At 62.7% G+C, this 53,133-nt stretch carries 43 protein-coding genes and 1 pseudogene; 12 read left to right on the forward strand and 32 right to left on the reverse strand.

Going from position 1 to position 53,133, the window contains the following annotated elements; all coding sequences use genetic code 11:
* Window positions 1–91 precede the first annotated feature (91 nt).
* The 10 genes from IWX85_RS17455 to IWX85_RS17495 form a co-directional block, all read right to left on the reverse strand.
* Window positions 92–1,075: a tripartite tricarboxylate transporter substrate binding protein gene (locus IWX85_RS17455; RefSeq protein WP_196870572.1), complete on the reverse strand. Its 984-nt coding sequence runs from the start codon at window positions 1,073–1,075 to the stop codon at window positions 92–94.
* Window positions 1,076–1,128: 53 nt separating this feature from the next.
* Window positions 1,129–2,127 (reverse strand): tripartite tricarboxylate transporter substrate binding protein, encoded by a 999-nt coding sequence (locus tag IWX85_RS17460; RefSeq protein ID WP_196870573.1) that lies wholly within the window; start codon window positions 2,125–2,127, stop codon window positions 1,129–1,131.
* Window positions 2,128–2,190: 63 nt separating this feature from the next.
* Window positions 2,191–3,399 carry a CaiB/BaiF CoA-transferase family protein gene (locus IWX85_RS17465; protein WP_036804549.1) on the reverse strand — a complete coding sequence of 403 codons (1,209 nt, stop codon included), beginning with the start codon at window positions 3,397–3,399 and terminating at the stop codon, window positions 2,191–2,193.
* Between the two features lie 68 nt (window positions 3,400–3,467).
* Window positions 3,468–4,277, reverse strand: coding sequence for an oxepin-CoA hydrolase, alternative type (locus tag IWX85_RS17470; protein WP_196870574.1), 810 nt, complete (start codon window positions 4,275–4,277; stop codon window positions 3,468–3,470).
* Between the two features lie 70 nt (window positions 4,278–4,347).
* Window positions 4,348–5,964 (reverse strand): class I adenylate-forming enzyme family protein, encoded by a 1,617-nt coding sequence (locus IWX85_RS17475; RefSeq protein WP_370584320.1) that lies wholly within the window; start codon window positions 5,962–5,964, stop codon window positions 4,348–4,350.
* A 13-nt stretch (window positions 5,965–5,977) separates the two neighbouring features.
* Window positions 5,978–6,112: a hypothetical protein gene (locus tag IWX85_RS20770; protein WP_255529468.1), complete on the reverse strand. Its 135-nt coding sequence runs from the start codon at window positions 6,110–6,112 to the stop codon at window positions 5,978–5,980.
* 81 nt (window positions 6,113–6,193) lie between these two features.
* Entirely contained in the window at window positions 6,194–7,333 is a 1,140-nt protein-coding gene (locus tag IWX85_RS17480) for an acyl-CoA dehydrogenase family protein (protein WP_036804546.1), read from the reverse strand.
* A gap of 13 nt (window positions 7,334–7,346) precedes the next feature.
* Window positions 7,347–8,555: an acyl-CoA dehydrogenase family protein gene (locus tag IWX85_RS17485; protein WP_196870576.1), complete on the reverse strand. Its 1,209-nt coding sequence runs from the start codon at window positions 8,553–8,555 to the stop codon at window positions 7,347–7,349.
* 23 nt (window positions 8,556–8,578) lie between these two features.
* On the reverse strand, window positions 8,579–9,760 hold the full coding sequence (locus IWX85_RS17490) for an acetyl-CoA C-acyltransferase (RefSeq protein WP_196870577.1): 1,182 nt from the start codon (window positions 9,758–9,760) through the stop codon (window positions 8,579–8,581).
* A 21-nt stretch (window positions 9,761–9,781) separates the two neighbouring features.
* Window positions 9,782–11,902, reverse strand: coding sequence for a 3-hydroxyacyl-CoA dehydrogenase NAD-binding domain-containing protein (locus IWX85_RS17495; RefSeq protein ID WP_196870578.1), 2,121 nt, complete (start codon window positions 11,900–11,902; stop codon window positions 9,782–9,784).
* Window positions 11,903–12,029: 127 nt separating this feature from the next.
* Between IWX85_RS17495 and IWX85_RS17500 the strand changes: the two genes are divergently transcribed.
* On the forward strand, window positions 12,030–12,920 hold the full coding sequence (locus IWX85_RS17500) for a LysR family transcriptional regulator (protein ID WP_196870579.1): 891 nt from the start codon (window positions 12,030–12,032) through the stop codon (window positions 12,918–12,920).
* A gap of 606 nt (window positions 12,921–13,526) precedes the next feature.
* Here the strand turns inward: IWX85_RS17500 and IWX85_RS17505 are convergent.
* Both IWX85_RS17505 and IWX85_RS17510 read right to left on the reverse strand, forming a co-directional pair.
* Window positions 13,527–16,316: a PAS domain-containing protein gene (locus tag IWX85_RS17505; protein WP_196870580.1), complete on the reverse strand. Its 2,790-nt coding sequence runs from the start codon at window positions 16,314–16,316 to the stop codon at window positions 13,527–13,529.
* 397 nt (window positions 16,317–16,713) lie between these two features.
* Window positions 16,714–17,148: a hypothetical protein gene (locus IWX85_RS17510; protein ID WP_196870581.1), complete on the reverse strand. Its 435-nt coding sequence runs from the start codon at window positions 17,146–17,148 to the stop codon at window positions 16,714–16,716.
* Window positions 17,149–17,590: 442 nt separating this feature from the next.
* Between IWX85_RS17510 and IWX85_RS17520 the strand changes: the two genes are divergently transcribed.
* Window positions 17,591–18,238, forward strand: coding sequence for a glutathione S-transferase (locus tag IWX85_RS17520; protein WP_196870583.1), 648 nt, complete (start codon window positions 17,591–17,593; stop codon window positions 18,236–18,238).
* Window positions 18,239–18,259: 21 nt separating this feature from the next.
* On the opposite strand, the gene IWX85_RS17525 is transcribed toward IWX85_RS17520, so the two are convergent.
* The 4 genes and pseudogenes from IWX85_RS17525 to IWX85_RS21010 all read right to left on the reverse strand — a co-directional run.
* Complete coding sequence (locus IWX85_RS17525; protein WP_196870584.1) at window positions 18,260–19,384, reverse strand: glycerophosphodiester phosphodiesterase; 1,125 nt, start codon at window positions 19,382–19,384, stop codon at window positions 18,260–18,262.
* A gap of 418 nt (window positions 19,385–19,802) precedes the next feature.
* Entirely contained in the window at window positions 19,803–20,099 is a 297-nt protein-coding gene (locus IWX85_RS17530; RefSeq protein ID WP_231379920.1) for a peptide-methionine (S)-S-oxide reductase, read from the reverse strand.
* Window positions 20,100–20,160: 61 nt separating this feature from the next.
* A complete protein-coding gene (locus IWX85_RS21005; RefSeq protein ID WP_370584321.1) occupies window positions 20,161–20,520 on the reverse strand; it encodes a dienelactone hydrolase family protein in 360 nt (119 codons plus the stop codon).
* A gap of 97 nt (window positions 20,521–20,617) precedes the next feature.
* Window positions 20,618–21,016 (reverse strand): annotated as a pseudogene (locus IWX85_RS21010) (dienelactone hydrolase family protein); the annotation flags it as partial.
* Window positions 21,017–21,188: 172 nt separating this feature from the next.
* Between IWX85_RS21010 and IWX85_RS17540 the strand changes: the two are divergent.
* Complete coding sequence (locus tag IWX85_RS17540; RefSeq protein ID WP_196870585.1) at window positions 21,189–21,992, forward strand: NYN domain-containing protein; 804 nt, start codon at window positions 21,189–21,191, stop codon at window positions 21,990–21,992.
* A 123-nt stretch (window positions 21,993–22,115) separates the two neighbouring features.
* Here the strand turns inward: IWX85_RS17540 and IWX85_RS17545 are convergent, their stop codons facing one another.
* The 9 genes from IWX85_RS17545 to IWX85_RS17585 form a co-directional block, all read right to left on the reverse strand.
* Window positions 22,116–22,646 (reverse strand): ureidoglycolate lyase, encoded by a 531-nt coding sequence (locus tag IWX85_RS17545; RefSeq protein ID WP_196870586.1) that lies wholly within the window; start codon window positions 22,644–22,646, stop codon window positions 22,116–22,118.
* Between the two features lie 2 nt (window positions 22,647–22,648).
* The gene (locus IWX85_RS17550) at window positions 22,649–23,587 is read right to left on the reverse strand and encodes a MurR/RpiR family transcriptional regulator (RefSeq protein ID WP_196870587.1); all 939 of its coding nucleotides are present in this window, start codon (window positions 23,585–23,587) and stop codon (window positions 22,649–22,651) included.
* A 19-nt stretch (window positions 23,588–23,606) separates the two neighbouring features.
* Complete coding sequence (gene hydA / locus IWX85_RS17555; RefSeq protein ID WP_196870588.1) at window positions 23,607–25,019, reverse strand: dihydropyrimidinase; 1,413 nt, start codon at window positions 25,017–25,019, stop codon at window positions 23,607–23,609.
* A complete protein-coding gene (locus IWX85_RS17560) occupies window positions 25,016–26,266 on the reverse strand; it encodes a cysteine desulfurase-like protein (protein ID WP_196870589.1) in 1,251 nt (416 codons plus the stop codon). The genes hydA and IWX85_RS17560 overlap by 4 nt, the downstream gene beginning before the upstream one ends.
* Before the next feature lie 16 nt (window positions 26,267–26,282).
* Window positions 26,283–27,074 carry an amino acid ABC transporter ATP-binding protein gene (locus IWX85_RS17565; protein ID WP_196870590.1) on the reverse strand — a complete coding sequence of 264 codons (792 nt, stop codon included), beginning with the start codon at window positions 27,072–27,074 and terminating at the stop codon, window positions 26,283–26,285.
* Window positions 27,071–27,742 carry an amino acid ABC transporter permease gene (locus IWX85_RS17570; RefSeq protein WP_196870591.1) on the reverse strand — a complete coding sequence of 224 codons (672 nt, stop codon included), beginning with the start codon at window positions 27,740–27,742 and terminating at the stop codon, window positions 27,071–27,073. Before IWX85_RS17570 ends, IWX85_RS17565 begins: the two co-directional genes overlap by 4 nt.
* A gap of 134 nt (window positions 27,743–27,876) precedes the next feature.
* Window positions 27,877–28,659, reverse strand: coding sequence for a transporter substrate-binding domain-containing protein (locus IWX85_RS17575; RefSeq protein WP_036804517.1), 783 nt, complete (start codon window positions 28,657–28,659; stop codon window positions 27,877–27,879).
* A gap of 639 nt (window positions 28,660–29,298) precedes the next feature.
* Window positions 29,299–29,595, reverse strand: a complete 297-nt coding sequence (locus IWX85_RS17580; protein ID WP_051983999.1) for a DUF4389 domain-containing protein — start codon at window positions 29,593–29,595, stop codon at window positions 29,299–29,301.
* A 9-nt stretch (window positions 29,596–29,604) separates the two neighbouring features.
* The gene (locus IWX85_RS17585; protein WP_196870592.1) at window positions 29,605–30,045 is read right to left on the reverse strand and encodes a universal stress protein; all 441 of its coding nucleotides are present in this window, start codon (window positions 30,043–30,045) and stop codon (window positions 29,605–29,607) included.
* Between IWX85_RS17585 and IWX85_RS17590 the strand changes: the two genes are divergently transcribed.
* The 4 genes from IWX85_RS17590 to IWX85_RS17605 all read left to right on the forward strand — a co-directional run bounded on the left by IWX85_RS17590 (window position 30,038) and on the right by IWX85_RS17605 (window position 38,069).
* A complete protein-coding gene (locus IWX85_RS17590; protein WP_196870593.1) occupies window positions 30,038–30,283 on the forward strand; it encodes a hypothetical protein in 246 nt (81 codons plus the stop codon). The two genes, IWX85_RS17585 and IWX85_RS17590, sit on opposite strands and share 8 nt — an antisense overlap.
* A 299-nt stretch (window positions 30,284–30,582) precedes the next feature.
* Entirely contained in the window at window positions 30,583–33,132 is a 2,550-nt protein-coding gene (locus IWX85_RS17595; RefSeq protein WP_196870594.1) for a hypothetical protein, read from the forward strand.
* 84 nt (window positions 33,133–33,216) lie between these two features.
* Window positions 33,217–36,357: a hypothetical protein gene (locus IWX85_RS17600; protein ID WP_196870595.1), complete on the forward strand. Its 3,141-nt coding sequence runs from the start codon at window positions 33,217–33,219 to the stop codon at window positions 36,355–36,357.
* A 26-nt stretch (window positions 36,358–36,383) separates the two neighbouring features.
* Window positions 36,384–38,069, forward strand: coding sequence for a caspase family protein (locus IWX85_RS17605; RefSeq protein ID WP_196870596.1), 1,686 nt, complete (start codon window positions 36,384–36,386; stop codon window positions 38,067–38,069).
* A 161-nt stretch (window positions 38,070–38,230) separates the two neighbouring features.
* Here IWX85_RS17605 and IWX85_RS17610 read toward each other — a convergent pair whose 3' ends face one another.
* The 3 genes from IWX85_RS17610 to IWX85_RS17620 form a co-directional block, all read right to left on the reverse strand.
* On the reverse strand, window positions 38,231–39,169 hold the full coding sequence (locus tag IWX85_RS17610; RefSeq protein ID WP_196870597.1) for a 1-phosphofructokinase family hexose kinase: 939 nt from the start codon (window positions 39,167–39,169) through the stop codon (window positions 38,231–38,233).
* Window positions 39,170–39,306: 137 nt separating this feature from the next.
* A complete protein-coding gene (locus IWX85_RS17615; RefSeq protein ID WP_196870598.1) occupies window positions 39,307–42,381 on the reverse strand; it encodes an FAD-binding and (Fe-S)-binding domain-containing protein in 3,075 nt (1,024 codons plus the stop codon).
* A gap of 21 nt (window positions 42,382–42,402) precedes the next feature.
* Window positions 42,403–43,101, reverse strand: a complete 699-nt coding sequence (locus IWX85_RS17620; protein WP_036804505.1) for a GntR family transcriptional regulator — start codon at window positions 43,099–43,101, stop codon at window positions 42,403–42,405.
* A 127-nt stretch (window positions 43,102–43,228) separates the two neighbouring features.
* Between IWX85_RS17620 and IWX85_RS17625 the strand changes: the two genes are divergently transcribed.
* From IWX85_RS17625 to IWX85_RS17640, 4 genes are all read left to right on the forward strand, one after another.
* A complete protein-coding gene (locus tag IWX85_RS17625) occupies window positions 43,229–44,449 on the forward strand; it encodes an alanine--glyoxylate aminotransferase family protein (protein ID WP_196870599.1) in 1,221 nt (406 codons plus the stop codon).
* 104 nt (window positions 44,450–44,553) lie between these two features.
* Complete coding sequence (locus IWX85_RS17630; protein ID WP_196870600.1) at window positions 44,554–45,531, forward strand: tripartite tricarboxylate transporter substrate binding protein; 978 nt, start codon at window positions 44,554–44,556, stop codon at window positions 45,529–45,531.
* Entirely contained in the window at window positions 45,528–46,751 is a 1,224-nt protein-coding gene (locus tag IWX85_RS17635; protein WP_036804500.1) for a CaiB/BaiF CoA-transferase family protein, read from the forward strand. The genes IWX85_RS17630 and IWX85_RS17635 overlap by 4 nt, the downstream gene beginning before the upstream one ends.
* Entirely contained in the window at window positions 46,748–47,524 is a 777-nt protein-coding gene (locus IWX85_RS17640) for an enoyl-CoA hydratase/isomerase family protein (RefSeq protein ID WP_196870601.1), read from the forward strand. Before IWX85_RS17635 ends, IWX85_RS17640 begins: the two co-directional genes overlap by 4 nt.
* Window positions 47,525–47,566: 42 nt before the next feature.
* Here the strand turns inward: IWX85_RS17640 and nth are convergent, their stop codons facing one another.
* The gene (gene nth, locus IWX85_RS17645) at window positions 47,567–48,211 is read right to left on the reverse strand and encodes an endonuclease III (RefSeq protein ID WP_036804495.1); all 645 of its coding nucleotides are present in this window, start codon (window positions 48,209–48,211) and stop codon (window positions 47,567–47,569) included.
* 236 nt (window positions 48,212–48,447) lie between these two features.
* Window positions 48,448–48,834 (reverse strand): HipA domain-containing protein, encoded by a 387-nt coding sequence (locus IWX85_RS17650; RefSeq protein ID WP_196870603.1) that lies wholly within the window; start codon window positions 48,832–48,834, stop codon window positions 48,448–48,450.
* Between the two features lie 427 nt (window positions 48,835–49,261).
* On the opposite strand from IWX85_RS17650, the gene IWX85_RS17655 reads away from it, so the two are divergent.
* Window positions 49,262–50,449, forward strand: a complete 1,188-nt coding sequence (locus IWX85_RS17655; protein ID WP_196870604.1) for a PLP-dependent aminotransferase family protein — start codon at window positions 49,262–49,264, stop codon at window positions 50,447–50,449.
* A 167-nt stretch (window positions 50,450–50,616) separates the two neighbouring features.
* Here IWX85_RS17655 and IWX85_RS17660 read toward each other — a convergent pair whose 3' ends face one another.
* Window positions 50,617–51,876 (reverse strand): hypothetical protein, encoded by a 1,260-nt coding sequence (locus IWX85_RS17660; RefSeq protein ID WP_196870602.1) that lies wholly within the window; start codon window positions 51,874–51,876, stop codon window positions 50,617–50,619.
* 757 nt (window positions 51,877–52,633) lie between these two features.
* Window positions 52,634–52,846, reverse strand: coding sequence for a DUF3606 domain-containing protein (locus tag IWX85_RS17665; RefSeq protein WP_036804491.1), 213 nt, complete (start codon window positions 52,844–52,846; stop codon window positions 52,634–52,636).
* Between the last annotated feature and the right edge of the window lie 287 nt (window positions 52,847–53,133).

The raw sequence follows: 53,133 nt of genomic DNA on the forward strand, positions 1-53,133 counted from the left end.
GTTCACTCGCTACGACAAGAATGATGAGATGTTTGCTGCCTTTATTACCGTTGCACTCATTGCCGAGGTGCTTCGGTAGCGTTAACACGCCCTAGTCCAGCGTCACACCAGCTTCCTTGATCACTTTGCCCCATTTGATGGTTTCAGCAGCCATGAACGCATCACAGGCCTCTGGCGTGGAGCCTTCGGCGAGTGTGCCCATTGTTTCAAGTTTGGCGCGTGTTTCTTCGCTGTGAATGATGTGGTTGACCGCCTCAGACATGCGCTTGACGATGTCGCGCGGTGTGCCAGCTGGTGCGATCATGCTGGCCCAGGTGCTGCCCAGCATGCCCGCAATACCCTGCTCCACAAAGGTGGGCACGTCGGGCAAAATGGGCAGGCGTTTTTCGCTGGCTACGCCGATGAGGTGAATACGCCCGGCCTTGGCGGGCTGGATCAGGTTGGGCGGCGGGTCCAGAAAAAGCTGGACCTGGCCTCCCATCAGGTCGGTCAATGCGGGCGAGGATCCCCGGTATGGGATGTGCACCATGTAGGTCTTGGTCAGCGTTTTGAGCAACTCCGATGACAGGTGCGCGGCGGAACCGCTTCCCGAAGAGGCGAAACTGACCTTGCCGGGATTGGCCTTGGCATAGGCCACCAATTCCTTGGTGTTCTTGAACGGTGCATTGCTAGAAACCGCAGCCACCAGTGGCGAAACACCCAGCAAGGAGACACCCACCAAATCCTTACGTGGGTTGTAAGGCAGCTTGGGGTAGAGCGTGGTATTGGCAGTGAAGGCTGGAATCACCACACCGAAGGTGTACCCATCCGGGGCTGCCTTGGCAACCGCATCTACGCCAATGATGCTGTTGGCCCCAGGCTTGTTGTCGATCACCACAGGCTGGCCCAGCTGCTTTTGCAAATCCACCACCAACAGTCGCGCCATCTGGTCGGTAAATCCTCCTGCTGTATAGGGCACGATGATCTTGATGGGTTTGCTGGGCCAAGCCATCTGGGCCACGGAGGGTAGTACGGCGCAGGCCAGTCCGGCAGTGGCGGCCTGTAGAAAGATGCGGCGAAAAAAGGAGGTCGTCATGGGTTTTGTCTCTTGTTTATTGGTGGATAAAAAACGTCATTTGTGCGAGATGCTTACTGGTTGGTGATGTGGTTGTCGCGGATCACCTTGCCCCAACGTTTGTGGTCCTGGTGCATGCGCTCGGCCGTTTGCTCGGGCGTGCGGTAGGCCGCGAAGGACCCCACGTCTTCGAGTTTTTCTGCCACTTGCCTGTCGGCCAGCGCTGCCTTGAGCTCTCCGCTCATGCGCTCGATTACCGCCTTGGGCGTGCCGGCCGGCGCCAGCATGCCACCCCACGAGGTGGCGTCAAAACCGGGGAAGCCCTGCTCGGCCACGGTTTTCACGTCGGGCAGCAGGCTCACGCGCGTGGCCGAGCCGACCGCGATCGGGCGCAGCGTGCCCGATCGGATATGCGGTATCACGGCCACGAGGTCCGAGAACATGACCGGCACCTGACCGCCGATCAGGTCGGTCACGGCGGGCGCGCTGCCTCGGTAGGGCACATGCTGCATGTCGAACTTGCCGATGTTCTTGAGCTGCTCGGTCGTCAAGTGGCCAAAGCTGCCGACGCCTGCCGTGGTGTAGTTGCGCTGGCCGTTTTCGGTTTTGGCCTTGGCGATAAGTTGCTGCAAGCCTGCTACGTCAGGGAGCACTTTCGGGTTGACGACCAGCACGATCGGCAGGTCGTACACGGTGCCCACGGGTGTGAAGTTCTTGAAGATGTCGTAGCTCGTGGGGCCGTACAGATGCCCTGCCAGCAAGGTGGGCGTGGCCAACATCACGAAGGTGTAGCCGTCGGGCGCGGCCTTGGCGGCGATGGCGGCGCCCAGGGTGCCCGACGCGCCGCTGCGGTTGTCGATCAGCACCGGCTGCTTGAGGGCTATCGCCATTTTCTGCGCCACGATGCGTGTTGCCACGTCGGTCGGGCCGCCGGGCGGGAAGGGCACGATGAGCGTGATCGGTTTGGCCGGCCAGGCCTGGGCAAAGGCAGCGCCGGCCACCAGGGGCAAGGCCAGGGCCAGCAGCACTCGGCCCACAGAGTTTTGCAGGGATTTGAGGGGAGTGAATGCCATGGGGTTTCTTTCCTGAGTGAAGCTGAAGCGAAGGGACGGCGTGAGCAACTCTGAAGGCAGTTCTTAAAGCACGCCACTGGTTCTGAGTTGTGCAATTTTTTCGTCTGACAGTCCGAGCAGCGACTGCAGTACATCGTGCGTGCCCTCGCCCAGCTGCGGCGGCGCACTGCGCACCGGCAGGCGCTCGCCGTCGAAGCGGTAGGGTGGGGCCAGCACCTTGACGCTGCCAGCCACGGGGTGGGGCTGCGTGGTCACGAGGCCAGCGTCGGTGGCGCGCTGCGAGGTCAGCGCCTCGTGCAAGCCGAGCACCTCGCCGCACGGAATGCCCGCTTGGGCTAGCGTGGCGAGCAGGTCTGCGCGCTTGCGGCGGGCCAGTTCGCGGTTGATCTCGGGCACCAGCGCATCGCGGTTGGCGGCGCGCAGCAGGTTGGTCTTGAAGCGTTCGTCGGCCGCCAGGTCGGGGCGCGCTATCACGTGGGTGCAAAAGCGCGCGAACTGGGCGTTGTTGCCTACCGTGATCACCAGCGGCCCGTCTTGCGCATCGAACACGCCGTAGGGCACGATGGATGGGTGGTTGTTGCCGTAGCGCGGCGGGTCTTCGCCCATCAGCAGCGCTTCGAGCCCGTAGTAGGCAGTGATCATCAGGCCGCAGTCGAACAGCGCCATCTCGATGTGGCGGCCCTTGCCGGTCTTTTCGCGCTGGTAGAGCGCGGCCAGCACGGCCTGCGCCGAATACATGCCGGTGAACAGGTCGACCGCGGCGACGCCGAATTTCAGCGGCGGCTGGTGGGCCTCGCCGTTGAGTGCCATTAGCCCGGTCTCGCCCTGCACCACCAGGTCGTAGCCGGGGCGCGCGGCTTCCGGCCCGGTGCGGTCGTAGCCCGAGATGGAGCAGTAGATGAGCCCAGGCTGCTCGGCGCTCAACTGCGCGTAGCCGAGGCCGAGCTTGTCGATGCCGCCGAACTTGAAGTTCTGCAGCACGACGTCGCACTGCTTGGCGAGGTCGCGTCCGATCTGCTGGCCCTCGGGCGTCTGCAGGTCGAGCGTGACCGAGCGCTTGTTGCGGTTGACGCTGTTGAAGTAGGCCGTCTCGGTCTTCCCCACTCGCAAGCCCCAGTCGCGCGTGTCGTCGCCGCGTCCGGGGTGTTCGACTTTGATCACCTCGGCGCCAAGGTCGGCCAGCACCATGCCGCACCAAGGGCCGGCAAGGATACGAGACAGGTCAAGAACGCGCACGCCGGCGAGCGGCAGCGAGGAATTCAGCAGGGACATGGCAACTCCAGAAAAAGAAAAAAATCTGCGTCTTTTGCAATTGGTGCAGGCGGGACCGCAACGCCAGTTCAGTCCGCGTATGGCTTGGGGCGGCGCAGCGAGAGAAAGTCGGCTGGCCGCTTGGCGAGAAAGGCGGCAATGCCCTCGGCGGCCTCCGCATCGGTCTGTGCTTGGACCATGTAGGCGGCTTCCAGGTCTAACTGTTCTTCGAGCGTCGCGCGGTGCGCCTGGCGGCACAGTGACTTGATGCGTGCACTGGCGTTCAAGGGGCCAGTCGCCACCCGCTCGGCGAGTGCAATGGCCTCGGTTAGTGCGGCGCCGTGCTCGGTCAGCCGATTCACCGCGCCCAGCGCATGCAGGCGCTCCGCCGGTATGCGCTCGCCGGTCAGGCACATCTCGGTCAGCACCTGGCGCGACACGAACTCTGACAGAAAGGCAGTTGCGCCACCGTCCGGCGTGAGTCCCACTTTGACATAGGCCACCGAGAAGAAGGCGTCGCGCGCCACCACCAGCATGTCGCAGGCCAGGGCCATCGACATGCCCGCACCTGCCGCGCCGCCCTCAACCGCTGCGATCACGGGTTTGCTGCAATCGCGGATCGTACGGATCAGACCGTGCAGGCCTTCGAGTTTTTCCCGGCGTTCCTCGACAGGCAATTCGCGGCGTTTTGCGAGCAAATTCAGGTCGCCGCCAGAGCAGAAGAAACTACCGGCACCGGTAAAAACTACGGCGCCAACTGACGGATCGGTAGCAGCTGCTGCGAGCGCCGCCGACAGCTCGGCATAAAGCGTTGGCGAGATCGCGTTGCGCGCAGTCGGGTTGTTGTTGGTCAGGATACGCACAGCGCCTTCCTGGTGGATCAGGACGGCGTTTTTCATGGCGTAGACTTTTTTGCGGATACGACAACACGCTGCCGACAGTAGTTCGTGGTGTGCAGAGAGTTCATGTTCATTCCTTCGTTGCACCCTGGGATGCATGAGAATGGCCCGGGGACAGATCGTACAGGTCGCGCAGCTCGCGTTTAAGCACTTTGCCGATGACACTGCGCGGCAGGTCGTCCAGCATGCGCAGGTCGGCCAAGCGTTGCGTTTTGCCGGCACGCGCGTTGTACCAGGCCATGAGTTGCGCCGCTGTCTCGGCGCTGCCTGCGCGCCGCACGGCGAATGCCACCGGTGTCTCGCCCCATTGCACGGAGGGCACACCGATGACCGCCACGTCCTGCAGCGCTGGATGGGTACGCAATTCGGACTCGATGTCGCTGGGGTAGATGTTGAAGCCTCCGCTGATAATCATGTCCTTGCGGCGGTCAACCAGCGTGAGAAAGCCATCGGCATCGAAGCGGCCCACATCGCCTGTGCGGATGAAGCGCTTGCCAGCGTCGTCGAACCATTCGGCCTCGCGTGTCATGGCGGGTTGGTTGTGGTATCCGGTCATCATGCCGGCCGAACGCCCGACCACCTCGCCGGTGGAACCCGGTGGCAGCTCACGCGCATCCTCGTCAATCAACCGGATGTCGCTGCCCTGGGCTGGTTGGCCCACGGTGTGGAGTTTGTCCTGGTGCTCGTGCGCGTTGAGGATGCAAGTGCCGCCGCCCTCGGTCATGCCGTAGAACTCGACCAGTCCTCCGGGCCAGCGGGCCAGTACGTCGGCCTTCAAAACGGCATGGAACGGAGCGCTGGTGCAAAACTTGAAGCGGAAGGACAACAAATCAAAGTCGGCGAAACGCGGATGGGCCATGATGCGCTGGTACTGCACTGGTACCAGCATGGTGTGCGTTGCACGGATGCGCTGGGCAAGTTTCAAATAGTCCAGCGCATCGAATTTGTGCATCAGGTGCACGCAGCCCCCCCAAGCCAGCGTGGGAATAAAAGAGACGAGCGTGGTGTTGGAATACAGCGGCGTGGCCAGCAGCGTCACACTGTCAGCGCCGTAGTCGTAGGCTTGGCCGCGCAGGATGTGTGCCCAGCGCATGCCGTGCGACTGGACGATGCCCTTGGGCGTGCCAGTGGTGCCCGAGGAATAAATGATGTTGAATGGGTCCTGCAATGACACCTCGACCGGCTGAGGCAGCGTGCCCTGGTCCGCGAGCCAATCCTCAAAACGATGGCCAGTGACTGCGTCGTCAAGAGCAACGCAGGCCAAGGCCTGGCCGGTTTGCTTGTCACTCTGGGACGGCAGCAGCGCGGCCCCTGCCGTGTCGGCAAACAGGTAGCGTGCATTGGCATCATGCAGCATCGCTGCCAGACTGGGCGCCGTGACCGAGGACGCCATCGGCGCAGGCACCACACCAGCCCGCAGCGCACCGAGGAAAATGGCCGCATAACGCACCGAGGGCGTGGCGAGCAGGGCGATGGCGTCGCCAGGTTGCAACCCGTCGCGCTGCAGGGTCGCGGCAATACGGTCCATCAACGAGTCGAGTGCGGCGTAGTCCAGTGTCTGCCCGGCATCGCACAAAGCCGGGGCCTGCGGGCGCTTTCGCGCATGCTCGCGTACCAGATCAGACAGACTGCGAAAGGGCGGCAGCGCTGCAATTGACGTAGTGAGGCTTGGATTTTGGGAGCTCACGGTGTTCACCATCTCAGTCAATCTGCGCGCCGGATTGTTTCATCAACGATTCCCATGCTGGCCAGTCACGTCGGCAGAGTGCGCCGCGGGCGAGCGCTGTGCGCACCAGCAAGTGGCAATGCGAAAGGTCGGTGAAATGGTGCTGCATCGAAATCTCCTGTGGTGGATGTTCAGTACTTAAATCGTGAAAACGTTCTTGTCTGAATCATGTGCCATTGAACCGTTTCGCTTATTGCGCGATCTGTTTGCCAAGCGCCATGAAGCGCTCCAGGTGATGGTCTTCATCGCCAAGCTGGTGGTCAATCATCACCAGGCGCTTGGCGTAGTGGGACAGCGGCAGCTCCCAGGTCATGCCAATGCCACCGTGCAACTGGATGCTCTCTTGCGCCACCAGGGTGCCGATGCGCCCGATGCTGAACTTGGCGGCCGACAGCGCGCGCTCTCGCGCCAGGCGGTCCCCGGCGAGCGCGGCGGCAGCGTTGATCACGGCTGAGCGAGCCTGTTCGATTTCGAGAAGGAGGTCGGCCATGCGGTGTTGCAGCGCCTGGAAACTGCCGATGAGGATGCCGAACTGCTTGCGCGTGCGCAAGTACTCCAGCGTGGCCGCCTTGGCTGCCTCCATTGCGCCCAGGCTTTCCGCGCACAGTGCCAGCACGCCACGGCCGATGGCGCGCTCCAGCGTGGCATGGCCCTGTCCTTCGGTACCCAGCAGTGCCTCGGTGCCAAGCTGCACGCCGTTCAGCGTGAGTTCTGCGACGCGGCCGCCGTCGATGGCGGGGCAAGAGCGTGCCGTGAGACCTGCCGTCTGGGCCGGCACGAGAAACAGCGAGATGCCGGCTTCATCGTCAACCTTGCCTGAAGTGCGGGCCGTGATCACGAACAGGTCTGCCTGCCCGCCCTGCGGCACCACGGCCTTGGCGCCGCTCAGCACCCAGCCGTCGCCAAGGCGTTCGGCCTTTGTCTGCACGCGCGTTCGCTCGTAATGTGTTTCGGGTTCGTCGTGCGCGAGGGCCGCGAGGGTCGTGCCGTCGATGATCGCAGCCAGCACCTGCTTTTGCGAAGCGTTGCCGGCGGCGCTGATCGCCTCGCCGGCCATCAGGGCGCCAAGTAGCGGCTCGACCACGAGGCCACGGCCCAGCGCTTCGAAGACAACGGCAAGGTCAAAGCCCGCGCCGCCAAAACCGCCGTCGGCCTCGCTGAACAGCGCGCCGATGATGCCGAGTTCGGCGAACTGCTGCCAAATCTCTTTGCTGAACCCATGCTCCGACTTGGAGGTGCGGTCGCGCGTTTCGAAGGTGTATTGCTCTGCGATGAAACGGTTCAGGCTGTCGGCGAGCATGCGCCGGTCTTCGGTGTGTTCGAAGTTCATGACGGGTCTTTCCTTACAGGCCCAGGATCATCTTGGAGATGATGTTTTTCTGGATTTCATTGGAGCCGCCGAAGATCGACAGCTTGCGGTTGTTGAAGTAGCGCGCTGCTACCGACGCGGCAAAGGCCGGGCCGAACGGAACGCCGTCGAAGCCGTCTTCAAGCGCTTCAGCAACGAAGGGTCGTGCATGAACGCCCATGGCGCGCCGCGCCAGGGACGAAATTTCTTGCCGGATCTCGGTGCCACGGATCTTGAGCATCGAGCTCTCGGCGCCCGGCACGCCGCCCCCGGCCACAGCCGCGATCACCCGCAGGTTGGTGGTCTTCATGTTCTCGAGGTCGATTTCGACGCGCGCCATGCGGGCGGCAAAAGCCGGGTCTTCGGCCAGCGGCTTGCCGTTTTTTGTCTGCTTTGCAGCGATGGCCTTGAGTTGCTCCAGCGCGGCCACCGAGAAACCGACGCCCGCGATGTTGGTGCGCTCGTAGGTCAGCAGGAACTTGGCGCAGGTCCAGCCCTTGTTCTCTTCGCCCACCAGGTTGTCGGCCGGTACGCGCACGTCCGAGAAGAACACCTCGTTGACTTCATGCTCGCCGTCCAGCGTGATGATGGGGCGCACCTCAACGCCGGGCGTCTCCATGTCGATCAGCAGGAAACTGATGCCTTCTTGCTTTTTTGCCTCCCGGTTGGTGCGCACCAGGCAGAAGATCATATTGGCGTGCTGGCCCAATGTGGTCCAGGTCTTTTGGCCGTTGACGATGTAGTGGTCGCCCTGGGCGTCGACGCCGCGCACGGCCGAGGTCTTCACCGCTGCCAGGTCGGAGCCCGCCCCGGGCTCCGAATAGCCTTGGCACCACCAGTCCGCCCCGTTAAGGATGCGCGGCAACCAATAGCGCTTTTGCGCCTCGTTGCCGTACTTGATGAGCACCGGGCCGAGCATATTCACGCCAAACGGCACGGTGCGCGGGGCATGCGCGAGCGCGCATTCGTTCTCGAAGATGAATTTCTCGATAGCCGTCCAGCCGGGGCCACCGTACTGCTCAGGCCAGTGGTTGGCGAGCCAGCCGCGCTCGTTCAGGATGGCGTGCCATTCCTGCAGGTCGGCCTTGCCGAGGTGTTGGCCGCTGGCAACCTTGGCGGAAAGGCGATCGGGCAGCTTGGCAGCCAGGAAGTCGCGCACTGCGGCGCGGAAAGCTTCTTCTTCAGGAGTGAAGTTCAGTTCCATGTTGTTCTCTGTCTCGCAAGGTTTCAATAAATCTCAAACAAGCCAGCCGCGCCCATGCCACCAGCAATGCACATGGTTACCACCGCGTATTTTGCGCCGCGTCGTCGCCCTTCCAGCAGAACATGACCCGTGAGCCGTGCGCCGGTCATGCCGAATGGGTGGCCTATCGAGATCGCGCCGCCGTTCACGTTCAGACGCTCTGGTGGGATGCCGAGTTTTTGCTGGCAGTAGATCGCCTGTGAAGCGAAAGCTTCGTTGAGTTCCCACAGATCGATGTCGTCGACCTTGAGGCCGTGGCGTGCCAGCAGCTTGGGCACGGCGAAGACCGGACCTATACCCATTTCATCTGGCTCGCAGCCGGCCACTGCCAGACCACGGAAGGCGCCCAGGGGCTGGAGGCCGAGGCGCTCGGCCTCCTTGGCTTCCATCAGCACACAGGCGGAGGCGCCGTCGGACAGCTGCGAGGCGTTGCCGGCGGTGATGAACTTGTCCGGGCCATTGACGGGCGCCAGCTTGGCCAGGCCTTCGTAGGTGGTGCCGCGGCGGTTGCAGTTGTCGGTATCCACAGTGACTTCGTGCCGGGTTACACCCTTGGTTGCCTTGTCGGTCACGGCCATGGTGGTGGTGCAAGCGACGATCTCGTCTTTGTAGCGGCCGGCCACCTGCGCTTCTTCGGTCTTGCGCTGGCTCTCGGCCGAAAAGCGGTCTTGTGCCTCGCGCGTGATGCCGTAGCGCTGGGCGACGGTGTCGGCGGTCTCGATCATCGACAGGTAGAGCGCGGGCTTGTGCGCAACGATCCAGGGGTCCATTCCGGTATCGCCGTCTTCGCGGGTGCGGATCGCCGAGATGCTTTCCACGCCACCGGCGATCATGGCTGGCACGCCCTCGACGATGATGCGGCCCGCCGCCATTGCGATGGCCTGCAGGCCCGAAGCGCAAAAGCGGTTCACCGTGGTTCCGGCGATGCTGATGGGCAGGCCAGCGCGAATGATGCTCTGGCGCGCCACGTTGCGCCCGGTCGTGCCTTCGGGGTACCCGCAGCCGAGGATGGCGTCCTCGATCAACGCCGGGTCGATCCCCGAGCGCTCGACGGCGGCCTTCACGGCGAAAGCCGCCAGCGTGGCGCCCGACGTGGTGTTGAACTCGCCACGGAGCGCCTTGGTGAGCGGTGTGCGGGCAGTGGAAACGATGACGGCTTCACGCATGGATTTTTTTCCGGTGAGAGGTTATTCGGACTGGTTCAGGCTGGCGAAATTGCTGCCGCGTTCGGCCAGTTCGACCAGCAGCGGCGAGGGCTGCCAGAACAACGGGTCTTCCTTGGCAAAGGCGCGAATGTCGGCCAGCACCTGGGGCAGGCCCACGGTGTCTGCATACTGCATCGGACCTCCGCGGTGGCGCGGAAAGCCGTAGCCGTAGAGAAAGGTCACATCCACGTCGAGCGGGCGCAGCGCGATCCGCTGGTGCACCACGTTGGCGCCCTCGTTGACCATCGCGGCCATATAGCGGCGCATGATTTCCTCGTTGGTGAAGCTGCGAGGCGTGACGCCCGCGCGCAGGCGCTCGGTGTCGATGATTGACAGCACTTCAGGGTCGGGCTGACCAATGCGCGCACTTTCGGGATACAGGTAGTAGCCGCGCTGCGTCTTCTGGCCGAACCAGCCGCGCTCGCAGAGGCGGTCGGCCACCTGCACATAGCGTGCCTTCGGACTGCGGCTGGCGGCCTTGCGCTTGCGCGTGGCCCAGCCGATGTCACCGCCGGCCAGGTCGGCCACCTGGAACGGGCCCATGGGGTAGCCAAAGTTGCGCACGGCTTCGTCGATCTGGTAGGGCGAGGCGCCGTCTTCCACCATGTGGTCGGCGGCCTGGCGGTACACCGCCAGGATACGGTTGCCGATAAAGCCGTCGCACACGCCGGCGCGCACCGGCACTTTCTTGAGCTTCTTGGCGAGTTCGAAGCCGGTGGCGACCACATCGGCGCTGACCTTTGCGGGCACCACGATCTCAAGCAGCTTCATGATGTTGGCCGGCGAGAAGAAGTGCAGGCCCACCACGTCCTGAGGACGCAAGACGCTGGCAGCGATCTCGTCGATGTCGAGGTAGGAGGTGTTGGTGGCGAGCACGGCGCCTGGCTTGCACACGCGGTCTAGTTCGGCGAACACAGCCTTCTTGACGGCCATGTCCTCAAACACTGCCTCGACCACAATGTCGACCTGTGCGAGGGCGTCGTACGACGTGGAGCCCGAAAAGAGCGCCATAACGGCTGCCTTGCCTTCGTGCGTCATGCGGCCTTTCTTGATGCGGCCGTCGTACACCTTCTCGACGTGCTGGCGACCGCGCGCCAGGCTGGGTTCGTCGCGCTCAATCATGGTCACCGGCATACCCGCGTCGAGCATCGCCACCGCAATGCCTGCGCCCATGGTGCCGCCGCCGACGATGCCGGCCGATGCCAGCGGGCGCGGCTTGGCGGCCTTGGTCTCGGGTGCCTTGAGCACTTCGCGCTCGGCGAAAAAGGCGTGGATCAGGCCGGCGCGCTGCGTGCTGTCGAGACATTGCAGGAACAGCTGGCGCTCCAATGCCATGCCTTCTTCGAACGGCAGGGTGAGCGCGCCTTCGACTGCGTCGATGATTTTCATGGGCGAAAACAGGCCGCGACTTTTCCTGGTGGTGTCGGCGCGTGCGGCGTCAAGGGCGGCGCGGGCTGCTGCGGCATCGGCCAGCGCGGTGGCCTCGCGCGTGCGCCGCATCGGCGCCTTGGCAGCGATGAGTTCGTTGGCATAGGCCAAGCCTTCGGTCAGCGCATTGGCGCCTTCACCGTGGCGGTCGATGAGGCCGAGCGCCAGCGCTTCCTTGGCGTCCGCGTGGCGGCCGCTGAGCATCAGCTCGAGTGCGGCCTTTGCGCCGATCAGTCGCGGCGCGCGCTGGGTGCCACCGGCACCGGGAAGCAGGCCGAGTTGCACTTCGGGCAGGCCAAGCTTGGCGGTGGCCACGGCCAGCCGGTAGTGTGCCGCGAGCGCGATTTCCAGACCGCCGCCCAGCGCAGCACCATGAATCGCAGCCACCACCGGCTTGCCACAGTTCTCGATGCGCGCGCAGACTACGGGCAACGATGGCAGCTGAGGCGGCTTGCCGAATTCGCGAATGTCGGCGCCAGCGATGAAATTGCGCCCGGCGCCGACGATCAACACGGCTGCCACGGCACCATCGGCCTCGGCCGCATCGATAGCCGCGACCAAGCCGCAGCGAACGTCCACACCCAAGGCGTTGACCGGTGGGTTGTCAATAATCGCCACCAGAACGTCGCCGTGGCGCTCGGTCTTGACGGGGAAAGAAGGGCTGTGGGTGCTCATGTAGCGCGTCTCCAGTTGAGGGCTCGTGATGGAATCCAGTAAGCCAATGATTGTTATATGGCTAGTTTGTTTTGACAATTACATTAAATATTGACAGACTGTCAAATTAATTTTGACAAAAACCATCATGGACCTCACATCATTAACTTTGTTGGTAGACATCCTGGATGCAGGCAACCTCAGCCAGGCCGCGCGCAAGCTGAAGATGACCCGCGCCAACGTCAGCTACCACCTGAACCAGCTGGAGCGCTCGGTCGGGGTGCAGCTGGTACGTCGCACCACGCGTCGGGTGGAAGCCACTGAAGTCGGGCTGCGCTTGTACCAGCACGGCCGCAGCATCCAGAACGAGCTGCTGGCCGCACGGGAGACTGTGTCCACTCTGGGGCAGAGCCTGCAGGGTCGGGTGCGCCTGAGCGTGCCCAGTGGCTATGGCCAGATGGTGATGGCGGACTGGCTGATCGATTTCAAGCGGCTGTACCCCGGCATCGTGCTGGATGTGTTGTTCGAGAATCGCGTCGATGATCTGATCCGCGACGAGGTGGACATTGCGATCCGCGTCATGCCCGAGCCGCCGCAGACGCTGGTGGCGCGCGAACTCGGGCCTGTGCACTACTTGATCTGCGCGTCTCGCGCCTATGCGCAGGCGCATGGACTGCCGACCCAACTAGAGCAGTTGCGCACCGCCCCTCTGATTACTTCGGGGGTAATGGGGCGGCAGCTGCGCGTCTCGGCCTATCTGGGCCAAGAAAGGCATGAAGTCGAGCTGGAACCGACGCTGATTTCCGAGCATTTCCCTTTCCTGCGACAGGCCATACTGGCCGGACTGGGGGTTGGACTGGTACCCGATTACGTGGTGCAGGATGCCGTGAAAACAGGCGAGGTCCTGACGGCGCTGCATGAATACCGGCTGAGTATTTTTGGTACCCAGTTGTTCATGCTCTACATGCCCAATCGGCACCAGACCCTCGCTGCCAGGACGTTTATAGACTTCATCTTGGCACGCGCCAGTAGCATTTAATTTTTCCTTGACCCTGTTGATCTATTGCTCCGACCCATTGAACGCATGGGTTTTTACGGCATTGATACCATGCGGATTTGGCGCTCCGCGTGTTCACCCAAGCCTTAAAAAACCAAATAATTCTTTCGAATTGTCCACCGGGATTTCGCGACGCACTGTGTCGCTGGAGGTCCAGGAAAACAGCATGTCATACATTGCCACGACTGGAAGTCGCCGGGGTGCGGCCAGTTGCGGGCTCAAAGGCAGCGCTTGGGAAATTTTTCCTCCAGCAAGCTGACATCTTTATACCCAGGTGCGCCGGTATTCGAGGTTTCATACGATGCCGACAGCTTGGCCCTGTGTCCAGCACCCGCAGCAGCGTCTGGAACGACGGATTGGCTGAGCTTATTGGCTCCAGAAACTTGCCGTTGTGGTCGATCACCAGCTTGCACGGCAGGCTGTCGAGGACTTCTTCGGGATTCAATCCTCTCAGAGATTTGACTCTCCTCTTTGTAAACCGCTTACTGATTGTCTACCGGGCTTAACCTGTTATAAATTCAATCGCTTGGCCTCCATTTTCAATTCCTGCGGAAGAAAATATAAAGCTGATTTACTTACACAGCAAGATCATGGCGTTGCATGGCCTGCCGTTGCGGCGAGCAGCTCGTGCAGCAGGACAATGATCCGGTCGGGTTCAGCCGGCTTGGTCAAGTGAGCGTTGAAACCGGCCTCGGTTGCCCGGTCGCGGTCGCTGTCGTTGCCCCATCCGGTCAGGGCGATCGCTACCGGCTGCCTTGCGACTGGAAGCTGGCGCAGTCGGCGGCAGACCTCATAGCCGTTCATGTCTGGCAGTCCGATGTCCATCAGCACCGCGTCAGGCATGTCTTGTTCCATGGCGGCCAGCGCCGTTTCGCCGGTGTACGCCACGGTGACTTGAAAGCCCATCATGGCCATCATTTCCGCCAGCAGGTCGGCCGCATCGCGGTTGTCTTCCACCACCAGCAAGCGCATGCCGGCACCATTGGCTGAGGGCGCTTTGGCCACCGGCACCGGAACGCTCTCGGAGGCGCCATCGGCTGGCAACTCGATTCGGAAAGTACTGCCCTGGCCGGGGCCGGCGCTGTCGGCTTGTACGCTGCCGCCATGCAGCAGCACCAGCTTGCGCGTCAGCGCCAGACCGATACCCAGCCCGGTGTTGCCGTGCAGGCCACTGGGCCGTTCCTGAACGAACAGCTCAAAGATTCTTTCCAGACTGCCGCGCGGAATGCCACTGCCGTTGTCGCTGACCTCTATGGCGGCCGTGTGGCCTTCCTGGGCAACCCGGACGGTGATGCTGCCGCCGGGCGGTGTGAATTTCACGGCATTCGTCAGCAGGTTGATGACGCACTGGACCAGCCGAGTTACATCGCCGCGAACGGGAATGGGCGGCTGGCCGGTCAGGTGCGCTAGCGTCAACCCGGCGGCATCAAGCGTGGATTGCACTGAATCGATGGCGCTTTGCGCCACGGCGCGCAGGTCCAGCGTTTCGTGCTGCAGGTGAACAGTGCCGCGCGTAATTCGAGAGATGTCGAGCAGATCGTCTACCAGACGCGTGAGATGCAGCACCTGGCGCTCGATAATGGTGCGCGCCCGCTGGACCGCCTGGTCAGCGGGGTTGCGAAGCCGTATCACCTCGACGGCGGTGCGGATGGGCGCCAACGGATTGCGCAGTTCATGCGCCAAGGTCGCCAGGAACTCGTCTTTCTGGCGGTCGGCTTCGCGCAGTTGTTCATTGGCAGCGTTCAGGGCATTTTCGGCAAGCCGGATGCCGGTGATGTCATGCGAGATATGGCCGGTGCCGTAGACGCCTCCGTCGATGTCGATCAAGGGGAAACTGGTGTCGATGTGGTGCAGCGTGCCGCTGTCGAGCGGGGTGACTTTTTCGGTCTGGATGGCCTGCCGGGTCTGCATCACTTCCAGGTCGTGCTGACGCAACACATCGGCATCGGCAGCAGGCAGCAAATCGTGCATTGTCAGGCCGCATATCGCCTCCCGGCGCATTCCCAGGACCTTCTCCATCTTGTGGTTCACGTCCAGGAATCGGCCGTCGATATCCTTGTAGGCAATCACGGTCGGAAAGTTGTCCATGGTGCTCCGGAGCAACTGCTGCCGTTCGCGCAGCGCCTTCTCGGCATGGATGCGGTCCGTGATGTCAACCTGTGCCACGACGCCACCGACCACCTGCCCGGCTGAACCGAGAACCGGCGCAGACGACAGCATGGTGAACCGCCTCTCGTTCGGGCGTCCAAAGGGCTGGATCTCGATGATGTCATTGCAGGTTTCGCCCCGCAGTGAGCGCGCCAGTCCCCATTCATGCGCCAGTATCCGCTGTCCGTGCCGCGCCGACCCATCGGCCCACCAGCCCGTCCATTCGTTGTAGCTGGCGACATTCTCCGAGAACGGCGCCAAACCCCAGATATCTTCGGTGGCCTCGTTCATTCGCACGATCCTGCCTTCTGCGTCGGCCACGATGATGCTGGCAGGCACAGCGTTGAAGGTGGCATTGAGCACACGGCGCTCGGCCTCTGCTGCTTCGGCCGCGCTGACGGCCTCCTTGCGGCTGGCATGGAGCCCGGCCATGGCCACCGCCCGGTCAGTCACATCCACCCCGCTGGCCACCAGAGCCGTGATCTGTCCGTTGCCTTCGCGCAGAGGACCGACCTGGAAATCAATCATGAACGTCTTTCCGGAACGCTCCACTTCGATGTCGAAGCGCGTGGTTTCTCCGGTTGATGCGCGCTCGACGGCGGCGCGCACATGCTGCTGCTGCCCGGTAGCCCTGGCCCACCAGGACGCCTCCCACAAGGGATGGCCGAGGATGTCGTCCCTGCTTGCCCCAGCAGCCAGCAAGGCTTCCTTATTAGTCTCTTGCAATGTTCCATTCAAGTCGAGGATGCTGACGTACACGCACAGGTTGTCCAGCACCAGCCGCAGCCGCTGGCTTGACTCGCGCAATTGCCGCTCAGTACGGTTCACGCGTGCCAGTGCCGACTTCATGAAATGAATCACCAGGCAGTCGATGAGCAGGATGGCAGAGAAAAAGGACAGCGCGACCATGTCGGCACCGTTCAGTGAAACAGACCGGTCCGGCTGGATGAAAAAGAGCCAAGCCGCCAGAAAGCTCAATCCAGAGGCCAGCAGCCCGGGACCAAGTCCCGTCAGGTAAGTGGCCAGCAATACGGCGGGGAAAAAGGTCAGGAAGGGAAAACCTTTGTTAGGCAGCACGTTGACCAGTTCAAACCGTGCGGCAAGCGCGACAAGGAAGAAAACCAGCGCCAGCGCGTACCGCTGCCATTTTGGGGCTTCGGTCATGCGCTGGGCATAAGCCAAGCCCAGGTAGCGCATCGGAAGGGACTGCGCAGGGAGGTTTTGATACATAAGGTAAAGAGTGATTCAGGCGGCGGCTGGATTTACGAGGTCGTGCTCTGCGAGAACCAACGCTCGCGCCCAGCAATTTCTGGTTAAAAATTTTGATCATATCTTTGGCTACTTGTAGCCCTGAGATTGTCGGGAACATCTATTAGGGTGCCTGTCGGCGGTTCCTTACAAACCACCGCTGTCAGCAATACACCTTTTTGCCTGTTGCAGGCCCGCCAGCCCGGACGCGGGCAGCCGAGGAGCCTGGCCGGCAGAAAGGACGTGCGTTGCAAAGCGGCCGCGCCAGTCCATTTTTCATCGACTTTTTTGAATAGCAGGCTATCGGCCTGCAAATTCAGCAAAAACCGTACTCTGCGGGGCCACTTTTTGTCATGCACGCCCTCTGCCGCCCTGGCTCCTAGCCAGGCAAGTGTTTCAAGGGGCCAAAACAGGCCTTCAGCGACTCTTCCCGGCAGACGATCAGCTGGTCTTTACTGGGGCTAAACTGGATGAAGCGTGTTACCGCCTTGCCAGGCGCTTCGTGCAGGTCGCCCGAACAATCTCGTTTGCCGTTGCCATCAGTCACGGTTTCGGTCAGGCGGTAAAAGCCGATCAGGCTGGGAATGGCCGCTACTTCGTAATGGCCTTGGGTCGTTTCATCTCCGCTGCTGCTTTGACGCATGCCATTGGCACTGTAACGGAGTTGCTCGGTGCATGGCTTGCCTGGCAATGACCAGGACCAGCTTCCAATCAGGGGATGCGGCGCAGGTACTGGCGCAGACGACAGCGGCTCGGCTGCACGCGCTGAAAAAAGGCTGCACAGTGCGATGGCAAAAAAGAAGGGTGTTCGCAAACGGGTGACTCCTGACGTCAAAAAATCGGGCTGGGGGATCTGGCCTGTAACGCTTGATTATCGGGACGCTGACACGCAGGAATGGCAGACGCTGGCTTTTCCCGCCCTTCGGCAGGTGTCAAGTCGAGGCGCCTGGGTTGTTGCACTTTCAAATCAATTCGACATGTCATTGCTTTGTTGTGCTGTGCCAATGCACTTTCCACGGCTTTGCGTTGAAATAAGGTTTGGGGCCTGAGCGCCTGCGGGATGAAATCGGGTGATCCAATGGCCCGGATCGACGGGTTGATGGCGGTAACGCTGGCTTTCCTGCTGTGGTTTGACACGGTCCCGCTGGCACGGCGGTGGTGAATGACCTTGCCGCCACGCTGTTGTCGCAGCCGTTGCAAGCCTCCGGCCAGACTCCACATAAACTGGCATTCCCAATTTGAGGAGACTCCATTTCATGCTTACCCTTTGCGGCTTTCCCGTTTCCAATTACTACAACAAGGTCAAGCTGGCGCTGCTTGAAAAAGAAGTGCCGTTCAACGAAGAGGTGGTGACGCTGCCCATTTCCGACGAGGCGGCGCTGCAGGCTTCGCCGCTGGGAAAGGTTCCTTTCCTGCGCACCCCCGAAGGCTCCCTGTGCGAGAGCCAGGCGATCATGGAATTCATCGAATCGGCTTATCCCGAACCGCCATTGCTGCCTGCCGACCCGTTTGCCGCAGCCAAGGTGCGCGAACTCATCACCTTCATTGAACTGCACCTGGAACTCGTCGCGCGAGAACTCTACGGCCAGGCGTTCTTTGGCGAAACGGTCAGTGAGGCCACGCAGGCGCGGGTGCGCAGGCAGCTCGAAAAAAACATTCCGGCCTTCAAAAAGCTGGCGAAATTCTCGCCTTATGCGGCCGGCGAGCTGTTCACCCAAGCTGACTGCGCCGCTTTTGCAAGCCTGCCCTTGGTCGGGATGGCCACCCGGGCGGTGTTTGGCGAAGACCTGCTGCTGGTGGCCGGCATTGACTACAAGCCCTACATCCGGCTGATCGGCGAACGGCCATCGGCGAAGAAAGTGCTGGCCGATCGCAAGGCCTACCAGGCTAAACCTGCCGCCTGACCGCCGCGCCAGTTCAGGCGTTCAGCGATTGGCAAAGGCATCACGGGCTGCGCGGCCAGTGGCCGGGTCGTCTGTGAAGAAGCCATCGACGCCGGCGCGCAGAAAGGCGCTGATCTCGGCGGTCAAGTCGCCATGTTCGCTCGGCGATGCGGCATCGCCCTGTCGCAGTTCAGCCGGCAGGAACGGATTCTCCGGTCGAAAGGTGTAGGGGTGCACGAACAGGCCGGCGGCATGCGCGTCCGCCACCAGCGATGTCGGTGTGCCCATGCGGTTTCTGGTGTCGCGTGGAATCACCAGGCTTTTGTCGGGTCCAATGCCATTGGCATAGCGGGCGACTTCGCGAAGGCCGGCGACGCTGCCGATGTCGGCAAAAGTGCGCAGATCGCCTGCCACCCGAAAGTCCTCGGGCCTGCCGCGTCCAGCCAGCAGTTGCACACTGCGCAAGTCGGTCAGCGCGCGTATTTTTTTCAGGCTTGCCACCTCGAAGGACTGGATGAACACCGGCGCCGAGTGGCCTTGATAACCATTGGCATGCAGCGAATTGACCAGCCGTTGTTCCAGTGGCAGGCCGATCAACCTGAAATAGCCTGGATGCTTGAGCTCGGGGTAAATGGCAATTGTCCGGCCGGTTTCCCGTGTCCTGATTTTGGCCAGGTCGATCACGGCCTGCAGCGTCGGCACCACAAACCGGTCGTTGAAGTCCGTGCTGGCCGGGCGGTTCAGCGGAATGCGCTCGCGGGCGCGCAGCGTCTGCAGTTCGGCCAGCGTGAAATCTTCGGTGAACCAGCCGGTAGTGCTGACGTTGTCGATCAACTTCGTCGAACGCCGCGCGGCAAATTCCGGCTTATCGGCAACGTTGGTGGTGGCGGAGATGTCATTTTCATGCCGTGCCACCAGGACGCCGTCCTGTGTGCTGACCAGATCGGGTTCGATCGCATCGGCGCCGTCGTCGATCGCCCTGGCGTATGCCTCCAGCGTGTGTTCGGGGCGCAAGGCACTGGCGCCCCGGTGGGCGATCACCAGTTTGGGGGGCACTAGCGAGGCGGGGGACTGGGGGGCGTGTGACGCGATCTGCGGACTGGCGCTGCAGGCCCACAGACCCAGCAAGGCAATGGTTGCGGCGCAAGCATAAAAATGGTGTTTCATCAAGATTCCCGAGTGTCATTTCATGGACGGCCAGCGTCAAGCCAGTCACTGCCAGTCCATTCGGTTCGCAAAAGCAAGGGCCAATGGTGCATGGGCGGACGGGCTCCAAAACGGTTCAGGATCAGTGCAGATCGGTGCCCTTTACCAGCTTATTCCACTTCTAAAGTCTGCCGATATGTCGTTGCTTCGCCTTGCCGTGCTGCAGCACCATCTGCGGCTTCGATCCTAATCTCGGAAGGATTTAGAAATGGAATGACGTTAGGAACTGCTCCAGCCTGCGAGCCCACCAGTGCAGGAACGCTCGCTAGACCTCAGGCACCATCTGTTTCGGGCTGGCAATCTTCGGCCGGTCGCAGGTGGAGCTGCAGGCTGAATGCGGCTTCAGAGTGGCGTAGTCCTGGTGAAGCGCCTTGGCCGGTTAGAAGGGCTTCAGCGGCGTGAGTTGGGCCTGGCTCACCTGCGCCGATTCAGCTTGGCCGGTCTGGCCCGACACGACGCGTTCGGAGCGCGCGGATTCTGACTGGCCACCGGCATAACCCGACGCGGCATTCAACACGCCCGGCGTATGCAGTGGAAAACTGCCTGCACGCCCCAAAAACAGCCACCGGCAAGCACGGCCGACTGGGACGCGGACGCATCGCCAGCCCCCGGCAAGAACCAGCCATCTGGCGCGCCGCGTGTACGCGGTGTCTGGCTGGCGGGCGGCTTGTGTCATGGTGCGCAGGGGCTGCGCATCCATTTTTCAGGCTGGTTTTGAAAAATGCCATGCTTCTCTCTCACGCCAGCCCTGCCGCCGCAGCGTCACAGCGCGGCGTGGTGTCGTTGTTGAAGCCATGCTGCGTTCCGGCGTATTGATGCACCGCTGACGTGGCACCTGCCGCCTTGAGAGCGTCTTCATAAGCTGGCCAGGCGGCATTGATGCGCTCGTCAATGGACGCCAGGTGGACCAGCAGGGGCGCCTTGACTTTGGCCGCTTCCGAGGGCGCGGGCGTGTTGCCGTAAAACGGCACGGCCGCTCCCAGGTCCGGCAGGCGCGCGGCCAGCTGGTGCACGATGCCGCCGCCGTAGCAAAAGCCCACCGCACCCAGCTGGCCCGTGGCGTCGGGTCGAGACTTGAGCCAATGGCTGGCGGCCAAAAAATCCTCCATCGCCCTCGACTGGTCCAGTCGTGGCGAAAAGCGTCCGGGCCTTTTCTTCGTCGGCCGGATAACCGCCCAGCGGCGTCAGCGCATCAGGGGCAAACGCCATGAAGCCGTCCAGCGCCAGACGCCGCGCAATGTCTTCGATGTGCGGGTTCAGGCCCAGGTTTTCGTGGATCACCAGCACCGCAGGCAATCTGGCCGTGCCCGCACCGGCAGGTCGTGCCAGGTAACCCTTGACGCTGCCATTGCCGGCGGGCGATGGAACACTCGGGCGCTCGGTCTTGAGCCGCGCATAGTTCTGCGGAACCTGCTGTCCCGCTGCAAAGTTGGGGCTCAACGCCGCCAGCAGGCCGACGGCGGTGACCCCCGCCGTGGCAAACTTTTGCGCCTTCACCAGAAAACCGCGCCGGTCCAGGGTGCCGTGGACATAGGCATCAAACAGAATCAGCAATTCCTGTTCAAAGTCTTGCGCGGCCAGGCGTGGCGGCATGGGGCGTTCCTCGGTTAAAAAAATAGCAGAATACGCGGCGAACAGGCAAGTCGCCGGCCGCTTTGTTCATGGACATGAAGGCCTGGGGTTATCGCCGTGCAGACCCGGTGCGACTGCCTTCCCTGTGCCAGCGTGCCGGCGCGTTAGCATCACGGCTTTGCCAGGAGCATTCATGCACCCGCGCGCCAGCGAAACCCAAGCCTCGGTAGCCCTTTACTGGGACTTTGAAAACCTGCACGCCAGCCTGTGCGAAGCCCGCCAGGAGGGCGCCTACAGCAAGCAGGACAACCGCTTTCGGGTCCAGGAGCCGCTGATCGACATCCAGGCCGTGGTCGAGCTGGCAGCTTCCTTCGGGCCGATCGCCATCAACCGCGCCTTCTGCAACTGGCAGTATTTCAGCCGCTACCGCGATGCGCTGCTGCAATGCGCGGTCGAACTGATCCAGCTGTTTCCGCCCGGCGGCTCGGCCAAGAACGGCGCCGACATCAAGCTGTGCCTTGACGCGATGGAGGACATTGGCCGTTTTGACCATATCGGCACCCTCGTCATCGTCAGCGGCGACAGTGATTTCATGCCCTTGTCGCAAAAGGTGAAAGCGGCAGGCCGTACCCTGATCGGCATCGGCACCCGCAAATCGACCAACCGCCATTGGGCCAAGAGTTGCCATGCCTTCCATTACTACGAAGCGCTGCTGGACAACCTGCAGGCGCCTGACCGCGCGGTCACGCCATCGGCAGAGTTGCTTGCCGACGATGCCGCCGCCGGGCTCTTGACACGGGCGATTCGTCTGCTGGCCCAGGCCCAGGGCGATGCCTGGGTCAGTCCGCAAGCCGTCTGGCAGATGATTCTGCGGCTGGACTCGACCTTTGATCCGAAAGAGCACGGCCACGCGAATTTTCCGGCCATGCTGTCGGCATTCGGTACGCTGCTGGAAGTGAGCGAAGCCGGCCAGCCGCCCATGATCCGGCTGCGCTGACAATCATATTCAAGCGGCGATGACGCTATAAAAAAAATAGCTGCTTGCGCATGATGGACGTGCGCAAAGTACCTTTTTTATGCTGAAAGCAGATGGATTCATGGGGCCAGGCGCTCCATACATTCAGGATGGGCTGTGCGCTTCATCAGTCGGTGCAAGAACCCGGATGTGTTCGTGGAGCAGGGCGTGCTCTTCCAGGTTGACGCCCGGCCCGCCCCGGTCGACAACCAGGAAATCAGTGGTCGCCTCCAGCGACAGCAGCGGATGGTGCCAGGTGCCGCGCGCGTAGTTGACGCCCTGTCCGGGAGCGGCGATGAAGCAGCGCAGCCCCTGCAGATCAGGCACTTGGATGCCGGGCGCCACCACCACCAGATAGGGCAGGGCCGCCAGCGGCATAAAGGCCTGGCTGCCCAGCGGGTGGCGTTCGAGCACGTTCAGGAAAAGCGGGAACTGGCGCGGTTGCGAGCGAAAGATGCTGATCAGTGCCCGGGCGCCCTGGCCGGCCAGATCGACGCTGGCCAGGTCGTGGTAACGCTCGGCATGGCCCTGGTTGATTTGCAGGCGCTGTGCGCCGTCGCGGGCTTCAATGACGTCACCAAACGGCGAAAACGCGGCGGCGGTCAACGCCTCGGGCCTCAGGATGACAGGTCTCATAACTAGCAGTCGATATCTTCAAGAATGGTTTCAAACGTTTCGGCGGCACCCATACGCTGTTTGCTGCGCTTGCTGAAGGCGACACCCATGGCCAGCGTTTGCGCCAGGCTCATGGCGGCGCACAGCGAGCGAAAGCCCAGCAGTTCGGCATCGTTGACTTCAAGCACCAGGTCGGCGCCCTGCGCAATGGGGCTGAGAATGGAATTCGTCAGGGCCAGGCGCTTCACGCCGCGCCGGCTCAGTTGCTGGCACACCTGCAGGGTGTCGGCGGCATACGGCGGAAAGCTGACGGCAATCAGGAGGTGGCCGGCGCCGGCAATCGAGGCCTGCTCGTGGATGCTGCCGCCCAGGCCGTTGATCTGCACCGTCGGGCAGCCGACCCGGTTCAGTGCGTAAGCCAGGTAGGCGGCCACGGCATACGACCGGCGAAGCCCCACGACATGCACCAGCGGGGCCTGCTCGATCAGGTCGATGGCGGCCTGCAGCGGCAGGCTGGTGGCATCGGCACGCAGATGCTCCAGCGACACCATGTTGGCCTGGCTGAAGGCCTGCAGCACCTGCGCCGGATCATCCGGATGGTCCAGCGTCTGTTCGCCGCCGAAGTGCCGGATGCGCTGCGGAAAGCTGGGTTTTCCGGCGTGCTGGAGCGGTTCGCGAAACAGCCGCTGCAGGTCGCTGTAGCCTTCGCAACCCAGAAACTGGGCCAGCCGGATAAAGGTCGCGGCCGCCACCTTGGAAGTTTTGGCAAGCGTAGCCACGGGGTTGAGTGCGACCTCGTTGGGGTGGTCCAGCGCGTAGCGAGCGGCGGCGCGCAGGCGGGGCGTCAGCCGTTCGCTTTCGCGGCCGATCACCTCGCGTAACTCGGCCAGGCTGGCGGGCCGGGGGGGGCGCTCCGGCCTGACGGGCGAAGCAGGTGTTCTGGACGGGGCTGTTGGTGTCACGGGGCTGTGCCGGGGAAGTTCAAAACGCCTGTACCGTACCACGCGGCACGAAGCGGCCCATGCCCTCGCGGCCCAGCCATTGCTCGCCGTCCACGATCAGCTCGCCGCGCAGGAACACCTTTTTCACCTGGCCGCGCAGCGTTCGCCCTTCGAGCAGCGTGTAGTCGCACTGGCTGTGCAGGTGTTCGGCATGAATCACCTGCGTGGCGGCCGGGTCGAACAGCACCACATCGGCATCGCTGCCGACGGCAATCGTGCCTTTTTTCGGGAACAGGCCGAACAGCTTGGCCGGCGTGGTCGAGGTCAGTTGCACGAAGCGGTTGAGCGACAGCTTGCCCTGCATCACGCCAATGTCGAACAGGCTGGTCAGCCGGGTCTCGATGCCGGGCGCGCCGTTGGGAATTTTCGAGAAATCATGCAGGCCGCTCATCTTCTGGCGCTGGTAGCCCAGGTGGCCTTCCTTCATGCAAAAAGGGCAGTGGTCGGTGGCGATGACCTGCAGGTCGTCGTAGCGCAGTGCGCGCCACAGATGCTTCTGGTCGTCCGGGGTGCGCAGCGGCGGCGTCATGACGTATTTGGCAATTTCGAATTTGTCGCTGTGGTAGACCGAATCGTCAAACAGCAGGTAGTGCGGACAGGTTTCGGCAAACACCGGAATGCCTTCGGCGCGCGCGGTGACGATGTGTTTGAGCGCCTGGTTCGACGAGACATGGACAAAGTAGATCTGCGCCTCGGCCAGCTCGGCCAGCCGGATGCCGCGGTGCGTGGCTTCGCCTTCCAGGATGGCCGGCCGGGTCAGCGCGTGGTAGCGCGGCGAAGTGTGGCCGGCCTCCAGCGCTTCCTTGATCAGCAGGTCGATCACCGTGCCGTTTTCGGCATGCAATGCCACCATGCCGCCATCGGCGCCCACCTGGCGCAGCATCTGGAAAATCGCCGCATCGTCAGCCATCATCACGCCCGGGTAGGCCATGAACATCTTGAAGCTGGTCACGCCTTCGTGGCGCATGGCGTGGCGCACGTCGGCCAGTACCTGTGCATCGACCCGCGTCACGATGACATGCAGACTGTAGTCGACGTTGACCTGCGGGTCGGCCAGACGCTGCGCCCGCGCAATCGCTTCGAGCGGCGAGTCCTGGGCGGTCTGCAGGGCAAAGTCCACCAGGGTCGTGGTGCCGCCGAAAGCCGCTGCCCGCGTGCCGCTGGCAAAGGTGTCGCAGGTGACCGTCGGGCCGATGATGTTTTGCAGGTGGACATGGGTGTCCACGCCGCCCGGCAGCACATACAGGCCGCTGGCGTCGATGACCTTCACGCCTTCGCCCACGACCATGTTTTTGCCGATGGCGTGAATGATGCTGTCCTGCATCAGGACATCGGCGACGTAGTCGTCGGTGGCCGTGATGACGCGTCCGTTGCGGATCAGGGTGGTGTTCATGCTGGCGCGCCAATGGCTTCGTCAAGGTGGCGGATCAGCCGGTCGATTTCCTGCACGGTGTTGTAGTGCGCGATTGACACCCGCACCACGCCGCCCTGGGCCTGCAGCCCGAGCGCTTCAATCAAACGCTTGGCATAAAAGTCGCCAAAACGGATGCCGATGTTGAACCGGTCCAGGTGGTGGACGATGGCTTCGGAGGGGCGGCCTTTCACCGTGAAGCTGATCGTCGGAACGCGCTCGCCAGACGTTTGCGCCGGCAGGCCGATGATGCGCACGCCGGCTTTGGTGCGCAGGTAAGACAGCAGCTGCTCGGCCAGCCGGTCTTCATGGTGTTCAAACAGGTCGAACGCCGTCTGCATCAACTGGCGCTGGCTGCCGGTGCCGCCATGCGCCGCCCCCATGGCACTCAGGTAGTCGGAAATGCCGATGCAGCCATACGACAGCTCGTAGTTGACATTGCCGGGCTGCAGCTTGTAGGGCAGCACTTCAGGGCCGATGAAGTAGTGGTTCAGGCTGGGCAGCTGGAGCAGCATGTCGCGTTTTCCCCAGAGCACGGCAAAGTGCGGACCGAAGACCTTGTAGAAGCTGAACACATAGGCGTCTGCACCGCTGGCCTGTACATCGACCAGGCGGTGCGGCGCATAGGCGACGGCATCGACCAGCAGCCGCGCACCGGCCTGGTGCACCAGATCGGCCACCTTTGCCACCGGATTGACGATACCCAGAACATTGGACGCATGCGTCATGGCCACCCAGCGGGTACGCGGGTTCAAGAGCTTTTGCAGGTCTGCCAGGTCCAGCGCCAGCGAGTCGAGGTTGACATGCCAGAACTTGATGACCGCGCCGGCCTTTTCCAGCCGCGTCCAGCCGCCGATGTTGGCCTCGTGGTCGGTGTTGGTGACGATGATCTCGTCGCCTGGCCGGATGCCCGGCAGCAGCGCCTGCGTGAACAAAAACATCAGGCTGGTCGAGGCGCTGCCCATCACGACTTCGTCCTCGTGCGCGGCATTGATCAGCTGTGCCACCGAACGCCGCGCCGCGATGACGCGCTCGCCGGCCGCGACCGATGCGGAATAGCTCGCGCCCAGCTGCACCGCGCTGGTCAGCAGGTAGTCGCGCACCCGGTCGGCCACGCGGGCCAGCACCTGCGAGCCGCCGGCGTTGTCCAGAAAGGTGTAGCCGCTGGCCAGCGCCGGAAATTCTGCGCGCACCAGATCAAGGTTCAGTTCGGTTTTCAATGAATTCATGGGGTGTGCTTGTATTTCAATGGTTGACGATGGCTTGCAAAAAGGCCTTGGTGCGCGCTTCCCGGGGATTGGTGAAGAATTCCGCGGGCCGGCCCTGTTCGATGACGCGGCCGGCTTCCATGAAGATGACGCGGTCGGCCACGCGGCGGGCAAAACCCATTTCATGGGTGACGATGACCATGGTCACGCCGGACTTCGCCAGGCTTTGCATCACGTCGAGCACTTCGCCGACCATTTCCGGATCAAGCGCGGAGGTGGGCTCGTCAAACAGCAACACCTTGGGCTCCAGCGCCAGCGCGCGGGCAATGGCCACGCGCTGCTGCTGGCCGCCCGAGAGTTGTGCCGGCAGTTTGTGCGCATGGTCGGCCAGGCCCACCCTGGCCAGCAGTTCGGCGGCCCGATGGTCAGCATCTGGCCGGCTCAATTTGCGCACGCGCAGCGGCCCCAAAGCCACATTGCGCAGGGCCGTCAGGTGCGGAAACAAATTAAAGCTTTGAAACACCATGCCGACCTCGGCGCGCACCCGCGCCAGGGTCTTGCCGCGTACCACCGGCTGGCCATCGACGCAAATCTCGCCTTGCTGGTAGTCCTCCAGCAAATTGATGCAGCGAATCAGCGTGGACTTGCCCGAGCCCGACGGACCGACGACGACGACCACCTCGCCCGCGGCAATGTCGAGGTTGATGTCGTGCAGCGCAATGAAGTCGCCATAGCGCTTTTGCAGCTGGCTGATGCGGATCAGCGGCGCCGTGGCGCTGGCAGTGGCATGGGCTGGGGTTTTCGACTGCAATGAAGTGTCTGGGGTCATCGGGTGGCAGCGCGGTGGCGCGCTTCAAAGTAGCCGACCAGCCGCACCAGCGGCAGCAGCAGCAGCAGGTAGAGCAGGGCGGCGCCGATCAGCGGCGTCGGGTTTGCCGCCAGCGCCTGCGCCTGCGTGGCCTGCTTGAGCAGGTCGGGCATGGCCACGACCGATGCCAGCGCGGTGTCCTTCAGCACATTGATGCAGTTGCTGGTCAGCGGTGGCACGACGATGCGAAAGGCCTGCGGCAGCACGACATCGCGCATCGTGTCCAGAAAATTCAGCCCCATGGCTTCGGACGCCTCGAACTGCCCCTTGGGCAGGGCCTCGATGCCCGAGCGGAAAATTTCTGCAGCATAGGCCGCCGACACCAGCGAAAGCGTCAGCACCGTCGAGGCAAACGATGACAGCCGCACGCCGACGAACGGCAGGGCGTAATACACCAGCACCAGCAGGACCAGGATCGGAATCGAGCGAAATACATCGATGTAGATGCGGGCCGTGCCGCGCACGGGCACCGGGCCGTACAGCCTGAGCAACGCCAGCAGCAGCCCCCCAGCCAGACCCAGCACGATGCTGACCGCGCCCAGCATGACGGTGATGCCCAGGCCCTGCATCAGCATCGGCAGCGCGCCGCGCAGCACGCTCCAGTTGAAAAAAGTGTCAATCAAATCCATGCGGGAAGGCCTGCTGTGTGGGTTGCGTCGTTGCCGGATTCAAAAAAGGCCGCTCAGGGCAGCCCCTTCCGTGCGGTTGATGCCTTGCGGGTTGACGCGCACCGGTTGCATGGGCGGCTGGTGGCGCTGGCGGTTTACAGCTTGGGAACGTCCATGACCTTGACGGTGGAAGAGTCGGCCGGTGGCATGGTGCCAAACCATTTCTGATGGGTTTTCGACACGAAGCCGTCTTTTTTCATTTCCGTCAGGATCTCGTTGAGCCGGGCGCCTTCAGGCCAGTTTTTCGCCGTCATGAAGGAGTAGCGCTCGCCGGTGGGAATGCGCGCGGCAATGCGGTATTGCGGCTTGTCCTTGATGTAGTACTCCACAGCTGGTATGTCGCTGATGTAGCCGTCGATGCGGCGGGCCGCCAGGTCCAGCATGGCGGGGGCCAGGCCTTCATAGCGGGTGATGGTGGCAATCTTGTACTTGGCCATGTTTTGCGTGGCGTACATGTCGCCGGTGGAGCCGGTGTCCACGCCGATGGTCTTGCCGGCGGTGTCTTCCAGGCTGTTGATCTTGGTGGCTTTCAGCACCGACAGCGACTGGTCGCTGTCGTAGTAGGGCTGGGCGAAGGCCACCGACTCCAGGCGCTTGGGCGTGATGGTGATGGACGACACCGCAATCTGGATGCGGCCCGACTGCACCGCCGAGAACAGGCCGTTGAACGGAATGTTTTCAATCTGCACGCTCTTGCCGGCGCGCCGGGCGGCTTCGTTGACCAGATCGATTTCAAAGCCGACGATCTTGCCGCTGGCGTCCTGAAATTCCCAGGGCACGTTGCCGACGTTGGCGCCCACTGTCCAGTCGGCGGCGAAAGCCGGGAGGGCAGCAGAGGCGGCCAGGGTGAGCATCGCGGCGCAAAGTTTGAATTTCATGCTGTCTGACTCCAGTAAGGGAAAACGGTTGAAAGGGGCAAGAGGCCGGCAGGGCGAGAAGGAAAAAGCGGTCCGGTCGCCATCACTCTAGCAGAGTAAATTATTTGATTCAATAAATTTTTATTATGAATTATTTGCGCCAATCTGGTGCATTGCAGCACCGCTTTTGCGCTGTTCGATGCACAGATCTGAGGCCATGCTTGTTGCATTCGCACGCTGCAGTTGCCTGCAAAGTCAATGGAAAATCGGACCGATGGATGGGGTTGACCGGCTCATGCTGAGAGCCCAAAGCCGACGCCGGTCAGCCCGGCCGTTCAAGGATGCGGCCAGTCGTAACTTCAAGGCGGGTATCCCGTCGCGTTTGAGCAATCAACCCGCGTTGCTGGATTTGCGCCTGCGCGGGAATGACGGGAAGTTGATGTTTGCCAGACCCTGAGGTGAAATGGTTGCGGGCTCACTGCAAAAATAACAGTGGCCCCTTGCTGGTGCAGGCCGTTGGAGCGCTCGGGCCGTCGTTTTGGGCATCAAATAGCGCGCTGGCGCATGATCAGCATGCACAAGCAGCTATGAATTCAGTAGTGGAATTGATCCGACGCCCTGAGCGCCATGGCAGCAGCCCAGAGTGATTGCACTGAAAGATTACAGATTGATCTGCCCTTTTCCCGCTGGCCAGGGGCTGAACGGAAAGGGGAGTTCTTCACTGCCGAAGCTTTCAAACTCGGCGATTTGCGACAGGTAGCAGCCCAGGCTGCGGCCCAGTTGCTTCAGCCGCAGGTTGGGCGCGCGGGTGGTGGCCGCCAGCACCAGTTGCAAGACACAAAGAAACAGCAGTACGGACGCCGCCAGCTGGAACGCTGCTGCCAGCAAGAGCATCAGCAGCGCCCGTACCCACAGCTTGCGGGGTGGCGGCGGGAGTGCGCGCATGTCGTCGGTCATGGCCGGCTATTAACGCGTGATCAGCACAGGGATTGACGCTGCCGCCAGCACCTTGGCGGTCACGCTGCCCACCACCAGCCGCGCCAGGCCGGTGCGGCCGTGCGAACCCATGACGATCAGGTCGGCAGCTTCGTCCGTGGCGGTCGTCACGATGCCCTCGGACGCCGTCAGGTCTTCCGAGATGCGGGTGGCCAGCGCCACAGGGGCACTGCCCTGGCCGCACAGGGCGGCGACCTTGGCATGCGCCTGGGTGGCATGTTCATGGGCTGCGGACATATACGACTGGAAACCCAGCGGATTCGATTCACCGATGCCCAGGTACGGATACGGATCGACCACATAAAGCGACGTCAGCCGGGCGCGGTGGGTGCGCGCCATGTCGACGGCGATCTGGGCGGCGTGCTCAGAAGCTGCGGAGCCGTCGGTGGCCAGGAGAATGTGTTTGAACATGCTGTGTTTCTTTCCTTGGTTTTTTAAAAATGGCCTGTGTTTGAAGAAAATTCTGAAATTTCAGAAACCAAAAACGGTTTTGTTCACCATGTCACAGGCGCCCGGCCAGGTCAAGTCCTCATGGTTGGAAAGGACTAACGCTGCCAACTTCGGTTGGGTGTGCGGGGGCGGGTGTGGCGGTTTGGCGTTTGGCGACCACACTCTTTTGCAGCATGTTGCAACAGGCGTTTCAGGTTGAGCTTCTGGACAGTACGCATGAGCTGATGATTTTCCTGTCGAGCCGTCTTGGTTGTTTTATATAAAAATTTACAAAGCCGGCTCATTACCCGTCCTGCTGAAACGGCCGATTTGATCAAGCCGGGTTATCGAGGAAGCGCGCCAGTTGTAACTTTTCCGGTTTGCAGACGGTTGAGGCATGGCAAACGGAAGCGTATAAATTCGCCCATCGCGAACGAAACGATGGCCTGAAAAATTCCTTCGTGATGGCAGGGAATTCAATACTTGGACGCCCTGAACCCAACCAGAGGAGAACCCGAAATGTCCGATCCTGTAGGGCCGGTTTTTGCCGGTGGCTTCGAAGAATTTGTCATTCAGGACGAAGCGGGGGAGGGGCATACGTTGCTTTTCCTGCCGGATCGCAACAACGACGCTTTGCAGCGTGAGCGCAAGCCTCCCGTTTTTTACTACATCCCGGAAAAAGTCCGGCTGGCGCGAAACGCGGCCAACAACGACTTCAAGTTTCGACATATTCATTTCGTCGGTGTTTTCGATGAAACCATTGCCGGCATCGACAAGGGCGAAACCTCGGGCGGCGTGCTGGCGCTGACCACCACTTCGCGCTTTCCGCCCAGCGTTCTGAAACAGGCCGAAACCCAGATCCTGGAACGTTTCAGCGGGCGCAACGACAAATACTGGGGACTGCGCACGCGGGTTGCCCCGCAGATCCGGATTGCCCCCATCACCTCCAATCAGACCGCGATTTCCAGCCTGGCACCCGATGCCTCGGGCGCCACGCCCGGAATTGGTGCCGATGCCGGCGGCGGTAGCGGCAGTGGCGGCGGCGTGACCACCCCCACGCCTGGCGGCACAGAACCGGGCACGCCTGAAGGGCCGCGCAGCCGCGACTTCATGCAGCTTGGTTCGCGCTCGGCCTGGGCGCCGGTGCCCCACGGCCGCAATTTCCGTGGCGCGCAACTCGATGCCTGGGCCTGGCGCATCCAGGGCAGCGGCCCGGGCTCGATCACCGGCGGCGAGAATGCCTATGGCGGCGTGATCGGCCCGATTCCCAGCGAGATTGTCTGGGCCGGCTTTCACGGCACCTACAGCCCGCTGTTCGTGACGCAAAACCTGGTCATGCCGATGTGGTCGCAGCTGATGCGCGTGAAGATCGTCGGCAGCTGGGAGCGCATCTTCACGCATTTCTCGGCCCATGTGAACGCCCGCTACCTGTGGTTCTCTGCCGACATCAAGGCCGAGTTCAACAAGCTGCGGGTCAACGGCGACATCAAGGTCGAGGTGGACATCGACGGCACCCTGCCGGGCGCGCAGGAAATGGAGAAGATGATCAACCAGCGCATCGACCTGATCGTCACGCAGTTCACCGAGCAGGCCAAGAAGGTGATTTTCGATCCGCCCCCTCCGCAGGTCGAGCCGGCCCAGGCGTCCACCTCGGGCGGCGGCCTGTTCGGCTCGCTCTTCGGCTACAACGCCGGCCTGGCGCTGAAGTTCCGGCGCGATGAAACCCAGCTTGAGCTGAAGTATGAAGAAACGCGCTACTTCCGCTACAACCAGCCGCACACCATTTCCAGTTCGCTCGAAGGTTTCTACAACGAGATCAAGAACGATCCGAAAGCCGAGGGCAAGTACTTCCAGCGCCTGGTGCTGGGCCAATTGGGGCGCAAGCTGTTCCGCATCGTCAAGCCGGTGGTCAACTGGCCTGACAAGGCGCGCAACTGGGCGGGCGAACCGGTGGCCTTCATCTCTGCGCAGGTCGGTTATCCCGACTCGGGCGGCGCCATTGGCTGGAAGCCCGCCACCTTCCAGAAGAGCGATTCGCCCGACCTGACGTTCCGGCCGGTCTGGATCCAGTGGCGCAAGGGCGAAGTCTCCAATCCGCCCGCCTCGTGGGAGCCTGACGCCACCTACATGAAGCGCAAGATCCACCTGCTGGAGCCGCCGACCGAAAGCGAGTTTCCGTTCTTCCACATTGATGTCGAGCAAAACGTGATTGACCTGGACCCCGGCGCCAACGGCACGCTGTCCAACGACAACATCATGGAAGCCCGCGCCGACTCGGCCGGAACGCTGGACGTGGGGCCGGTGGCGCTCAGCGTCGAACTCCAGTCCACCGCCGAGATCGTCGAGGTGGAAATGCGTGCCAAGGGCCAGCGGGCCGACGGCAAGAACCGGGCCGACAAGGTCACGCGTTTTCGCTTCCTGTCGTCCGACCAGCTGGAGCCGCGTTTCTGGCGCGTCTACACCGGCCAGGCCGACTTCAAGACCGATTACCAGTACCGCGTCAATGTCACCGTGCGCGGCACCCTGACCACCAAGGGCCAGGCGTGGACCGGCCCGTGGGAAAACGCCATTGGCAATGGCGCGATCATGATCAATGTGCCGATGGCCGATGACCCCGGCGTGACCAAGCGGTCGCTGACGCAGCGCGAGATGTTCTCGGATGTGGTGGTGCGCGCCGCTGACGGCCTGGATGGCGCAGGGTCAGGCGCCGGCTCCGCGACGCCTCCATCGCCACCGGAAGTGGGCACCCCCAGCGGCGTGGGCGGCCTGCCGCCTCCGCCCCCTCCTCAGGTCACGCCGGTGGCCCAGCCGCCGGTTGCGCCGACCGCTCAGCCCGTGGTGATGGGCCAGCCGCCGTCGCCACCGGCCGAACCGGTTGCCCCGCGTGAACATGCCACGTCCGGTGAGGTCAGTGGCTACCGGGTGCGGGCAGGCGGCGATTCGGTGGACGGCTTCCGGGAAAGCGACCCTGTGTCGGCCGCATCAAGCCAGGGTGGCCGCGGAAAAGACAGCCTGCGCCAGCCGGTGTCCAGCGGCGGTCAGGACCCTGAAGGCTGGGTCAACACCTGACCTGGCCCGCCAGCGCCGGGCGGTCGCGATTCTGGGGCTTGCCCGGCTTTAGTGGCCCGTTACCTTGCGGGGTGGTCTATGGCAATGTCATCAACCCTCGGACCTGCGGCAGCCCTCCTGCGGCAGCAAGAGCCGGTGCCGGCGGCTGCGCCCAAACCGGCACAGGAACCCGTTCAGGGGCCGGGCAGCGGCGACAGCAGCGCCTTGCGCCATGGCATCCGGGAGGTGCCGCGCCTGGTGGCCGGAAAAACATCGCCGAAGTTTTCGCTGGTGTTGCTGCTGTCGCGTGCGCCGGCAGCCGGCGAAGACTCGATTCGCCCGTTGCTGATGTCGGCCTACCTGGGCATGGAGCTGGACTACCGGCTGCCTTCCTCGCCCGCACAGCCAGCCCAGACCCGGCCGGTTTTTGCGCGCCAGGCCCGGGTGTGGCTGCAGGCGCCGGGGCAGCCAGCTTTCGCCATGGCCAGCCTGAACGCGCCGCTGCTTCGCGGCGCGCTGCACACACCGCTGACGCGTGAACAAACGCTGGCGGTGCTCGATGCGCTTGACGATGTGCCGGGTCCGCTGGCGCTGGCAGCGTGCATCGACTACCGCGCTGAAGCGGTGGCGTCCGGCATGGCGCCGGACCTGTGTCCCGCCGAATTGTGGGACCGGCTCAAGGCGGTGGCGGTCGATGGCGCGCTGGGCGAAAACGCCTTTCAACAGGTGTTCGGCCAGTTCAATCTTGCGCCAGAGGCCTTTGCCGACTTTCGCCGCGCCTGCGACGGTTTGCTGGTTCCCAGCCAGACCGGCGCCCTGCTGGGCCGCCGTCCGGCGCCCGGCGCCCGTCGTTCGAAGTCGGCCACTGGACCAGACGCGCTGTACCACATCGAGGTGGCGTGCCCGCTTCAGGCGGTGCTCGGCCATGCCTTGACCGCAGCTGACCGCGCCGCCTGCCTCAGCGTGGTCGGGCCGTCGGGCAACCTGCAGGGCGGCCCCTTGCTGGACACCCTGAGGTGCAGCAGTTCGCGCGCGGCCCGGGGTGCTGTCGGCATGGGCGCGATGCTCGCCGGCAACAGGATTCAGACCGTGGCCGCCACCTTGCAGCCGTCAGTGCGGCCCATGGCGACGGCGCACCTGATCTCGAGCGAGGCGATCCGCATCCAGCAGCCGGTGACGACGGTTTCGACGCCGGCCGTGTCCCAGCTGACGCACTACATGCTGCCCCAGGCTGTTTTTTTGACAACGGCTTTCGTGGCGGAGTCACTGCCGATCCTGGGTGACCTGAACGCGCCGCTGTTCAGCGACAAGAACAACCCTGGCCTGCGCTGGTACCTGCCCGACATCACGCTGGTCCGGCCGGCGGCCAACGAAGCGCCCGACGGCAGTCCCTTTCTTTTCGACCTGGAACGCATCGGCACCAGCGCCTCGGGACGCCCGGCCATTCGCGCCCGCTTGCGCTTCACGCTGGAGATGTCGCCGTCTGCCGCCACGCGCACCGCATTGGCCGCCAGCCCTGGCATGACATCACGCATGATCGAGCCGGTGGAGCCTTCGGTCACGCTCAGCGTTCCTTATATTGACGATGTTTCCGGCCAGCTCCGGCGGTCTGACTGCAGGGCTTCCATCGTGCGTTCAGGCAACCAGCTGGCGGCCACCGTGGAATTGATCAACGACGCCGCCCGCACTGCCTATGGATCGCTGTCCACGACGGGCTTTCAAAGCGAGCCGGCGCGGCTGGAGGTGGCCTTCCAGTTTTCCGGCTACGCACCGGTCATGAACCGGCCGCCGCTGGTGCTGGGCGGCAAGATTTCCAGTGCCGTGCTGCTGGCCACACAGCGCGACGACGCCGACAGCATCCGGGTGGCGTCGGGCGGACGCGAGTTCGTCGTGCGGCCTGGCTCGCTGCAGACGATGAAGCCCAACCTGACGCTGGCCGGACGCATCAGCAGCTCGACGGCTGCCATTGCCCTGCCGGACAAGATTCGGTATGCCCAGCGCACCACCATCCGGCAGCAGTCGATAGACACCTTCTTTTCCTGCGCCGAACTGGGCGCTTTCTACCGCGAAAAGCAGGCGGCAGCGACAGTGTCGATGGGCTGCGCCGAAGCCTTTCGGCTCGGCCAGGCCTCCTCGCTGACCTACCTGGAAGTGGTGGCGCTGAACCGGCCGAATTACCGCGTGTTTCGCAACCTTCGGCAGCCTGGCCGGTTTTTGCTGGTGCCGCTGCGCTTTGAAGTCACCCGCTATGCGCCTGGAACGCCGGAGCGCGAATACCGCCCGGCGCTGATCGTCTATGCGGCGCTGGACGCCGACCAGCCGGAAAAAAACCGCATCCGCTTCGAAGCCATGCTTGGCCCGTCGCTTTCGCCCTGCGAGCTCGAAGACCTGCGCCGCCGGCTGCTGCTGGAAGCCGCCAGTCCGGTCCTCGAACTGCCGAACATGCTGGCCCAGCGCACCGAATTCAGCTGGAACCTGACCGCGACGCCGCCGATCGACGCCGTGACATCGGCCACACCCGAAGGCCTGCACACCGCGCTGTCAACCGATCTGGCCAGCGCGCTGCTGCTCAAGACGCTGATCCAGAACACCGGCCTGGGCGGCACCGCCCGCTTTGTCCTGGACGATGGCAGCGTGGTCACATCGGCGTTGTCGGTCCACCTGGGACGCATCACCGGGCCCTGGCTGTCGGGCCCGATCACCCTGCAGCCCCGGGGCGACACGCTGCAACTGACCAACCGAATCGAAAGCTCGGTGGCGGTGAAGGATGTCTACCTGTTCAACGGGCCCGGCGAGCCTGCGCGGCTGCCGGTCGAGGCGACGCTGGCGCCGGGTGCGTCGATCGACATCGCCGCGCCTGCCGGCTACAGCGCCGCGCAGGCCGATTTTGTGACGCTGGCCGACGGCAACCCGACGCTTGAAGAGGTCCGCGCGATGATCGAGGAAATCGAGTGCAATGTGGTGTTCATCGATGTCGTCAACCATGAAAACCACGGGCTCACGCGCCTGGACATCGACGCCCGGCTGCAGGGCGTTCCCGGCGTCTACCGGGTCGGCATGGACAACCGGCGAGGCGCGGTCAACTTTCTGTTGCCGCTGACCACCTACCTGGCGGCGCGCATCGTTGAATTCCGGCTCACCAAGGTGTTTGCCGCCCAGCCTGCTGAAGTGCTTGCATGGCGCGCCTGGGACATGCAGACCGGCAGCAACATCGTCACGGTCACCTCGGAGATGATTTCCACCTAACCGAAGACAACCCAAGGAGCGCTCAAATGCCAAAAGGAATTGCTGTCAATATCGGGCTGAATTTTGTCAACCCGGCCGCCTACAACGGATGGAACGGACAGCTCGCGGGTTGCATCAACGATGCCCGCGACCTGCACCAGATTGCGATGCAGCTCGGCTACAGCGCGACCTTGCTGACCGATGCGCAGGCGTCGGCTTCCGAGGTGACACGCGTCATCGGCCAGGCGGCGCGCCAGCTGGCGACGGGCGACATCTGCCTGGTGACCTACTCCGGGCATGGCTCGCAGATCAACGACGTGACCGGCGACGAGCCGGACGGGAAGGACGAAACCTGGGTGCTCTGGGACCGCCAGCTGCTGGACGATGAACTCAACGGCCTGTGGTCAGGCTTTGCCGCCGGCGTGCGCATTTTTTTGCTGTCCGACAGCTGCCACAGCGGAACGGTGGCGCGGGTCATGAGCTTTCAGAAAAAGTTCAAGAGCCCGGAATTCGCCGCCCAGTACGACCGGCCGGCGAACGAGCCGCCGCGCATCCGCGCCGCCGATCCGGCCGCCGTCCATGCCAACTACCTGGCCAACAAGACCAACTACGAGGTCAGCCAGTGGACGCACCGCGCGGCGGTCAATGCCAGCGTGACGCTGATCTCGGGCTGCCAGGACAACCAGCTGTCGTCCGACGGCGATGCCAACGGCCTGTTCACCCAGCGCTTGAAGGAAGTCTGGAACGGCGGCGCCTTCAGCGGCAGCTATGCCCAGTTCCATTCGGCCATCGTCGCTCGCATGCCGTCGGACCAGACGCCCAACCTGTTTCGCACCGGCGTGTCCAGCCCGGCGTTCGATGCTGAAAAGCCGTTCAGCATCGGCGGCGCCAGCACGGGCAGCACGGGCAGCGGTGGCAACGACCTGTCGATTTCGGCTCCCGCGTCATTCACCAATGGCGCCACGCCTGTCAGCTTCTCGGTGTCGGTGCCTTCGGGCCATTACTTTGCCGTGGAAGTCGCCACCGATGCCAGCCTGTTCAACAACACGGCCAACGGCGAGCAGCGAAACGACAACAATTTTTATGCCTCCTGGAAGGTCACGCCGTTCCGCCAGGGCAACTCGTTCACCCTGCCGCTGGACGCCTGGAACCGGCTGCGGCAGGAGGCTTCGCGGATTTACTACCGGCTCTGGTGCACGTCCAGCCCGACCGCCTGGGTGAACTACCAGGTCAGCACCCCCGACAGCAATGCGCAGTCCGCGCCCGGCGTGGCCCTGACGGCGCAGAGCCAGCCCGGCAGCGGCGGCGACACCGGCGAGCCCGCCATCACCGCGCCCACCGCATTCCCGGCCAACGGCGCGGCGCCGCGCTTCCAGGTCAACCCCGGGGGGGGACGCTACTATGCAGTAGAGGTGTCGACCAACAGCTGGTACTTCACCGACCAGTACAGCGCGCAGCGCAACGACAACAATTTCTACGCCTCCTGGAAAGTCACGCCCTTCCGGTCGTCTGCCCTGTACCCGTCGGCTTTCGAGTTGCCGGCCGATGTCTGGAGCCGGCTGCGCGACAACGCCGCGAATGGCCGGCTGTACTACCGCATGTGGTGGACCGAGTCGCCCACCCAGTGGACCGGGCATGGCTGCACCACGCCCAACAGTTCGGGCCAGAATGCACCGAGCTTTGCGCTGTCACGCGAGTTCGACATGGCGTCGTTCGAGCCGTCGGGCAAGTGAGCCGGCCCGCTGGCAGGAAGACCTGTTTAGGCATCAAAAAGCCTTCTAGCGCAAGCGCAGCGGGCACGATCAGCTATGGAAATAGTAGCGATCCTGCCGGCTGCATCGCTTGGTTTGACAGGCTCGAAGATGAAGAATCGCAAGGCCGGCCTGGGGTCGGGTCAGCTTCGGTGGACGACCACTTCCCGGTGCAGCCGTTCCACATCCGCCGCCTGGCACAGCGCCGTGCCCGGGGCGAGCAGGGCGGCTGCGCCAGCGGCCATGCCATAGCGAAAGGCCTGTTCCAGTTCTTCGTGCCGGTTCAGCGCCCAGAGCAGGCCGCCGAGAAAGCTGTCGCCCGCGCCAATCGAGCTGGCGACCCTGACCGGCAGGCTGCGCGCGCGCAGCGCCCTGTCGGCGCTCACCAGCAAGGCGCCGTCCTCGCCCAGCGACAGCGCCACCACCTGCGCCTGGCCGGCGCGGATGATCTGCAGCGCCGCCGCATGCCAGTCCTGCTCGGTAGCCAGGGGATGGCCGGTCAGTTCGCGCAGTTCCCGAAGGCTGGGCTTGACCAGGTAAACGCCTTCGGCAAGCGCCGCAGCCAGTGGCGGCCCCGAGCTGTCGAGCACCAGCCGGCTGCCGCATTCCCGCGCCAGGCGGGCCAGCCGGGCATGGAAATTGGCCGGCACGCCAGGTGGCAGGCTGCCGCTGGCCACCAGGTAAGCCGGTGGCGCCTGAAGACTGGCGACATGGCGCAGGCAGTCCTGCCATTCGCCAGGTGCCAGTTCAGGCCCGGCCAGCACAAAGCGAAAGTCGCGTCCACTGGACTGTTCATGCACCGAAAAGCTTTCGCGCGTCTCGCCGGCAATCGCGATGCAATGGGTGGGCACTTGTTCCTGGTCGATGAGCTGGCGCAGCCGCTGCCCGTTCGCGCCCCCGGCCGTGAACAGCGCCAGGGCATCGCCGCCCAGCCGGTGCAGCACGCGCGCGACGTTGATGCCGCCGCCGCCGGGGTGCAGGATGGTGGCCGTGCAGCGCAGCTTGTGCGTGTCCAAGACTTTTTCCGTCGAGGTGGAAACGTCCACGGCGGGATTCATGGTGACGGTGAGGATGTCGGTCATGGCGGACGGTGGTTGGTTTTTCTGCATCGTATCGTCTGGCCACTGATTGATCCGCCTGTTTTTTTCGGCTTCCATGCCGATGCCATCCGACCGTTTCAGTTCACCTGGCCCGGCGGGTGCGCTGCCTCACACCGGCATCAAGCCTGCAGTTGACGCGCCAGCAGCACCGCGACATGCACCGCTTCACGCTGCGCACCGTCTCTGATCTGGTGCCGGCAACTGGTGCCATCGGCCACCACGATGGCATCGGGCTGCCGGCGCACGGCAGGCAGCAGGCTGAGTTCGGCCATCTGCATCGACACCTCGTAATGGCTGGCCTCGTAGCCGAAACTGCCGGCCATGCCGCAGCAGCTGGACTCGATCAGCTCGGGTTGTGCACCCGGAATCAGCTTGAGCACGTCGATGACCGGGCTGACCGCGCCAAAAGCTTTCTGGTGGCAGTGGCCGTGCAGCAGGATGGGCTGGCTGACGGGCTTGAGTTGGGCCTTGAGCGTTTCCAACCTGCCGGCTGCCGCCTCGCGCGCCAGAAACTCTTCCAGCAGCAACGCCTGCCCGCTGATGGTTTGCGCGGCATCGCCCAGACCCATCACCAGCATTTCGTCGCGCATCGTCAGCAGGCACGACGGCTCCAGCCCGACGATTGCAATGCCTTTTTCGGCAAACGGCAGCAGGGCGGCGACCAGTTCGCCGGCCTTGGCCCTGGCCTGCGCCACCATGCCGCTGGCCAGGAAGGTTCGGCCACAGCACAGGCTTTTGCCGTCTGCTACGGTTTTGGTAGCTACATGCACCGTGTAGCCGGCCGCCTGCAGCACTTTTAATGCTGAACTGGCGTTGGGGGACTCGAAATAACCGTTGAAGGTATCGACAAACAGCACCACCGGCCGGCTGGACGCCAGCACCTCTTGGCGTGTGGCACTGACGGGTGCCGAATTGAAGAAGGTCCTGGTCTTCCACTGCGGCAGCGTGCGTTTGGCCGACAGGCCCAGCATTTTTTCGCTGAGCAGGGCCAGGCCGGGAATGCGGTCACGCAGGTTCAGCAGCGGCGCCAGCCGGCTGGCCCAGGGGGCGTAGTCGGGCAGGTGGGCGACCAGCTTGTCTCTCAGCGTGTAGCCGTGCCTGCCCTTGTAGTGGTGCAAAAACTCGACCTTCATCTTGGCCATGTCCACGCCGGTCGGGCAGTCGCGCTTGCAGCCTTTGCAGCCGACGCACAGGTCCAGCGCCTCTTTTACCGCGTCGCTGGTGAAGGCGTCTTCGGCCTTGATGCCTTCGAGCTGGCCTGACAGCGCCAGGCGCAGGGTGTTGGCGCGGCCGCGCGTCAGGTGCTTTTCGTCGCGCGTGACGCGGTAGCTCGGGCACATGACACCTAGATCGAACTTGCGGCAGTGGCCGTTGTTGTTGCACATTTCCACCGCCTTGGCAAATCCCTGGGCCGGGTCGCCGCCGGTGCCGGCCGCGCTGGTCTGCTCGGTGACCGGGTCGTTCTGCACGTTCCAGGCGCTCCAGTCGAGCGCGGTCTGGATTGGAATCACCTTGTAGCTGGGCGCAAAACGCATCAGCCGGGTGTCGTCCATCTTCGGCGGGTTGACGATGCGCTGCGGGTTGAGCAGGTTCAACGGGTCCAGGTAGTTCTTGATCTGCGCAAAGGCGTCGTTGATCTTCGGGCCGAACTGCCAGCCGATCCACTCGCCCCGGCACAGGCCGTCGCCATGCTCGCCGCTGTAGGCACCTTTGTAGTGGCGCACCAGCGCCGACGCTTCCTCGGCAATTGCGCGCATTTTGGAAGCGCCTTCGCGGCGCATGTCCAGGATGGGCCGCACGTGCAGCGTGCCGACCGACGCATGCGCATACCAGGTGCCCTTGCTGCCGTATTTGCGGAACACATTGGTCAGTGCGTCGGTGTATTCGGCCAGATGCACCAGCGGCACGGCGCAGTCCTCGATGAAGCTGACCGGCTTGCCGTCGCCTTTGAGGCTCATCATGATGTTCAGGCCCGCCTTGCGCACTTCCCAGAGGTTTTTTTGCGGCGCGTCGTCCACCATTTCGACCACCGAGCCCGGCAGGCCGAGGTCGCCCATCAGTTCAACCAGTTGCCTGATCTTGGGCGCGAGTTCGGCCTTGGAGTTGCCCGAAAATTCGACCAGCAGAATTGCGTCGGGCTGGCCGATCAGCGCGGTGCGCACCGTGGGCGCGAACGCCGGGTTCTGCAGTGACAGCTCGATCATCGTGCGGTCCACCAGCTCGACCGCCGTCAGTGTGCCGTCGCCCAGCCTGACGATGTGCTGGGCCGAATCCATGGCCTGGTAGAAGGTCGGAAAGTTCACCACGCCAAGCACTTTGGTGCGTGGCAGTTCCGACAGGCGTAATTTTAAAGAGCGGGTCAGCCCCAGCGTGCCTTCGCTGCCGATCAGCAGGTGCGACAGGTTGACCGAACCGTCGGTGGTGTAGGGTTTTTCATTCTGGTTGTTGAAGATGTCCAGGTTGTAGCCCGCCACACGGCGCAGCACCTTGGGCCAGTGCGCCTGCAGTTCGGGCCGCAACTGGTCGGACAGCGCCTTGACATAGTCACCCAGCTGGCGCGCCGCGCCGCCGGCCAGGTCATAGCGGCCCAGCTCCAGCAGGCTGCCGTCCGAGCGCCAGGCGGTTGCGCCCAGTACGTTGTGCACCATGTTGCCGTAGGCAATGCTGCGGCTGCCGCAGGAATTGTTGCCGGCCATGCCGCCGAGCGTGGCCTGCGCGCTGGTCGAGACATCGACCGGATACCACAGGCCGTGGGGCTTGAGCGCAGCATTCAGGTGGTCGAGCACAATGCCGGGCTCGACCTCGGCGGTGCGCGCCTCGGCATCCACTTTCAGAATGTTGCGCACATGCTTGGCATAGTCAATGACCAGTCCCGCACCCACCGTCTGTCCGCACTGGCTGGTGCCGCCGCCGCGCGCGACGATGGGCACCCGCAGGCTTCTGGCGATGTCGAGTGCGGTCTTGACGTCGGCGGTATCGCGCGGCACGAACACACCGACCGGCATGACCTGGTAGATCGACGCATCGGTCGCGTAACGGCCCCGGTCGGCAGCCGAAAACAGCACGTCGCCTTGCGTTTCGGCGGCCAGCCGGGCAGCCAGTTGGCCGGCGACTTCGTTGCTGACGCGGGCCACATCGTCATACGCGTGGGCGGCGGCTTGCCGGGTGATCTTGAGCGGGAGGGGCGCGTTCATGGGCAAGGTTTTTTTGGCGTTTCAGGCTGTTGAAGGATGGGGGCTGGCGGCGGCGGCGGCATCGCGCAGCTGCAGGATCACGGTGTCCAGCTTGTGTCCCAGGTGCTCGGCCATGACGGCGCGCATGGCGGCCGGGTCGCGGGCCGTGAGCGCGGCCACCATCTGCTGATGCTCATTGACGGCGTCGCGCCACTTTTCCTCGTTCTGGTTGGAACGAAAGCGCAGCGCCTGCAAGCGGGCATTGACCTGGTTGTAGGTGGCCATGAGCACCGGGTTCTTGGCGGCGGCGTTGATGGCGCGGTGAATCGCCGAGTTCAGCCGGTAATAGGCCGGCAGGTCGCGCCGGGTGTAGGCGGCCAGCATTTCGAAGTGCATCGCCTTGATCTCGTTCAGTTCGGCGTCGGTGATGCGCCGGGCCGCCAGTTCGCCCGATTGTGCTTCGAGCCCGGCCATGACCTCGAAGGTATTGCGCACATCGGCTTCGCTCAGCTCGACCGCAATCGCGCCCCGGTTGGGCAGCAGCTCGACCAGGCCTTCGGCCGCCAGCATCTTGATGGCTTCGCGCAGCGGCGTTCGCGAGACGTTGAGCACTTCGCTGAGTTCGCGCTCATTGAGCTTGGCGCCGGGCGCAATGCGGTTCTCGACCAGCATCTGGCGCAGGCGGTGCGCGACCTGCTCATGCAGGGCGGCTCGGGGGATGGGAATGATTTCGGCTGTCATGATTAAAATTTTGTATGCAAAACTTCTGGCTGTCAAATACCTTGTTAGCTGTAATTCACAATTATTTTTGTTGACAAATGAATTTTGTATGCAAAAAATGGCGACTTATTTCAGGAGCAAATGCGACATGCTGACACTTGACTTTCATCCCACCGGCCGGCATTTCCTGCAGATTCCAGGGCCGTCGCCGGTGCCTGACCGCATCCTGCGGGCCATGAGCCTGCCGACCATCGACCACCGCGGGCCGGAGTTTGCCGCGCTCGGCCTGAAGGTGCTTGCCGATGTGAAAAAGATCTTCCAGACCCGCCAGCCGGTCATCATCTACCCGGCATCGGGCACCGGCGCCTGGGAAGCGGCCCTTAGCAATACCCTGAGCCCCGGCGACCCGGTGCTGATGTATGAAACCGGCCACTTTGCCGCCCTGTGGCAAAAGCTGGCAGACCGGCTGGGTCTGAAAACCGAGGTCATACGCCACCCAAGCGCCGAGGTGTGGCGCCACGGTGTGGATGCGGCTCAGATCGAGACACGGCTCAAGGCCGACACGCAGCACACCATCAAGGCGGTCTGCGTGGTGCACAACGAAACCTCGACCGGCGTGACCAGCAACATTGTGCTAGTGCGCAAGGCCATGGATGCCGCCAGACACCCGGCACTGCTGCTGGTCGATACCATTTCGGGACTCGCGTCGGCCGACTACCGGCATGACGAATGGGGTGTGGACGTGAGCATCAGCGGCTCGCAAAAAGGCCTGATGCTGCCACCCGGCATCAGCTTTAACGCCGTGTCCGCCAAGGCGCTGGAAGCCAGCAAGAAGGCCACGCTGCCCAAGGCGTTCTGGGCCTGGGACGAGATCATCGAGATGAACAAGAGCGGCTACTGGCCGTCCACGCCCAACACCAATTTGCTGTACGCATTGAGCGAAGCCTGCGACATGCTGCTGGCGCATGGGCTGGAGGCCGTGTTCGCCCGCCACCAGCGCTGGGGCGAGGGCGTTCGCGCCGCCGTCCGGGCCTGGGGCCTGCAGATCCAGTGCGCCGACGCAGCGGTGTATTCGCCGGTGCTGACCGGCGTGATGGTGCCGGGCGGAATTGACGCCGATGCTGTGCGCAAGATCATTTACGAACGCTTTGACTGCTCGCTGGGCACCGGTCTGGGCAAGGTCAAGGGAAAAATGTTCCGCATCGGCCACCTGGGCGACTGCAACGACCTGACGCTGATGGCAGCCCTCAGCGGCTGCGAGATGGGGCTGAAATTGGCAGGCGTGAAGCTGGCCGGCTCGGGCGTGCAGGCCGCGATGGACTATTTTTCAAGCCACGCGGCTGTCGTGCCAGCGCGCAAGGCGGCTTGAACCGCCCAATTCAAATTATCAAAGCGCTATCAATGTAATAGCTGCTTACGCACGTAGGTGTTGCGCTAGATGCCTATTTTATTAAAAAACCAGGAGACAAGACCATGCACCGCAGAACTTTCATCAGCGCCACCGGCGCCGCCGTAGCTTCACTCGCCACGCCCATGCTGTGGGCGCAGGCCTTGCCCACGCAACCCATCCGCATCGTGGTCGGCTTTGCGCCGGGCGGCGGCACCGACATCCTGGCCCGCGTGATTGCGCAAAAGCTGTCAACCCTATGGAACACCACCGTGATTGTTGAAAACAAGGCGGGCGCCGCTGGCATGATCGCCGCCGAGTACGTGGCCAGGCAGCCCAGCGACGGCACCACGCTGCTGATGGCGCACATCAACAGCCATGCCATTGCCCCGGCGCTGACGCCGAAGATGACCTACAGCGTTGAAAACGACTTCACGCCAGTCGTGCTGGTCGGCGTCACGCCCAACTTGCTGATCTGCAACGAGCAGCAGACGGCGCGCACCGTCAAGGACGTCGTCGAGTTGTGCCGCAAGAACCCCGGCAAGATCAGTTTTGGCTCGGCCGGCAACGGCTCGGCGCAGCACCTGGCCCTTGAAATGTTCAACCTGGCCGCCGGCATTGATGCAATCCATGTGCCCTACAAGGGCTCGGGCCCGATGTTGACCGACCTGATCGGCGGGCAGATCAACTACAGCTTTGACACCATGACCGCTGCCACGCCGCATGTGAAAAGCGGCAAGGCAATTGCCGTGGCGCAGACGCGCCAGAAGCGCGCCAAGGGCCATCCAAACGTGCCAACCATGGCCGAATCGGGTTTTCCGGGTTTCGAGGCGACCACCTGGTACGGACTGGTCGGCCCCGGCAAGCTGCCGTCGGTGCTGGCCCAACGCATGAACGAAGACATCAACAAGGTGCTCCTGATGCCCGATGTGGCCGAGAAGTTCGAGCAGTACGGCGCCGAGGATGGCGGCGGTTCGAGGGAAAAGTTCGGTGACTTCATCAAGGTTGAATCAAAAAAATGGGCCAAGGTCGTGAAAGACGCCAATGTAAAGGGTGATGCATGAATTCCGAAGACAGCGCGGGGAAGCGCCCGTTGCCGCTGGCCGGCGTGAAGGTGCTCGACATCAGCCAGGTCATGGCCGGGCCCTATGCCTGCATGCTGCTGGCCGACCTGGGTGCCGACGTCATCAAGATCGAGCCGCCCGGCAGCGGCGACCAGACGCGCGGCGCCATGGGCTTCAAGATGAAGGGCCCTGATTCGATGGGCTTCATGAACATGAACCGGAACAAGCGCAGCGTGGCGTTGAACCTCAAGACGGACGCCGGGCGCGCGTTGCTGCTGCGCATGGCGAAGGACGCCGACATCCTGATCGAGAACTACCGCCCCGGCGCCATGACCCGCCTGGGCCTGGGCTACGACGTGCTGAAGGACATCAACCCGCGCCTGGTCTACACCAGCATTTCGGGTTTTGGCCAGACCGGTCCGTGGGCCGACCGGCCCGGCTTCGACTTGATGGCGCAGGCCATGTCGGGCGTGATGAGCGTCACCGGCTACCCCGGCGGCCCGCCGGTCAAGGCCGGCGTGCCGGTGGCCGACATCGGCTGCGCGCTGTTCGCCATCTACGCCACGTTGTCGGCCTACATTGGCGCCAAGGCCACGGGCCAGGGCCAGCACATCGACGCGTCGTTGTTTGATTCGGCACTGGCGTTTTCGGTCTGGGATATCTGTGACTACTGGGGCACCGGCAAGCCGCCCGAGCCGCTGGGAACGTCCAACAAGATGACCGCGCCCTACCAGGCGATGGCCAGCTCAGACGGCCATTTCGTCATGGGCGCGAACAACCAGAAGCTCTGGCTCAAGCTGTGCGCGCTGATCCACCGGCCCGACCTGGCCGAGGATGCGCGCTTTTCGACCATTTCGCTGCGGCTGGGCCACCGGGCTGCGCTGGAGGAAGAACTGGAACGCACGTTTCGCCAGCAGCCCAAGGATTACTGGGTCGAGACACTTCTGGCGGCCGGCATTCCGGCAGGCCCTATCCTGAGCTACCCGGAAGCGTTTGGCAGCGAGCATGCCAAGGTGCGGCAGATGCGCATGGAAATCGACCATCCCATCGAAGGCACGGTGCCGAACATCGGCTTTGCGGTCAAGCTCTCAGGCACGCCGCAGCAGGTGCGCCGGCATCCGCCGCTGCTGGGCGAGCACAACGCCGAGGTGCTGGGTGAACTGGGCGTCAGCGCCGACGAGTTGGCCGAACTGGAGGCGCAGGGCGCTTTTGCATCATGAGCCAGGGCACGGTGCACCTGAGCATCGAGGAGGGCGTGGCGTCGGTGACGTTTGACCGCCCGCAGGCACGCAACGCCATGACCTGGGCGATGTACGAGCGGCTCGGCCAGATTGGCGAGCAGCTGCAGGCCGATTTGTCGGTGCGCGTGGTGACCTTTCGCGGCGCCGGCGGCGAGGCCTTCGTGGCCGGCACCGACATCGAACAGTTCACGGCGTTTAGCTCTGGCGACGACGGCGTGGCCTACGAGCAGCAGATCGACCAGTGCATCCGCAAGCTTGAAACGCTGCCCATGCCCACCGTGGCGGTCATCGAAGGGTGGGCGATTGGCGGCGGCCTGGCGATTGCCACGGCCTGCGATTTCCGCATTGCCACACCGGCTTCGCGCTTTGGCGTGCCGATTGCCCGAACGCTGGGCAACTGCCTGTCGGTGGCGAATCTGGCGCGGCTCGGCGCCGTGTTCGGCCTGCCGCGCGTCAAGCGCATGCTGATGCTGGCTGAGACCCTGGCAGCCGACGAAGCGCTGGACTGCGGTTTTTTGTTGCAGATCAGCGAGGCGGGTGAGATGGATGCCGCGCTGGCAGCGCTGTGCGAACGGCTGGACGGGCTGGCGCCGGTGACGCAAGGCGTGACCAAGGAAGGGCTGCGCCGGCTGGTCAGCCAGAACCTGCCAGCCGACGAGGATTTGATCCGCCGTTGTTACGGTAGCGAGGATTTTCGCGAGGGCGTGGCGGCGTTCGTCGGCAAAAGACGTCCGGTCTGGCGCGGCGCATAGCCCGCCTGATACGCCGGCCAGCGCTGACTGAACCTCATCCTGTCAAACCGGCGGCGGCTGGGTCTTGGGCTTGAAGTCGCAATAGGGCACTACCGCGCATTGCCAGCACAGCGGCTTGCGGGCGATGCAGACATAGCGGCCATGCAGGATCAGCCAGTGGTGCGCGTCCACCAGGTAGTCAGGCGGTATGCGCTTGAGCAGTTTGTGCTCAACCACCAGTGGGTTCTTGCCCGGCGCCAGTCCGGTGCGGTTGCTGACGCGAAAGATGTGCGTGTCCACCGCCATGACGGCTTCGCCAAACGCCGAGTTCAGCACCACATTGGCGGTCTTTCGGCCCACGCCGGGCAGGGCCTGCAGTGCCTCGCGATTGCGCGGCACCTGGCCGCTGTGCTGTTCGACCAACAGCGCGCAGGTCGCCAGCAGGTTTTTGGCCTTGGTGTGGTACAGGCCGATGCTCTTGATGTAGCTCTCCAGCCGTTCCAGCCCCAGGTCCAGCATCGCCTGCGGCGTGTGGGCGGCTGGAAACAGCCGGCGCGTGGCCTTGTTCACGCTCACGTCGGTGGCCTGCGCCGACAGCAGCACGGCGGTCAGTAACTCGAACACACTGGTGTATTCCAGTTCGGTCACCGGCATCGGGTTGGCGGCTTTGAGCGTGGCAAAGAACGGTTCGATGTCTCTGGTTTTCATGGGGCAAAGTGTAGGACGGTCAGGCGGTAGATTCTCTGGGGCATGGATTTGCTATGTAAAAAATAGCTGCTTGCGCAAGCCAGGCATGCGCAAAAGCCCTGAAAGGCTTGAAAACTGGCTGCTGCAGGTGGTCACGCAAGTTCCGCCGTAAACCGGACCGCCTGCGTCAGCATACCGGCGCGGATGGGTTCAAACACCTGCTGCGGAAAACTGGCCGGCAGCACCAAAGCGACACGTTACAGCGCCTCGGGGACTTGCTGCACCAGCGCCACCGTGTGTTCAAACGCTTCGGGCACACCGTTTTGCCGCGCCTGCGCTTGCCAGTGGCGGGTGCTGATCTTGTGTTGGTGGTGGTAGGCATTTTTGCTGCACTGGGCCATTGCCAGCCTGGCATGGCGCGGGCTGATCCGGCGGGCGCCATTGCCGATCACGGACCAGATCGACAGTACGTCCTGCAGCGGCGTCATGTGAAAAGCGCCGCCGCGCTCCAGGAAGATCCAGAAGTTTTTGGCATGGCCATCGGTGGCGGCCATGATCCAGAAGGTGAGTTGTGACTTGATGAATACCAGTCTGTCTGCATCGGCACGGCTTCTGGTGTCCAGTTGGCGAAGAATGGCGAGAATGACCGGGCCGCCGTCGGACGCATATTTTTTTCACCCTGCAGCCCAAGGGCCTGGCAAAAATCTTCCTGGGGCAGCCGCGCCAGCCAGGGCGGACTGCCCTGCGGTGTTTGCAGTGACTGGCCAAAGCCGGCCGGCTTCACGGCGTGCGGCAACAACTGCACGGCCCCCACACAATCTCGCCCCACGGACGCCAACAGGTCAAATGCTTGCTGACGGCCGGTTGAAAATTTTCATTGGATACGTCGGTGCATGGCGTCGCCGCGATGCGGACTGTTGTCGGGGGTGAAGGGGTAGGGCATTGGCTGATGGCAGGTCGTCGAAAAATCTTTGCGCGCAGTACCATTCATGCCAGCGCTTTATAAGCCGGGCAATTTCAGCACCTCCCAAAACCTTCACAGACAATTCACCCAAAGACCGAACCATGCCATTGCAATTTGCCGACCGCCTGAACAACGTCGAAACCTCTGCCATTCGCGAACTCTTCAAACTGCTGGGCAAGCCCGGCATCATCAGCTTTGCCGGCGGGTTTCCGGACCCGGCCATGTTTGATGTGGAAGGCATCAAGGACGCCAGCAGCAAGGCGCTGAACGAAGAACCGGGCGGCGCATTGCAGTACGGCGCCACCGAGGGCTACCAGCCGCTGCGTGAACAGCTCAGTGCCTTCATGGTCAGCAAGGGCGCCAGCGTTGCGCCACAAGAACTGATCGTGACCACTGGCAGCCAGCAGGCGCTGGACCTGCTTGGCAAGACCATGATTTCGCCCGGCGACAAGGTCATCGTCGAAGGCCCGACTTTTCTGGCCACCATCCAGTGTTTTCGCTTGTACGGTGCGCAAGTCATCAGCGCACCGACCGACGCGCATGGCGTGAAAACCGATGAACTGGAAAAGCTGATGGCCGAGCACCAACCCAAGTTCGTCTACCTGATTCCGACCTTCGGCAACCCCAGCGGTGCGCTGCTCAGCCTGGCGCGCCGCCGGCAGGTGCTGGAAATGGCCGTCAAGTACCAGACGCTGATCGTGGAAGACGACCCCTACGGCGACCTCTACTTTGGCGAAGTGCCGCCGCCGTCATTGCTGGCACTTTGCGACACGGTTCCGGGCAGCCGTGAACTGCTGGCGCATTGCGGCTCGCTCAGCAAGGTGCTGTCGCCCGGTCTGCGCATCGGTTGGATGATTGCCCCGCCGGCGCTGCTGGCCAATGCGGTGATGTGCAAGCAGTTCAGCGATGCGCACACCAGCACCTTTGCGCAGGCCACCTCCGCGCAGTACCTCATGGCTGGCCGCATGCCGGCCACACTGGCCAATGTGCGCAAGGTCTACGGCGAGCGCGCCGCCGCCATGGGCGCTGCCCTGAGACGCGAACTGGGCAGCGCGGTAGCATTCGAGCAGCCGCAGGGCGGCCTGTTCTTTTGGGCCCGCTTGACCGGCGAGGGCGGAAAAATAAAGGACGCGGGCGAGTTCGCCAGGAAGGCGATCGCGCAAGGCGTGGCCTTCGTGCCGGGAGCGCCGTTTTATGCGGCAAGTCCCGACATGGCGACTTTCCGGCTCAGTTTTGCAACGGCGGATGTGTCGAAAATCGAAGAGGGCATGGAACGATTAGGGCGGGCGATCTAAGTCAATCAAATCACCCGGCACCCACTCAAAAACTTTCGGGTTCTGAGCCATTCAGCTATTTACGTTCAAGCACGCGATGCAATCGGAAAATCCGGTTGCGTGCTCCGGCGCTTGCCCTGATCTGCAGGTGTTCATCAATTCAGGCTGCCTCGTGCGCAGCCCTTGATTCAATTGGCTTCATCCGCCAGTTCGAATGCAGGAACCTCTGTCAGCGGGGCGCCCAATTGGATGACGATCGACCTGTACGATTTCAGTTCGATACCAGCAGGGTCGCCTTGGTAAATGCGCAAATTGCCGCCATCCCGGACATAAATCACGACAGGGGTGTTGAGCTGACCGGCCACATTCGTTCGGGTGAGCGGCTGACCCCATATTTTGAAAAACTGTCCCAGCGTAATCCGGTCATTATTAAGTGGTTCAATATGCAGGGTGCCGTTGGCATCATGGGTGTGCAGCGGATAAAAGCAGGTCGTGTTGGAAACTGCGTCATCTCCAACGACTCCGATAAGCTGTGGAATGGCCAACCGCACCCCGTCTTTGTAAATCGCCAGATGGGTGTGCGCGTGATAGATATATTCAAGGGTCGACTGGTTACGAGGCCCGTAACACGACAGCCCGTCCACCGGCTGGCCTTGTCCGCCGCGACCGTTGGACAGATTGTCTTCCAGACCACCCTGGCCAACCTGTGCCGCTGTGAACGCTCCGCGCTTGACGATCAGCGGTGTGGTGGACAGTGCCGGCGGATTTTTCCATTCAAAGTTTGGAATTTCGTTCAATGCCGAGCCGATCTGGATCGTGATTTCACGGTTTCCGGTCAGCGGCAATGCGTCCGGCGCGCCAGCATATTCAGCCAGCGTGCTGCCATCCCGGATGAAGACCTTGACAGGCTTGCCGGTATAACCTGCCACATTGGTCGTGGTGAGCGGTTGTCCCCATAGCGCAAAGAATTGACCCAGTGTGTAGGGCGTTGCGCTGCCGGGCCTTGTGCGGATCTTGCCGCTGGTGTCCGTTGTCATGAGGGGGTAATTGCAACCGACGGCTCTGGATGCTGGATCAACAATGCCAGGGCTGCCCTGGACAACCAAGCCGATGTCCTCCGGAATAGCAATTTTCTGGCCGTCCACGACCAGGTTCAGATGGGTATAGCCATAAGCAGGTGAGACTTTGACGGATTTTTCACAGGCAAGCCCCAGTACAGTCTGCCCCATTCCACCCGTCGGCGTGGCGCCTTTTGCAAAAGTTGTCGTGCCAATGCCGGTGCCGTCTTCCAGTGTGACTGCCGCAGCCAGGGTTGGCGTCAACGGCTGCGTATTTGAAGCCGTCGTCCCGCCGCCATTGTCACCACCACCACCGCATGCAGACAGCATGGAAAGGCAGAAAACGGTAAGGCCAAGATGAGTTGTTCTGGATTTAGCTTTTGTATGCATTGATTACCTTTTGAAAAGAGCCGGAAATTTTTCATTAAACCTGGCTTCAATCCTTACAGCCTGTTTAAAATTTCATTCTAGTTGAGATGATTTATTTGAAATGGGTAGTTTGTAATGAAACAATGGTAACTAAATTATTCATGTGTTAAATGCACCGTATTAATTGCGCAAATCAACAAATTTGATTTTTTCTCGCTTCACTGTGCAGTTTATATTGATGAATTTATTATTTATTATTTATTTTTTTTATAAAAATGACGTGCTAATTTAGCGCTCTCGCATTTTGAATCCATTGATGGATTGCCAATTTAATTGGCTGCAGATGATGGGACGGCTATTATTTTTTCAATGGGCGCCACGAGGAATTCGCTGTTTATGCACCATGCCGGTACGTCGACCGGAGCCGGATGGACTGGTCATGATCTTTTTACATTCGGCCAATGGGATTCAAACTTGTGCGCTGTTGCTGGGCCTGCTGCTGGCAGCGGCACGGGCTGCCAGCACATGAAGGCATCCGTTTGCCGGATCCGGCCGCGCTCACGCGCTGTGGACGTGCTGGAACCCGCGCCGCTGGTCGCGCTGCCTGTGCGGCCGCTGGCATGAAGTCCATGCGCTGGTGCGACGCTTCCAGGTTTTTCCGGTGCCGGGCCTGGGGCTATAAAGCCGCAGCGAGCCTGGATGCACCGGCCCCCGGCGATGAAGACATTTTTCCATTGTCCGGAGAGTCCCTTGGGTTGAGCCAGCTTTCAAGGCCGACTCAGCTGTCGCCAAGCTCGTCCATGCGGTCTGCATTGGTGGTGCTGTGGCTGCCCTTGAGGTGCATTTCCACGTCGGCGGCCACATCGCCCACGGCCGCTACTGCTTCGCGCAATTGCGTCTCGGTGACATCAAGCTTTTTGGCCCACTGCGCGCAGGCTGCCGGGTCATTCATGTCAATACGGTCGGGTTCTACGCCAGCGTGGGTTGTCATACGGTCTCCTGAAGGGATGTGTGTTGCTTCAACCGTAACGCTTTGGTTGCAGCCGCCCTGTAGGCCAATGCCGCAGCCGGGGTTCAACCACTGGCGCTGAGAATCGCCAGCGGCATGCCATGGTGTCTGAATTTGCTATCTAATTCATAGCATTAAACACATACTGATTGTGCGCAAATGGCATTTTTCTTTCGCAGATTCAATTACAAAATGCACCAAAAGCTAATGTAAGGGGTTTCATCTCGATGGCATGAAACACCTCGTGAGGAGTGCGAAATCCCAGGCAT

Source organism: Polaromonas sp. CG_9.11, assembly GCF_015752225.1.
In the GTDB taxonomy this organism is placed as follows: domain Bacteria; phylum Pseudomonadota; class Gammaproteobacteria; order Burkholderiales; family Burkholderiaceae_C; genus Polaromonas.

Coding starts and splice junctions, on each gene's coding strand:
- IWX85_RS17520 (WP_196870583.1), top strand. CDS start 17,591: ATGCTTACCCTTTGCGGCTTTCCCGTTTCCAATTACTACAACAAGGTC.
- IWX85_RS17635 (WP_036804500.1), top strand. CDS start 45,528: ATGAATTCCGAAGACAGCGCGGGGAAGCGCCCGTTGCCGCTGGCCGGC.
- IWX85_RS17490 (WP_196870577.1), bottom strand. CDS start 9,760: ATGCGTGAAGCCGTCATCGTTTCCACTGCCCGCACACCGCTCACCAAG.
- IWX85_RS17640 (WP_196870601.1), top strand. CDS start 46,748: ATGAGCCAGGGCACGGTGCACCTGAGCATCGAGGAGGGCGTGGCGTCG.
- IWX85_RS17580 (WP_051983999.1), bottom strand. CDS start 29,595: ATGACCGACGACATGCGCGCACTCCCGCCGCCACCCCGCAAGCTGTGG.
- IWX85_RS17660 (WP_196870602.1), bottom strand. CDS start 51,876: ATGCATACAAAAGCTAAATCCAGAACAACTCATCTTGGCCTTACCGTT.
- IWX85_RS17585 (WP_196870592.1), bottom strand. CDS start 30,045: ATGTTCAAACACATTCTCCTGGCCACCGACGGCTCCGCAGCTTCTGAG.
- IWX85_RS17525 (WP_196870584.1), bottom strand. CDS start 19,384: ATGAAACACCATTTTTATGCTTGCGCCGCAACCATTGCCTTGCTGGGT.
- IWX85_RS17495 (WP_196870578.1), bottom strand. CDS start 11,902: ATGAGCACCCACAGCCCTTCTTTCCCCGTCAAGACCGAGCGCCACGGC.
- IWX85_RS17595 (WP_196870594.1), top strand. CDS start 30,583: ATGTCCGATCCTGTAGGGCCGGTTTTTGCCGGTGGCTTCGAAGAATTT.
- IWX85_RS17530 (WP_231379920.1), bottom strand. CDS start 20,099: ATGACACAAGCCGCCCGCCAGCCAGACACCGCGTACACGCGGCGCGCC.
- IWX85_RS17630 (WP_196870600.1), top strand. CDS start 44,554: ATGCACCGCAGAACTTTCATCAGCGCCACCGGCGCCGCCGTAGCTTCA.
- IWX85_RS17460 (WP_196870573.1), bottom strand. CDS start 2,127: ATGGCATTCACTCCCCTCAAATCCCTGCAAAACTCTGTGGGCCGAGTG.
- IWX85_RS17505 (WP_196870580.1), bottom strand. CDS start 16,316: ATGTATCAAAACCTCCCTGCGCAGTCCCTTCCGATGCGCTACCTGGGC.
- IWX85_RS17570 (WP_196870591.1), bottom strand. CDS start 27,742: ATGGATTTGATTGACACTTTTTTCAACTGGAGCGTGCTGCGCGGCGCG.
- IWX85_RS20770 (WP_255529468.1), bottom strand. CDS start 6,112: ATGCAGCACCATTTCACCGACCTTTCGCATTGCCACTTGCTGGTGCGC.
- IWX85_RS17500 (WP_196870579.1), top strand. CDS start 12,030: ATGGACCTCACATCATTAACTTTGTTGGTAGACATCCTGGATGCAGGC.
- IWX85_RS17605 (WP_196870596.1), top strand. CDS start 36,384: ATGCCAAAAGGAATTGCTGTCAATATCGGGCTGAATTTTGTCAACCCG.
- IWX85_RS17665 (WP_036804491.1), bottom strand. CDS start 52,846: ATGACAACCCACGCTGGCGTAGAACCCGACCGTATTGACATGAATGAC.
- IWX85_RS17610 (WP_196870597.1), bottom strand. CDS start 39,169: ATGACCGACATCCTCACCGTCACCATGAATCCCGCCGTGGACGTTTCC.
- IWX85_RS17470 (WP_196870574.1), bottom strand. CDS start 4,277: ATGAAAAACGCCGTCCTGATCCACCAGGAAGGCGCTGTGCGTATCCTG.
- IWX85_RS17480 (WP_036804546.1), bottom strand. CDS start 7,333: ATGAACTTCGAACACACCGAAGACCGGCGCATGCTCGCCGACAGCCTG.
- IWX85_RS17615 (WP_196870598.1), bottom strand. CDS start 42,381: ATGAACGCGCCCCTCCCGCTCAAGATCACCCGGCAAGCCGCCGCCCAC.
- hydA (WP_196870588.1), bottom strand. CDS start 25,019: ATGAACACCACCCTGATCCGCAACGGACGCGTCATCACGGCCACCGAC.
- IWX85_RS17485 (WP_196870576.1), bottom strand. CDS start 8,555: ATGGAACTGAACTTCACTCCTGAAGAAGAAGCTTTCCGCGCCGCAGTG.
- IWX85_RS17540 (WP_196870585.1), top strand. CDS start 21,189: ATGCACCCGCGCGCCAGCGAAACCCAAGCCTCGGTAGCCCTTTACTGG.
- IWX85_RS17565 (WP_196870590.1), bottom strand. CDS start 27,074: ATGACCCCAGACACTTCATTGCAGTCGAAAACCCCAGCCCATGCCACT.
- IWX85_RS17620 (WP_036804505.1), bottom strand. CDS start 43,101: ATGACAGCCGAAATCATTCCCATCCCCCGAGCCGCCCTGCATGAGCAG.
- nth (WP_036804495.1), bottom strand. CDS start 48,211: ATGAAAACCAGAGACATCGAACCGTTCTTTGCCACGCTCAAAGCCGCC.
- IWX85_RS17545 (WP_196870586.1), bottom strand. CDS start 22,646: ATGAGACCTGTCATCCTGAGGCCCGAGGCGTTGACCGCCGCCGCGTTT.
- IWX85_RS17455 (WP_196870572.1), bottom strand. CDS start 1,075: ATGACGACCTCCTTTTTTCGCCGCATCTTTCTACAGGCCGCCACTGCC.
- IWX85_RS17465 (WP_036804549.1), bottom strand. CDS start 3,399: ATGTCCCTGCTGAATTCCTCGCTGCCGCTCGCCGGCGTGCGCGTTCTT.
- IWX85_RS17560 (WP_196870589.1), bottom strand. CDS start 26,266: ATGAATTCATTGAAAACCGAACTGAACCTTGATCTGGTGCGCGCAGAA.
- IWX85_RS17575 (WP_036804517.1), bottom strand. CDS start 28,659: ATGAAATTCAAACTTTGCGCCGCGATGCTCACCCTGGCCGCCTCTGCT.
- IWX85_RS17600 (WP_196870595.1), top strand. CDS start 33,217: ATGTCATCAACCCTCGGACCTGCGGCAGCCCTCCTGCGGCAGCAAGAG.
- IWX85_RS17625 (WP_196870599.1), top strand. CDS start 43,229: ATGCTGACACTTGACTTTCATCCCACCGGCCGGCATTTCCTGCAGATT.